Origin of the sequence: Desulfurispirillum indicum S5 (assembly GCF_000177635.2) — a bacterium.
In the GTDB taxonomy this organism is placed as follows: Bacteria; Chrysiogenota; Chrysiogenetes; order Chrysiogenales; family Chrysiogenaceae; genus Desulfurispirillum; species Desulfurispirillum indicum.
On sequence record NC_014836.1, the window covers coordinates 2,226,337 to 2,283,808 of the forward strand.

General features: G+C 57.5%; 52 protein-coding genes (1 of these 52 cut by a window edge). 27 read left to right on the top strand and 25 right to left on the bottom strand.

The annotated features are described in order from the left end of the window. The 6 genes from SELIN_RS10460 to SELIN_RS15130 form a co-directional block, all read left to right on the top strand. Positions 1–1,738: the 3' portion of a ferrous iron transporter B gene (locus SELIN_RS10460; RefSeq protein WP_013506636.1), read on the top strand. 29 nt of this gene lie to the left of the window's left edge; the window shows 1,738 of its 1,767 coding nt (coding positions 30–1,767); its start codon lies beyond the left edge, outside the window; it ends in the stop codon at positions 1,736–1,738. Positions 1,739–1,750: 12 nt separating this feature from the next. Next, positions 1,751–2,371 (top strand): SAM-dependent methyltransferase, encoded by a 621-nt coding sequence (locus SELIN_RS15280; protein WP_013506637.1) that lies wholly within the window; start codon positions 1,751–1,753, stop codon positions 2,369–2,371. Next, positions 2,319–3,293 carry a lysylphosphatidylglycerol synthase transmembrane domain-containing protein gene (locus SELIN_RS10470; RefSeq protein ID WP_041726050.1) on the top strand — a complete coding sequence of 325 codons (975 nt, stop codon included), beginning with the start codon at positions 2,319–2,321 and terminating at the stop codon, positions 3,291–3,293. Before SELIN_RS15280 ends, SELIN_RS10470 begins: the two co-directional genes overlap by 53 nt. A 27-nt stretch (positions 3,294–3,320) precedes the next feature. Then, positions 3,321–4,064 carry a DUF4198 domain-containing protein gene (locus tag SELIN_RS10475; RefSeq protein WP_013506639.1) on the top strand — a complete coding sequence of 248 codons (744 nt, stop codon included), beginning with the start codon at positions 3,321–3,323 and terminating at the stop codon, positions 4,062–4,064. Positions 4,065–4,271: 207 nt separating this feature from the next. After that, positions 4,272–4,409: a hypothetical protein gene (locus tag SELIN_RS10480; RefSeq protein WP_156788063.1), complete on the top strand. Its 138-nt coding sequence runs from the start codon at positions 4,272–4,274 to the stop codon at positions 4,407–4,409. A gap of 12 nt (positions 4,410–4,421) precedes the next feature. Then, positions 4,422–4,610 carry a FeoB-associated Cys-rich membrane protein gene (locus SELIN_RS15130; RefSeq protein WP_156788064.1) on the top strand — a complete coding sequence of 63 codons (189 nt, stop codon included), beginning with the start codon at positions 4,422–4,424 and terminating at the stop codon, positions 4,608–4,610. Positions 4,611–4,618: 8 nt separating this feature from the next. On the opposite strand, the gene SELIN_RS14170 is transcribed toward SELIN_RS15130, so the two are convergent. Further along, positions 4,619–5,605 carry a UbiX family flavin prenyltransferase gene (locus SELIN_RS14170; RefSeq protein WP_013506641.1) on the bottom strand — a complete coding sequence of 329 codons (987 nt, stop codon included), beginning with the start codon at positions 5,603–5,605 and terminating at the stop codon, positions 4,619–4,621. A gap of 156 nt (positions 5,606–5,761) precedes the next feature. Between SELIN_RS14170 and SELIN_RS10490 the strand changes: the two genes are divergently transcribed. From SELIN_RS10490 to SELIN_RS10510, 5 genes are all read left to right on the top strand, one after another. Continuing rightward, positions 5,762–6,718 carry an acetyl-CoA carboxylase carboxyltransferase subunit alpha gene (locus tag SELIN_RS10490; protein WP_013506642.1) on the top strand — a complete coding sequence of 319 codons (957 nt, stop codon included), beginning with the start codon at positions 5,762–5,764 and terminating at the stop codon, positions 6,716–6,718. Between the two features lie 185 nt (positions 6,719–6,903). After that, complete coding sequence (locus SELIN_RS10495; protein ID WP_198007088.1) at positions 6,904–8,217, top strand: M23 family metallopeptidase; 1,314 nt, start codon at positions 6,904–6,906, stop codon at positions 8,215–8,217. Between the two features lie 8 nt (positions 8,218–8,225). Then, positions 8,226–8,573, top strand: coding sequence for a hypothetical protein (locus SELIN_RS10500; RefSeq protein WP_013506644.1), 348 nt, complete (start codon positions 8,226–8,228; stop codon positions 8,571–8,573). Beyond that, the gene (locus SELIN_RS10505; RefSeq protein ID WP_013506645.1) at positions 8,554–10,254 is read left to right on the top strand and encodes a peptidoglycan D,D-transpeptidase FtsI family protein; all 1,701 of its coding nucleotides are present in this window, start codon (positions 8,554–8,556) and stop codon (positions 10,252–10,254) included. The genes SELIN_RS10500 and SELIN_RS10505 overlap by 20 nt, the downstream gene beginning before the upstream one ends. 15 nt (positions 10,255–10,269) lie before the next feature. Next, on the top strand, positions 10,270–11,664 hold the full coding sequence (locus SELIN_RS10510; RefSeq protein WP_013506646.1) for a UDP-N-acetylmuramoyl-L-alanyl-D-glutamate--2,6-diaminopimelate ligase: 1,395 nt from the start codon (positions 10,270–10,272) through the stop codon (positions 11,662–11,664). 56 nt (positions 11,665–11,720) lie between these two features. Here the strand turns inward: SELIN_RS10510 and SELIN_RS10515 are convergent, their stop codons facing one another. The 3 genes from SELIN_RS10515 to ribD form a co-directional block, all read right to left on the bottom strand. Continuing rightward, the gene (locus SELIN_RS10515; protein ID WP_013506647.1) at positions 11,721–12,299 is read right to left on the bottom strand and encodes a hypothetical protein; all 579 of its coding nucleotides are present in this window, start codon (positions 12,297–12,299) and stop codon (positions 11,721–11,723) included. A gap of 135 nt (positions 12,300–12,434) precedes the next feature. Beyond that, positions 12,435–12,644: an RNA-binding S4 domain-containing protein gene (locus SELIN_RS10520; RefSeq protein WP_013506648.1), complete on the bottom strand. Its 210-nt coding sequence runs from the start codon at positions 12,642–12,644 to the stop codon at positions 12,435–12,437. Then, entirely contained in the window at positions 12,631–13,764 is a 1,134-nt protein-coding gene (gene ribD / locus SELIN_RS10525) for a bifunctional diaminohydroxyphosphoribosylaminopyrimidine deaminase/5-amino-6-(5-phosphoribosylamino)uracil reductase RibD (protein WP_013506649.1), read from the bottom strand. The genes SELIN_RS10520 and ribD overlap by 14 nt, the downstream gene beginning before the upstream one ends. A gap of 204 nt (positions 13,765–13,968) precedes the next feature. On the opposite strand from ribD, the gene SELIN_RS10530 reads away from it, so the two are divergent. The 6 genes from SELIN_RS10530 to SELIN_RS10555 all read left to right on the top strand — a co-directional run bounded on the left by SELIN_RS10530 (position 13,969) and on the right by SELIN_RS10555 (position 21,679). Further along, positions 13,969–15,630, top strand: coding sequence for an ABC1 kinase family protein (locus SELIN_RS10530; protein ID WP_013506650.1), 1,662 nt, complete (start codon positions 13,969–13,971; stop codon positions 15,628–15,630). A gap of 166 nt (positions 15,631–15,796) precedes the next feature. Continuing rightward, positions 15,797–16,939 carry a glutamine-hydrolyzing carbamoyl-phosphate synthase small subunit gene (carA, locus tag SELIN_RS10535; RefSeq protein WP_013506651.1) on the top strand — a complete coding sequence of 381 codons (1,143 nt, stop codon included), beginning with the start codon at positions 15,797–15,799 and terminating at the stop codon, positions 16,937–16,939. A gap of 14 nt (positions 16,940–16,953) precedes the next feature. Next, positions 16,954–18,207 (top strand): TolC family protein, encoded by a 1,254-nt coding sequence (locus tag SELIN_RS10540; RefSeq protein WP_013506652.1) that lies wholly within the window; start codon positions 16,954–16,956, stop codon positions 18,205–18,207. Further along, positions 18,204–19,991 (top strand): DNA mismatch repair endonuclease MutL, encoded by a 1,788-nt coding sequence (gene mutL, locus SELIN_RS10545; protein ID WP_013506653.1) that lies wholly within the window; start codon positions 18,204–18,206, stop codon positions 19,989–19,991. The genes SELIN_RS10540 and mutL overlap by 4 nt, the downstream gene beginning before the upstream one ends. Next, the gene (gene miaA, locus SELIN_RS10550; RefSeq protein ID WP_013506654.1) at positions 19,970–20,908 is read left to right on the top strand and encodes a tRNA (adenosine(37)-N6)-dimethylallyltransferase MiaA; all 939 of its coding nucleotides are present in this window, start codon (positions 19,970–19,972) and stop codon (positions 20,906–20,908) included. The genes mutL and miaA overlap by 22 nt, the downstream gene beginning before the upstream one ends. Positions 20,909–20,974: 66 nt before the next feature. Then, positions 20,975–21,679: a SapC family protein gene (locus SELIN_RS10555; RefSeq protein WP_013506655.1), complete on the top strand. Its 705-nt coding sequence runs from the start codon at positions 20,975–20,977 to the stop codon at positions 21,677–21,679. Between the two features lie 215 nt (positions 21,680–21,894). Here SELIN_RS10555 and SELIN_RS10560 read toward each other — a convergent pair whose 3' ends face one another. From SELIN_RS10560 to SELIN_RS10620, 13 genes are all read right to left on the bottom strand, one after another. Next, positions 21,895–23,259 (bottom strand): surface lipoprotein assembly modifier, encoded by a 1,365-nt coding sequence (locus tag SELIN_RS10560; RefSeq protein WP_013506656.1) that lies wholly within the window; start codon positions 23,257–23,259, stop codon positions 21,895–21,897. Beyond that, complete coding sequence (locus SELIN_RS10565; RefSeq protein ID WP_013506657.1) at positions 23,256–24,776, bottom strand: FecR family protein; 1,521 nt, start codon at positions 24,774–24,776, stop codon at positions 23,256–23,258. Before SELIN_RS10565 ends, SELIN_RS10560 begins: the two co-directional genes overlap by 4 nt. Beyond that, a complete protein-coding gene (locus SELIN_RS10570) occupies positions 24,773–27,808 on the bottom strand; it encodes a leucine-rich repeat domain-containing protein (RefSeq protein WP_013506658.1) in 3,036 nt (1,011 codons plus the stop codon). Before SELIN_RS10570 ends, SELIN_RS10565 begins: the two co-directional genes overlap by 4 nt. Positions 27,809–27,934: 126 nt before the next feature. Then, positions 27,935–29,071 carry a PQQ-dependent sugar dehydrogenase gene (locus SELIN_RS10575; RefSeq protein ID WP_013506659.1) on the bottom strand — a complete coding sequence of 379 codons (1,137 nt, stop codon included), beginning with the start codon at positions 29,069–29,071 and terminating at the stop codon, positions 27,935–27,937. Positions 29,072–29,183: 112 nt separating this feature from the next. Next, positions 29,184–29,591 (bottom strand): hypothetical protein, encoded by a 408-nt coding sequence (locus SELIN_RS10580; RefSeq protein ID WP_013506660.1) that lies wholly within the window; start codon positions 29,589–29,591, stop codon positions 29,184–29,186. Positions 29,592–29,893: 302 nt separating this feature from the next. Next, positions 29,894–31,513 (bottom strand): fumarate hydratase, encoded by a 1,620-nt coding sequence (locus tag SELIN_RS10585; RefSeq protein ID WP_013506661.1) that lies wholly within the window; start codon positions 31,511–31,513, stop codon positions 29,894–29,896. A 126-nt stretch (positions 31,514–31,639) separates the two neighbouring features. Further along, positions 31,640–32,302, bottom strand: coding sequence for an SDR family oxidoreductase (locus SELIN_RS10590; protein ID WP_013506662.1), 663 nt, complete (start codon positions 32,300–32,302; stop codon positions 31,640–31,642). A gap of 206 nt (positions 32,303–32,508) precedes the next feature. Beyond that, positions 32,509–33,495, bottom strand: a complete 987-nt coding sequence (locus SELIN_RS10595) for a diaminopimelate dehydrogenase (RefSeq protein WP_013506663.1) — start codon at positions 33,493–33,495, stop codon at positions 32,509–32,511. Between the two features lie 121 nt (positions 33,496–33,616). Then, positions 33,617–34,033 (bottom strand): VOC family protein, encoded by a 417-nt coding sequence (locus SELIN_RS10600; RefSeq protein WP_013506664.1) that lies wholly within the window; start codon positions 34,031–34,033, stop codon positions 33,617–33,619. Between the two features lie 93 nt (positions 34,034–34,126). After that, positions 34,127–34,597 (bottom strand): DUF6194 family protein, encoded by a 471-nt coding sequence (locus SELIN_RS10605; RefSeq protein WP_013506665.1) that lies wholly within the window; start codon positions 34,595–34,597, stop codon positions 34,127–34,129. 219 nt (positions 34,598–34,816) lie between these two features. Continuing rightward, positions 34,817–35,794, bottom strand: coding sequence for a hypothetical protein (locus SELIN_RS10610; RefSeq protein WP_013506666.1), 978 nt, complete (start codon positions 35,792–35,794; stop codon positions 34,817–34,819). Between the two features lie 76 nt (positions 35,795–35,870). Further along, on the bottom strand, positions 35,871–36,617 hold the full coding sequence (locus SELIN_RS10615) for an SAM-dependent methyltransferase (RefSeq protein ID WP_013506667.1): 747 nt from the start codon (positions 36,615–36,617) through the stop codon (positions 35,871–35,873). A 265-nt stretch (positions 36,618–36,882) separates the two neighbouring features. Further along, complete coding sequence (locus SELIN_RS10620; RefSeq protein WP_013506668.1) at positions 36,883–37,128, bottom strand: hypothetical protein; 246 nt, start codon at positions 37,126–37,128, stop codon at positions 36,883–36,885. An 881-nt stretch (positions 37,129–38,009) separates the two neighbouring features. On the opposite strand from SELIN_RS10620, the gene SELIN_RS10635 reads away from it, so the two are divergent. Continuing rightward, on the top strand, positions 38,010–38,762 hold the full coding sequence (locus SELIN_RS10635; protein WP_013506670.1) for an alpha/beta hydrolase: 753 nt from the start codon (positions 38,010–38,012) through the stop codon (positions 38,760–38,762). Here the strand turns inward: SELIN_RS10635 and SELIN_RS10640 are convergent, their stop codons facing one another. The 6 genes from SELIN_RS10640 to nifB all read right to left on the bottom strand — a co-directional run bounded on the left by SELIN_RS10640 (position 38,763) and on the right by nifB (position 46,438). Next, the gene (locus tag SELIN_RS10640) at positions 38,763–40,478 is read right to left on the bottom strand and encodes a sensor histidine kinase (protein ID WP_013506671.1); all 1,716 of its coding nucleotides are present in this window, start codon (positions 40,476–40,478) and stop codon (positions 38,763–38,765) included. Beyond that, complete coding sequence (trpB, locus tag SELIN_RS10645; protein WP_013506672.1) at positions 40,475–41,644, bottom strand: tryptophan synthase subunit beta; 1,170 nt, start codon at positions 41,642–41,644, stop codon at positions 40,475–40,477. The genes SELIN_RS10640 and trpB overlap by 4 nt, the downstream gene beginning before the upstream one ends. 147 nt (positions 41,645–41,791) lie before the next feature. Beyond that, a complete protein-coding gene (locus SELIN_RS10650) occupies positions 41,792–43,204 on the bottom strand; it encodes a tetrathionate reductase family octaheme c-type cytochrome (protein WP_013506673.1) in 1,413 nt (470 codons plus the stop codon). A 247-nt stretch (positions 43,205–43,451) separates the two neighbouring features. Further along, entirely contained in the window at positions 43,452–45,083 is a 1,632-nt protein-coding gene (gene nifA / locus SELIN_RS10655) for a nif-specific transcriptional activator NifA (protein WP_041726055.1), read from the bottom strand. A 144-nt stretch (positions 45,084–45,227) separates the two neighbouring features. Then, positions 45,228–45,515, bottom strand: coding sequence for a hypothetical protein (locus SELIN_RS10660; protein WP_013506675.1), 288 nt, complete (start codon positions 45,513–45,515; stop codon positions 45,228–45,230). Next, entirely contained in the window at positions 45,512–46,438 is a 927-nt protein-coding gene (gene nifB / locus SELIN_RS10665; protein WP_013506676.1) for a nitrogenase cofactor biosynthesis protein NifB, read from the bottom strand. Before nifB ends, SELIN_RS10660 begins: the two co-directional genes overlap by 4 nt. 292 nt (positions 46,439–46,730) lie before the next feature. On the opposite strand from nifB, the gene nifV reads away from it, so the two are divergent. Together nifV and SELIN_RS10675 are read left to right on the top strand one after the other, a co-directional pair. Continuing rightward, positions 46,731–47,864: a homocitrate synthase gene (nifV, locus tag SELIN_RS10670; RefSeq protein ID WP_013506677.1), complete on the top strand. Its 1,134-nt coding sequence runs from the start codon at positions 46,731–46,733 to the stop codon at positions 47,862–47,864. A gap of 134 nt (positions 47,865–47,998) precedes the next feature. Next, positions 47,999–48,472, top strand: coding sequence for a chemotaxis protein CheX (locus SELIN_RS10675; RefSeq protein WP_013506678.1), 474 nt, complete (start codon positions 47,999–48,001; stop codon positions 48,470–48,472). 12 nt (positions 48,473–48,484) lie between these two features. Here SELIN_RS10675 and ybaK read toward each other — a convergent pair whose 3' ends face one another. Next, positions 48,485–48,961 carry a Cys-tRNA(Pro) deacylase gene (gene ybaK, locus SELIN_RS10680; protein WP_013506679.1) on the bottom strand — a complete coding sequence of 159 codons (477 nt, stop codon included), beginning with the start codon at positions 48,959–48,961 and terminating at the stop codon, positions 48,485–48,487. Between the two features lie 33 nt (positions 48,962–48,994). Continuing rightward, a complete protein-coding gene (gene yidD, locus SELIN_RS10685) occupies positions 48,995–49,387 on the bottom strand; it encodes a membrane protein insertion efficiency factor YidD (RefSeq protein WP_013506680.1) in 393 nt (130 codons plus the stop codon). Between the two features lie 957 nt (positions 49,388–50,344). Here yidD and SELIN_RS10695 point away from each other — a divergent pair. The 7 genes from SELIN_RS10695 (at position 50,345) to SELIN_RS10725 (ending at position 57,079) form a co-directional block, all read left to right on the top strand. Continuing rightward, on the top strand, positions 50,345–52,456 hold the full coding sequence (locus SELIN_RS10695) for a transporter substrate-binding domain-containing protein (protein ID WP_013506681.1): 2,112 nt from the start codon (positions 50,345–50,347) through the stop codon (positions 52,454–52,456). A gap of 173 nt (positions 52,457–52,629) precedes the next feature. After that, positions 52,630–52,920, top strand: a complete 291-nt coding sequence (locus SELIN_RS15285; RefSeq protein WP_013506682.1) for a YciI family protein — start codon at positions 52,630–52,632, stop codon at positions 52,918–52,920. Continuing rightward, entirely contained in the window at positions 52,917–54,086 is a 1,170-nt protein-coding gene (locus SELIN_RS10705; protein WP_013506683.1) for a class I SAM-dependent rRNA methyltransferase, read from the top strand. The genes SELIN_RS15285 and SELIN_RS10705 overlap by 4 nt, the downstream gene beginning before the upstream one ends. 141 nt (positions 54,087–54,227) lie before the next feature. After that, positions 54,228–55,304, top strand: a complete 1,077-nt coding sequence (locus tag SELIN_RS10710) for an LOG family protein (protein WP_013506684.1) — start codon at positions 54,228–54,230, stop codon at positions 55,302–55,304. Next, positions 55,301–56,107, top strand: a complete 807-nt coding sequence (locus SELIN_RS10715) for an inositol monophosphatase family protein (protein WP_013506685.1) — start codon at positions 55,301–55,303, stop codon at positions 56,105–56,107. Before SELIN_RS10710 ends, SELIN_RS10715 begins: the two co-directional genes overlap by 4 nt. Then, the gene (locus SELIN_RS10720; RefSeq protein WP_013506686.1) at positions 56,107–56,592 is read left to right on the top strand and encodes a phosphate-starvation-inducible PsiE family protein; all 486 of its coding nucleotides are present in this window, start codon (positions 56,107–56,109) and stop codon (positions 56,590–56,592) included. Before SELIN_RS10715 ends, SELIN_RS10720 begins: the two co-directional genes overlap by 1 nt. Positions 56,593–56,629: 37 nt before the next feature. After that, positions 56,630–57,079: a Smr/MutS family protein gene (locus tag SELIN_RS10725; RefSeq protein ID WP_013506687.1), complete on the top strand. Its 450-nt coding sequence runs from the start codon at positions 56,630–56,632 to the stop codon at positions 57,077–57,079. Positions 57,080–57,472: the final 393 nt, after the last annotated feature.

Genomic DNA, 57,472 nt, shown 5'->3' on the forward strand with positions numbered 1-57,472 from the left:
TTCCCTGGCTCCCGGCGAAGAGGCCCTGAAAATCCTGCTCATGGGAAATCCCAATGTGGGGAAAAGTGTTATCTTCTCTCGGCTGACCGGCATGAACGTGCGTACCGCCAACTACGCTGGCACCACCGTCAATTACACCCATGGCATCGTCCAGTACCACGGCAAAAAGGCACTGCTCACGGATGTTCCCGGCACTTACTCCCTGGAAGCCACATCTCCCGCTGAAGAAGTTGCCACCAAACTCCTCGCAGAAGGAGCCCATGTGGTGCTCTGCGTCCTCGATGCCACCAACCTGGAGCGCAATCTGCCCCTGGCCCTGCAGATACGGCAGACCGGGCTGCCCGTGGTGTACGCCCTGAACCTCAGCGATGTGGCTCGCCGCAAGGGAATCACCATAGACACAGACGCCCTGGCCAAAGAGCTGGGCGCTCCCGTTATCGCCACTTCGGCCGTCAAGGGCGAAGGCCTGAAGACTCTCCTGGACACGACCCTGCAGGCTGCCCAAGGGCAGGCCATCAAAGCAGTGACCCTGCCTGAGAGCTTTCAGAACTTCTGGGACGAAGCATCCCGCATCGCCCGGATAGCCCAGCGTAACGAATCCCGCCCCATGACCCTGTGGGATCGCTTTGAAGAGATGACGATTCGCCCCCTGCCCGGACTCCCCATCGCCCTGATCGTCCTGATCATTGCCCTGGGCCTCGTGGTAGGCGGTGGAAAAGCTCTGCGGGCCGTAATCCTGCTGCCTCTGTTCAACAACTACGTGGCACCCGCCATTACCTCCGCCGTCTCCAGCGTGGTCTCGGAGGGCATCCTGCGCAATGTGCTCGTTGGTGAATACGGCATGCTCATTAAGGGTATCGAATGGCCTATCGCCCTGATCCTGCCCTACGTGGCCCTCTTTTACATCGTGCTCTCCTTCCTGGAGGACAGTGGTTACCTGCCACGCCTGGGTGTCCTGCTGGATAACGTCATGCGCGCCATGGGCCTGCAGGGCGGCAGCATAGTCCCCATGTTCATGGGGTACGGCTGTGCCGTGCCCGCCATTATCGGCACCAAGGCTGCTACCAGCAACAAAGAGCGCCTGATGATCACCGGACTCGTCGCCCTGGCCGTCCCCTGTACCGCCCAGACCGGAGCCTTCATCGTCCTGCTGGGTGACCATTCCATGGCGGCACTGCTGGGCGTTTATGCCATCTCCTTCGGAGCCATGTTTCTCGTGGGCAGCCTCATGACCAGAATGCTGCCGGGAACTGTAGCCCCCATGCTCATGGAAATCCCCAACCTGCTCATGCCCGATGGCAAATCGTTGCTGAAAAAAATCTGGATTCGCATCAAGCAGTTTCTGCTGGAGGCGGAAATCCCCATGATCCTGGGTATAGGCGCAGCTGCCCTGATTGCCGAAACCGGAGTCCTCGGCATGGTATCAGGTTTCATGGCACCCATCGTGGTGGGCTGGCTTGGTCTGCCGGCCGAAGCGACCCTGGCACTGATGCTCGGCATTATCCGCCGCGAACTGGCGGTACTGCCCCTGCTGGGACTCGACCTGAGTATACTCCAGCTGATGGTAGGCTCTGTCGTTGCCCTGTTCTACCTCCCCTGCCTGACAGTAACGGCAATCATCATTAAAGAGTTCAGCCTGAAGATCGGCCTGCTGATCCTTCTCCTGACCACCCTGGCAGCCTTTGTCTTTGGCGGACTCCTCAATAAGATCGGCCAGCTGCTGCTGGTACTGCTGTAACCGGAATCAGCCATGAAAGCAATGGTGCGCCTTACCAAAATGACAGAACGACTCCTTGTCTTCTGCCCTTGGCTGATCAGACTGCAGCAGAAGTACTATCATCGCATCGTCAGCAAGGAAGTGCGCTCCGGGCTTATTTCAAGCGAAGACAACGTCCTGTGTATCGGAGGAGGCCCCCTCCCCTGCACCGCCATAGAGATCGCCCGCTGTACGGGCGCCCATGTGGTGGTCATAGACTGCGATCCGGCAGCAGTGCACACGGCGCAGCAGATTGTCCGGGTCATGGGAATGGAAAACTCTGTGGAGGTCTGCCTGGGTGACGGGTGCAGCTACGACGCCTCACACTTCCAGGTCATCCATATTGCGCGCCAGGCTGAACCTCAGGAGGCCATTCTGCGCAACATATGGACGGTTGCTCCCCGCGGCGCCCGTATATTGGTGCGCCATCCCAACGCCCTCCTGAAAAGCTGCTATTGCGGTCTCCCCCGCGCATATGCCTCCCAGTGCGACCGCAAGGGGAACGCAGTCGACGGCACCCTCCTGTTCACAAAAAACCGCAAGGAGTTTCCCGGTGAAATACATGCTGCTGGCGACAGGCATAGCGCTCACCGCACTGCTTATCTGGCAGGCTGACTCCCAGGAGTTTCTCACCAGCCTGTTGATGGCCAAGCCGGAATGGCTGGTCGCTGCCTTTACCCTGCAGCTGCTGACAGTAACGATGATATCCTGGCAGTGGAAACTGCTGGGTCACCATATCCACAGCGGCTGCCGCTTTCACCAGATGGTACATATCAACATGTCGGGCACGTTCTTTGAAAGTGTCACACCGGCCATGAAAACCGGTGGTGAGGTCGTCAAAGCCTATCTGCTCAAGCGCGCTTTCGGATGGACCACTGTCCAGTCAGTGGCACTGGTTGGACTGCAGAAAGTCGTCAGTATCGGCCCGCTGCTTTTCCTGGTAGGCGTCTCCCTCTCCCTCTATCTGCTCACCAATGGCATCTCCACACCCCAGGGCTGGCTGGTGGCCACCAGCGGCATGATCCTGCTCCCAGTTTTCCTGCTGATCTGTGCCGTATTCATCGCCCCTGCCGGCCTGGCGGTCTGGCTGGAAAAAGTGTTTCCCGCCAAATGGGTACACACCCTCAGCCAGAGTCTGCATTCCCTGGAAAACGCGCTGTCACAGGTAAAAAAAAGGGGCAACCTGGGCAGACACTTTCTCCTGTCAGTTACCCTGTGGTTTCTCTTTCCAGCCAAAGCCGCCATCATTGCGCTGTCCATGGGCCTGGAAGCAGATCTGATCAACATTGCCACGGTCACCTTCCTGGCCTATATGGTGGCCATGATCCCCCTGACTCCAGGCGGACTGGGAACTTTTGAGGCCACGGTCGTCTTCCTGCTGCTACCCCTGGAAATTGCCATGCACCAGTCCATGGCATTTGCCATCATCCTGCGGCTGGTCACCTTCTGGTTGCCTTTTCTGATCAGCGCGCTCTACCTGCTCGCCCACTGGGGCCTGGGGCATGCTCGCGTGCCCGCCAGAACCCCATCCCCATAACAACCCTCTTCTACAAAGGACGCACCCATGAAGCAAAAACTCCTGCACCTTGGATTTCTGATCACCTTGCTCACCTCTTTGGTCTCCAGCGCCACAGCACACTGCACCTGGGTTGAGGCTCCTGCCAGCGTGGAAACCGGCCAAGAGGCCGCGATCACTCTGTTCTGGGCTGACCCTGAAGAACCGGTGGAAAAGCGTGACTCACCGGAGCTGACGCTGCGCATTCAGCAGCCTGACGGCCAGGTGCTCCCCGTAAATACTGACCACAAGGGAACATTTCAACAGGCGCAGTGGGAGTTTTCCCAGCAGGGCGTCCACACTCTGCTGGCCACCCGCGAACCGGCCCGCCATCGCATGAGCCAGTACCGTGATTTCGGCAAAACTCTCTTGCTGGCAGGCCCCGCATCCGAGGCACCGGCCCCCGCCGGCCTTGAACTGGAAATCACCCCCCTGGAACTCCCTGCTCCCGGAGTCACCGAAGTCCCCCTGCAGATTCACTACTTCGGCAAGCCACTGGCCGGAGCCGAACTGAAAATCATCACTCAGGTTGACCGTACCAAGGGAACCTATCAGTCACTCCATGATGACAAACAGTACCAGAGTGCCACCAGCGATCAGCAGGGCAGGGTCACCGTCACCCTTGATCCTTCCCGCAACACCATCATCAAAGTTCGGCACAGTGTCGGCGCAGCCGAAGTGGATGGCGACCACGGCCGCTGGGTGCGCACTATCATATTCCGCAGCACCCTGAGCATCGCCGAAATGCGCTGAATTCTCACACGGGGCCCAGGGCGCAGAAAATAATTTATTAGGTATCGCTAACTTAATGATTGACAACTAGCGAAAAGTGCACTACAAAAAGAATCAGCAAGGGAGTAACCTTTGCTGATTCTTTACACGTGGGGGTGCAGTATGGTTGCAAAGAATATGACCCTTCGCAAAGCACTTATGAAAAACACTGGAGTCAGGGGCGCGAACATGGATTGCCACCTGAACTGTGACGAGTGCCACAACTCTGTCATGCTCAACCTGCAGGATCTGTTTCCCATAGCGCGTTCCTGCAGCGATCAGGACAGTAAACTCTCATCGGACAAACAGGCTGTATTGCACCGGTAACAGGAGAAAAGCATGGAAATTCTTGATGTCGTGGTAACGCTTGCGGCAGTAGCACTTGCAGGCACCTATCTTTACTGGCGGGTTTTTCGACGCAAAACGGCAACTGGTGGCTGCGGATGCGCTTCAGGTGGAGGGTGCTGCTCCACTGGAAGCAGTGAACCCAAGAAGACTTCCTGCTGTCAGGGCGGCAGCCACAGCTGAGCAGCCCTCTATACTCTACACAGAAACCGACCTGTGGCCGTGGCAATAACATCGCCACGGCCACAGGTTATGGTACTTTCCCCTCGTCCTGTCTTCCATTTTCGGTGAGTGAAAGATCCCGTGACATACGCCTGCTGCAGTACCCGCAGTGGGCGCAAGAATTTTACCTGCAGATCACAGGTCACCATGGGATGCCCCAGTGAGGCTGGAATTTTCCCCATGGCCTCATCAAGCACCGTACTGAGGATGCCGCCATGAATAATGCCGTCGTAGGAGGCGAACGCCTTGGAAAGCCGTAGTCCTGCCTGTGACTGCAGTTCCTGGGCATCAACCTCAAACTGCAGCTGCAGTCCAACGGCATTATGCTGACCGCAGGCAAAGCAGCCCACGGCGTCATCCAGTGCCCAGCGATTCAGGGGCAGCTCTATGCCCATTCCACCAAGCAGGCGCGCAATATAGCGTCGTACCTGGCCAGGCATCCCCTGGCTCTGGGAGTAGAACTCCGGCATAAACGGCTGAATGCCCACGCCCAGCTGGCTGAGTTTCAGCAGATTCTCCAGGTGAATTGAATTCAGGGGGGTTTCACGGGGTGCCACCACAATGGGACGCCGCTCTTTCAAGCATACGTCAAACACCCGCTCTGCCAGAGTCCCGGAAAGCCCCTGGCAGACCCGCGCGCAATAGCCCATACTGGCTGGCAGCACCACCAGGCCATCAGGTACTCCCGAGCCGCTGGCCAGGGGAGAAAAGAAACTGCTGTTATCATGGATGTGCACTCCGTCGGGCAACAGCTTCTGAACCAGCGTTTCACGCTCGCCCTGGCCAAGGGAGCGCGTCTGTTCTACGCTCATTCCCGCTTCAATGCAAAAATTCACCTGGGCCTGCTCCGTACAGATGACATGGCACTGGATATGCTGGGCAACCAGCGCATCCATGGCCTCCAGCGCCAGGGTGCCCCCTGAAGCTCCCGTGACGATAAGGGCGATTTGTTTCATTTCTGTCCTTCACTCAAAGAGCTTTTCCCTCATCTTAAGAGAAAAACGCCCCATTCATCAGTATTTTTTGGCTGGAATAGCCTTTTTTCACAACTTCGCGCTTTTTTCCCGTTATTGTATTATGTTACATTATGTCCACAAGGAGGACGAAAAGCAATGATAACCAATGCCCTTGAATTCGAACGCCCCATCGTGGAGCTGGAAAAGAAAATAGAAGATCTGGAAAAATTCGCATCCCAGGAAGGCCTGAACTTCTCCACCGAGATTGAAAAACTCAACCGCAAGATGGAATCCCTCAAAGAGGAAATATACGGCAATCTCACCGAATGGCAATGCACGCAGGTAGCCCGCCACTCAGCACGCCCCTACACTCTGGATTTCGCCGAACACGTTTTCACCGATTTCCAGGAGCTGCATGGCGACCGCGCTTTCGCCGACGACAAATCCATCGTTGGCGGACTGTGTCGCTTTGAAGGACAGAGCGTCATGCTTATCGGCCACCAGAAAGGGCGCAACACGGCAGAGAATATCCGTCGCAATTTCGCCATGCCCAATCCCGAGGGCTACCGTAAAGCCCTGCGATTCATGAAACTGGCGGAAAAATTCAATCTACCTATCATCACCCTCGTTGACACCCCTGGCGCCTATCCCGGCATAGGGGCGGAAGAGCGCGGACAGGGCGAAGCCATCGCCCGCAACCTTCTGGAGATGTCGGGGCTCAAGGTTCCCATCATATCAGTCGTCACCGGCGAAGGCGGCAGCGGAGGCGCGCTGGCCCTGGCCGTGGGCAACCGAGTGCTGATGTTTGAGCACTCCATCTACTCTGTTATCAGCCCAGAAGGGTGCGCCGCCATTCTCTGGAAAGATGGCACCCAGGGTGAAAAGGCCGCCAAGGCGCTGAAGCTGACTGCTCCGAACCTCCTGAAGCTGGGTGTTATCGATGAGGTAATCCCGGAACCCATGGGTGGAGCCCACCGCGATCCTGCCGTCGTCTACGCCAACCTGAAAGAGGCCCTCAACCGTCATCTGCAGGAGCTGCAGAAGCTTTCCGCCGCTGAACTGACAAAGGATCGCTATGACCGATTCCGCAAGATCGGCGTCTTCAGCGAGTAAAATACCAGCACCGAGCATAGCAGTTTCAAATCCGGGCACGGAAAATTTCTTGCCCTGTCCGGATTTTTGAGGCATATTGCTTCAAATCATTCAAAAGGGGAGTGGGGATGAGGTTTTCGAGGCAGCCGATCGTCGTACAAAGGGGACAGAGAAAGAATAAGCCACACATTCTTTTCAAGCTTTTCATGGTTATCGGAACCGGTCTTATCATAGGATTCGGCGCCAACATCATCATCTCCTCTGAAATGAACATCCGCAAATCCTTTGTCAGAGACAACCCCGTGCTCTCCGCCCTCGATAAACTCCACCGCCCGGCCCTGATTGATTATGAGGATGAACAGGGCTTCACCGAAGAGCCGGATTTCGTGGAGATTGAAAAAGGCGAAATCCCGGAAACCCTGCACACTACGGAAGGCACCGTGCAGCGCGGTGACTCTCTTTACAGCATCCTGGCAGCCCAGGGGCTCTCGCCTTTGGAAATTCACGGGATTACCACACAACTGGATGGGCTTTTCTCCACCCGCAGCTTCCGCGCCGGACAGAAGTACTCGGTAGCGCGGGATGATGAGGGAAATTTCCGCCGCTTCACCTATCACCAGAGCCGCTCCATCACCCTGCACGTGGAATGGGATGTGGTGTCCGAAGAATTTCACGTATCCAAGGAAGTCCAGGATTATGACACCCGCACGTCCAACCTGACAGGCATCATCACCAGCAATCTGGCCAATGAACTCCAGCGCAATGGTCGCTACGGACTGATTACGCAGCTGGAGAACGTGCTCTCCTGGCGCATCGACTTCAACCGCGACATCCAGCCGGGCTCCCAGTACCGGATCATTTTTGAAGAAAAATGGCTGAACGACCAGTATGTCGGCGTCGGCAACATACTGGCAACTGAAATAACCATTCGCAATAATACCTACACAGCCTATCGTTACCAGGATCCCCAGGGGGTAGTTGGCTATTATGACGAAAAGGGAGACTCCATGCAGCGCTTCTTCCTGAATCGTCCAGTCAACTACTCCCGTGTTTCCAGCCCCTACGGCTACCGTGTGCATCCCGTTTACGGAACGCGGCACTTCCATGGTGGCGTAGACCTGGTGGCCCCCACCGGCACTCCAGTCTACGCTGTGGCTGACGGGCAGGTGATCTTCCGCGGACGCAAGGGACCAGCGGGCAACATGATCACCCTTTCCCATGCCAACGGCTACCACACCCAGTACCTGCACCTCAGCCGCTATGCGGTCAACTACGGCAGCCGGGTTCGCCAGGGCGATATCATCGGCTACGTTGGCGCAACCGGAGTCGCCACCGGTCCACACCTGGACTTCCGCGTCATTCGCAACGGACGACTCCAGGATCCCATGCAGGCGCTGGCATCCTCTTCAGCTGCCCAGTCTGTTGCCAGCGAGCATCGCAATGACTTCCTGGCCAAACGGGGCATGCTCAGGGCGCAACTGGATGAGCTGGATATCCAACTGGCCAGCGCGGAGCGCTAAGCGCCCATATGGCCGTCTTCCCCTTCCGCACCACTCCCACCCATGAGGCAAAAATCAGGAAGTTCGCCTACAGTGCGACTGTCCTGATCCTCATCACCACGGTTATCCTCAGCCTGTGGGTCAAGACCCGCATCATCGCCACAGGCTACGAGGTCGCCGGGCTCCAGCGTCAGATCCTTGAGGAGGAGAGCCGCCTGGGCATACTGGAAGCCCGTCTTTACCAGCTTGGTTCCCCTGGATACATCCAAATGCTGGCAAAAGAACACGGGATGGTTTATCCTGCTGCCGATCAGCTTGAGTACCTGCTGAACCAATCCATCCTCAGGGCCAACGAACTTGCAGACACCCCACGTTAAGACCTTCAAGGTTGCCCAGTACCTGGTACTGGCGTTTCTGGTTCTCGCCATCGGCTACCACCTGGCGGAAAAACAGCTTGTGAATCACCAGACCTGGAAAAGTCGCCTGGCCGCGCAATACGACAAAGACTTCACCATACGCCAGAATCGTGCCCATATCGCCGATCGCCACGGCTTTCAGCTAGCCGTCAGCACCAAGGCCTACTCTATTTACGGTATCGGTTCCGAAATCGAAAATATCCGTGACGCAGCCAGCCGCATCGCCCAGGCCATGGGCATGGCGGACTACGGCCCCATCTATAACCGTATCGCAGGCAGGACCGGTTTTTTCTGGATTGCCCGCAATGTGGATCCCCTGGTAGCATCGCGTATTGGCACCATCAAGGGCGTCGGACTCCTGGAGGGAGAACGCCGCTTCTACCCCGATGGCGATCTTTTCGGCAAACTTCTGGGCTTTACCGGTGTTGACATCCAGGGGCTGGAGGGCATCGAGCACCGCTTCGACGAACGCCTGAAAGGACAGGAAGTCCGGGTGGCCGTCTACCGCGACGCCCGACGCCGCGACATTATGCTGGAGCCCATCTCCACCCAGCAGAACTCCCTGAAAAAACCACCGCTGACCCTCTCCGTGGACAGCCGCCTGCAGGCCTTTGTGGAAAGCTCCGTCCAGCAGTTTCTGCAGGAGCACGAAGCCAAGGCCATCAGCGTCGTCGCCATGGATCCTTTTAACGGCGAAGTACTCAGCATCTATTCATGGCCCAGCTACGACCCGAACAACTTCAGCAACTATCCCCGCCAGCGCTGGCGCAATGACGCCATCGCCAACACCTTTGAGCCCGGCTCCACCTTCAAGCTGATCACCTACGCCGCCGCTCTCAAGAGTCGCAGCATCACCCTGCAGGACATCTTTTTCGGCGAAAACGGCGAGTATCGCGAAGGCAACCGCACCATCCGCGACACAGTCCCCATGGGCTGGGCATCGGTGGCCGAAGCCTTTGGGCAATCCAGTAATATCATCACCTCGAAAATTGCCGCCCAGATCCCGGCGGAGGTCTTTCACAACACTATTCGTGACTTTGGTTTCGGCGCTGCCACCGGCATTGAACTCAGCGGGGAATCGGCGGGATTGCTGCGGCCGCCCAGCCAGTGGAGCAGACTCTCCCAGACATCCCTCTCCATGGGCTATGAAATCAGCGTGAACGCCCTGCAGATGGTGCGGGCCTATGCCGCCGCCATCAATGGCGGATACCTGGTGCAGCCAACGATCCTCAAAGGAGTCAACCAGGGTCGCGAATGGGATGCCATCCTTGACCCGCAAACTGCTGAAGCCATGAAGTCGCTGCTGCTGCGCGTGGTGGAAAAGGGCACGGGTCGCAATGCCAGCCACAAGTACTTCAGCATCGGCGGCAAGACGGGCACGGCCCAGAAGCTCGATCCGGTGGAGGGCTATACCCGCGACCGCCACCTGGCAAGCTTTGTGGGCTTTTTCCCCTATGAACAGCCGCAGGTTGTCATGGGTGTCTTCATCGATGAACCCAAAGTTGCCCTCAAGCAACAGAACACTGAGGGCCCGGTGTATGTCTCAAGTTATGGCGGCGCGGTTGCGGCACCTCTTTTTCGCGATATTGCCGGCAAGTATATCAACTACTACACCATCGTACCTGACCGTAAATCAAACTGATCCAAGGAATTCCCCGTGCGACTCCAACAACTCTGCCAGCAGCTTGGCCTGCCTCATCCTCAAGTGGATGTGGAATTCAGCCGCCTGAGCCGCGATACCCGTGATATCAGCCCCGATTGTCTTTTTATCGCCATAGCCGGTTCCCAGTTCGACCCTCACCTCCATCTGCCCGAGCTGCTGAGCTCCGGAAAAATCGCCGGAGCCCTGTGCCAGCACCCCGTTGACGGGCCCAACACCCTGGTCCTGCCCGATCTGGCGGAGCGGGAAGCCACCATTGCCGTGGCCGCCTATGGCAACCCGTCTGCTGCCCTGAAAGTCGTCGGCGTCACCGGAACCAACGGCAAAAGCTCCACGATCAGCTACCTCCGTCAGGTTTACCAGGCCCTGGGCCATCGAACCGCCACCATCGGCACCCTCGGCTATGCCATTGATGGTGGCCCGTCCGCGGAGCTTGCCAACACCACACCCTGTGCCACCACGCTCCAGCATATCCTGCACCTGTGCCTCCAGCACCATGTGGAGTATGTGTTCATGGAGGTCTCTTCCCATGCCATCGCCCTGGGCCGCGTACAGGGCATCAGGTTCCACGGCGCCATATTCACCAACCTCACCCCGGATCACCTGGATTTCCACGGCACCATGGACGACTACCTGCAGACAAAACTCCGGCTCTTCACACCTGCTCCCCCCTACGCCATCATCCACACCAGGCGTATCCCCCGGAAGCTGCCCCCCCTGCCCGGCGTCCTGAGTTTCGGCCCCGGGGAAGACGCTGACATCCCCACGACGGAGCAGCAGGTAAGCCCGGAAGGAATTCGCTTCTGCCTGCAGGGGCAGATTTACCGCAGCCCCCTGCGAGGCCGTGGCAACCTGGAAAACGTCCAGGCCGTCGCCGCTTTCTGCCACCATGAAGGGCAGGAACGCCAGCAGGTTGCCCGGGCCATAGCAGCACTGCGCCCCATAGAAGGGCGTTTCATGCCCATTTCCCACAATGGCCGCCATGGCATCATCGACTATGCCCACACCCCCGACGCTCTGGAGCAACTACTGAAATCGACCCGGGAGATCTGCCACGGCAGGCTGATTGTCGTCTTCGGCTGCGGCGGTGACCGTGATAAAACCAAACGCCCTCTCATGGGCGCCATCGCCAGCGAGCTGGCGGATATCTGCATTGTTACAGACGACAACCCGCGCACCGAAGATCCCCAGCACATTATCTCCCAGATTATTGCCGCCATGGATATGGGCAGGACAACAGTGATCCATGAGCGTCTACGCGCGATTACCTGCGCCAGAGAGCTGGCAAACGGCGATGACCTGGTGGTCATCGCCGGCAAGGGACACGAGAAGTATCAGATTTATGGCCGGCAGAAACACCGCTTCTGTGACGCAGAAGCCTTCTGTTCCTGAAAAAGAAAAAAGCCTTCCCAAAGGGGAAGGCTTTTTTACAGAGGCGAAACCTGAGATCAGGGCATGGTGGTCAGCTCACGCAGCAGCTCTTCCTGCGCTTTCTGGGCACGCAGCTGCTGCCAGGCCGCCTGATCATTATTCATGCTGGTCTGCAGCGTCTGGCGAGTCAGCTCTTCCAGACTGGCGGCGTCCAGCCCCATCAGCACATAGGTGGTATTGGCCGGGCTGGTGATAATGCGGTACCGCTTGGCCCCATGAAGGTTCTGGGATGTCAGCAGACGCGAAACCGACTGGTTGACAGTGTCTACCGTCTCGGCATCACCGACGCCCGTGGTTTCCGTATAGCGCTGAATACGCTGAGCCACATGCACCTGCATGGAGCGGGCCAGTCGCTCCATGGCAGCAGCCTCGGCCATGGTCTGAGTGAAGTTCACCCCGGCAGCCGATACCGGATGCGATCCCACGGCGGAGACCTCAATGCCCTCCACAGGATAGCCACAAACCCACAAGGGCGCCTGCACGGTCGGAGCATCGGGATAGGTGCACTCCAGCACTTCACCGGCTTTTTTCCCACAGCCTGCCACCACCGCCAGAATCATCAACAGCATTCCTATTTTCGCGACTTTTCCACCCATGGCAGATTCTCCTTTTTCTGTATTTAAGGATACGAAACCTGAATTCGACAACGTAGCATAGCAAACAGGCGCTGCATTGAAAAGTGCCTCCCGGATTCCGCAGGCAGACCTGCAGATGGAAGCGACTCGCAACCGTCAGCGAACCTGGATCTGCTGCCCGGCATAGTCAACCCGCTGCCCGGCCCGAACCTTACAGCGTTTGCGCAGCTCCTGAACGCCATCCACGCTGACAGCTCCCCCGGCGATCTCCGACTTCGCGTGACCGCCGCTTTCACACCATCCCATGATCTTCAGCAGATGGTGCAGTTCAATGTACTCATGGCCTTCCAGCTCAAAGATTTCCATGTTCCCTCCTGTGGGCACATATCCTGATATCATTGCCAAGGCGCTCCACCGAGTGAAGGCGAAGCTGATAGGCTTTATCGGGCGTCGGCACCTTCAGGGATCCGCTCCAGGTCATCCCCTCATCTCCGAAGAGTTTTGGTGCCATGTAAATCACATGCTCATCTTCCAGTGTCTCCTTGATAATAGCCGAGGTCAGCCCCGCGCCACCCTCCACCAGCACCGATGTGATGCCGTACTGTTCGTACAGCGCAGCAAATGCCTGCTGCAGAGGCAGCCCCTGGCTGGCCGGCGGCAGGCCAATCAGCTGGATACCCGCTCCAAGAAGGCGTGTGGCCGTGTCGCTTTCCATCATGGTGGAAGAAGTGACAATGATAACGCGGCGCTCTGCCTCAGAAGGCCGCAGCACGGCGGCGTTGCGCGGTGTACGCAAAAAGGTGTCAAAGATCACCACATCGGGGTGCGGCAACGCTGTTTTGCCCCCATGACGGCAGGTCAGCAGAGGGTCGTCGGCGATGATGGTTCCGATGCCTACGGCGATGGCGTCGTGAATCCCCCGCAGAAAGTGGCCATCCTGACGGGCCTCTTCACCGGTAATCCAGCGGGACTGCCCATTGGCCACCGCCGTTTTTCCGTCGAGGGTGATGGCCGACTTCAGGGTAATATAGGGCATCTGCCGGGTGATATGCTTGTTGAAGTGACGGTTGAGGTAGCGCGCCTCCGGCTCCAGGATGCCGGATTCCACGGCGATGCCGGCCGCCTCGAGAATGGCGCGACTGCGCCCGGCCACGGCGGGATTCGGGTCCTGCGCGGCATAGACCACCTTCTGAATACCAGCGCGGATAATGGCATCGGTGCAGGGAGGTGTGCGCCCCTGCACACAGCAGGGTTCGAGGGTCACATAGAGGGTCGCCCCCCGTGCCTTTTCGCCAGCGTCTTTCAGGGCAACCACCTCGGCGTGAGCCATGCCCGCCTTCGCGTGATACCCCATTCCCACAATGGCGCCTGCAGCATCGACAATCACAGACCCCACCACCGGATTCGGGGAGGTGAACCCCAGCCCCTTGCGGGCGAGATTCAAGGCCATCTGCATAGAGACTTCGTATTGGGCTGAGCGTGTCATGGGTTTCTCCCAAGGCTGGTGATGGGATTTTCACTGCTGGTAAAAAGAAGACTGCGATCAACGCCGCGGACAGGGCTTTTCAACAGTCTGGCCAATATACTCTAGCAGACTCCGCCCTCTGTGGGAAGCGCTTCGCGCATCGCAGTATTTGACCAGCGCCCACAGGTCAGGTAATCTACAAAAACCCTACCCAAGGAGGTCAGCGTGTTCTTCCCCCGCCCACGCAAGATACGCCGCTACAAAGATATCGTGCGTTTTCTCATCAAGCATGCCAACCGCGACTTCATCCGGGGCACTGGCCTTGAGCGCGAGGTCATCGGCAGCCAGAAGCTCAAGGGTGATCCCATTCAGTTTGTGCGCGATCTTGAGCTGCTGGGACCGACCTTCGTCAAACTGGGACAGATATTCTCCACCCGCGCTGACCTCCTGCCAAAACCCTACATTGAAGCCCTCTCCCGACTGCAGGACGAGGTGGAGCCCTTTGCCTGGCAGGATGTGGAAAAAACCATTGTCCAGGAGCTCGGACACCCCATCGCGACGCTCTTTGCCGACTTTGAGTCCACACCCATGGCCGCCGGCTCCCTTGGCCAGGTTCACCGCGCCCATCTGCATACCGGCCAGCAGGTAGCCGTCAAAATTCAGCGCCCGGCTATCCAGTCAATTATTCTGGAAGACCTGGATATCATCCAGGAAATCGCCGGCACGGTGGATCGCCATACGGAGATCGGCCGCAAATACATGTTCGAGGAGATGGTGGACGAATTCCGCAAAACACTGCTGCGGGAACTTGACTACACCCTGGAGCAGCAGAATCTGCTTATCATGGGGAAAATCCTGCAGCCTTACCCTGATATGGGCGTTCCCAGACCCATCGACAGCCACTGCACCTCAAAAGTCCTGACCATGGAATACGTCCGGGGAGTCCCCCTTCAGGACCACCCTGGGCTGCGCAACAACTGTTTCCCCCAGGGCAGGGAGCTGGCGGAACAGCTCTTCAAGTCCTACCTGGACCAGGTGCTGGTGGAAGGGTTCTTCCACGCCGACCCCCATCCAGGCAATATCTTCATCACCGACACGGGAAAGCTGATACTGCTGGACCTGGGCATGGTCTCCCGCATTGCCCCGCGCAGCCAGGAAAACCTGCTGAAGCTGCTGCTGGCACTCAGTGAAGGCGATGGCCATGAAGTGGCCAAAATCTCCCTCAAGATTGCCACCCGCCTGCCAGGGCTGGATGAGAACAAGTTCATCCGCCAGGTCGGCGATATGGTGCTGCTGTACAAGGACGCCACCGTAGCCCAGATGCAGGCCGGACATGTGGTCATGGAGCTGGCTCGCATTGCCACCGCCAACAATATCCGGCCGGCACCGGAGCTGACCACCCTGGGCAAGGCGCTGCTGCACCTGGATGAAATCGGACGCGTGCTTGACCCGGCCTTTAACCCCGCGCAGGCACTGAAAGAGCACAGCGAATCCATCCTGCGCCGTCACCTGCTCAAGAGCTTCTCCAGCGCCAGGGCCTTCTCTTCCCTCCTTGAAGGCCGCGAACTCATGGAAAAGTTTCCCCGCCGTCTCAACGAGTTCACGGAGTCCCTCTCCCGCAATGAAGTCGAGGTCAAGGTGCGCGCCTTTGACGAAAGCCGCCTGATGGGGCACCTGCAAAGCATGACCAACCGCGTAACCATGGGAATCGTCCTGGCGGCGCTTATCCTGGGCGCTGCCATGCTCACCAATGTTCCCAGTGATCACACGGTCTTCGGCTATCCCATCATCGCCATGGTCTTTTTTGTGATTGCTGCGGCCTGGGGATTTGCCCTGGTCATATCCATCTTCCTGCAGGATCGCAAAAGCCGGAAAATGCCACGCTGAGGCGGCCCGCAGCCCCCATCGCCCCGCATTTTCTGTCAACCGCAGGGGATTGGCGCAAATCATACTTTGCACCTTGAACAACCTCCTTCAAGGGCGTATACTTCCTGATTTGATAAATACGCGCTTCGCGTTCCCCGATAGACTTACCATTTAAGGAGAATACACCATGAAAGGCTATATAGTCCTGGCGGACGGAAGATGCTTCACCGGAAAAGGTTTCGGATTCGAAGGAATCAGTGAAGGCGAAGTGGTCTTCAACACCAGCATGACCGGTTACCAGGAAGTACTTACCGACCCGTCCTACGTCGACCAGATCGTCACCATGACCTACCCCATGATGGGCAACTACGGTATCACCGAAGAGGACATGGAATCGGATCGCCCCTATGTACAGGGTTTTGTGGTCAAGGAGTATGTGGATATCCCCTCCAACTTCCGTTCACAGGAGACCCTCAGTCAGTTCCTGAAAAAGCATGGCATCCCGGGAGTGCATGGTATTGACACCCGTGCCCTGGTGCGACATATCCGCGAAAAAGGCGCCCTGCCAGGCATCATCGCCACGGGCGAACACAACATCGACGACCTCAGAAAGCGCGCGGCAGCGGTTGCTCCCATGGAAGGCAAGGATCTGGTAGCCAAGGTCACCTGCCAGAAGCCCTATACCTGGGATCAGGGTATCTGGAAGCTTGGGGAAGGGTTTATTCCCCCATCCAAATCGCCCAACCGTTACCGTCTGGCAGTATACGACTTCGGCATCAAGTACAACATGCTGCGCCTGCTGACCCACTACGGCTTTGACCTCACCGTCCTTCCGGCATTTACCCCCGCCGAGGAAATCCTGCAGGGCAATTACGATGGCGTCTTTCTCTCCAACGGCCCCGGCGACCCCGCCGCCGTGACTTACGCCCACGCCAACATCGCCAGGCTGATCGGCAAGCTGCCCCTCTTTGGCATCTGCCTTGGTCACCAGCTCACCTGCACTGCCCTGGGCGCAAAGACCTTCAAACTGAAATTCGGACACCGCGGTTCCAACCAGCCCGTCAAGGATCTGGCCACCGATAAAATCGAAATCACCTGCCAGAACCACGGTTTCGCGGTCGATCCCACCAATCTTCCACCCAAGGTGCGCGTATCACATCTGAATCTCAACGACAACACCGTCGAGGGGATTACCCACGAGGAGTATCCCCTCTTCACGGTGCAGTACCACCCGGAAGCCAGCGCGGGACCCCACGACAGTGAATATCTGTTCAAACGATTTGCCGACATGATCGAAAACCACCGCAAAACCCGTGCGATTGCCAACTGATAAAGGATTTTCCCATGGGAAACCGCATTGTTCCGGCTGCCTTCTTCGCCCTTCTCTGCGCCGCGACAGCCCTGGCCAACGGCCATGTACGGGAAGTCAGTTTTGTGGAAGCCTACCACCTGGCATTGGAAAACAATAAGGCCATCCTGCTGGAGGAGATTTCTCAGCGCAAAACCCAGCTCAGTGAAATTCAGGCCCGCTCTTACCTGCTGCCCAGGGCCAGCGCCGAGCTGCAATACACCCAGGGTGACCGTGAAGAACGCACCTTTGGAGCCGGCGTGACCCAGCCCCTGTACACCGGCGGCAAAGCCAGCGCAGAACGACGCAAAAGCGAACATCTCCAGGAAGCCGCCGAGTTCAGCGTGCGCTTCACCCGGCAGCAGGTCCTCAAACAGCTGATCGACATCACCGCAGACCTGCGCAAGGCCCAGGAGATGGTCAGGGTCAACCAGGAGAATGTGAAGCGACTTGAGGAGCACGTCAACAAGTCGCGCATCCGCCTGGAAGTCGGCGAAATCGCCCGCACTGCCCTGCTGCAAAGCCAGATGGCCCTCAGCGAAGGTCGGGCAGACTACTTCGAGAGCCTGAGCCACCTTTCCACCCTGAACACCCGCCTCAACAATATCATTGGGAGCACCCACGAAATTCGCATCGTCGGTGAGCTGCACCTGCCGGAGCTCCCTGCCTCCAGCTTTGACGATTGGCTGGTGAAGGCGAACCTCAACCGCAACGACCTCATGGCCGAAGAAGCGCTGCTGGAGTACAGCCACGACGATCTGCGCGCGCGGGTCAGTGCCTACTACCCCCGCCTGGACGCCTTCGTGCGCTACTCCATACCCGACTTCGAGGAGAGCTCCGAATCCATCGTCTACACAGGCCTGAACCTTTCCATCCCCATACTGGAAGGGGGCACCCGCATCGCTTCCTACCGTGAGGCCAAATTTAACATCATTGAAAGCTCCCACCGCATCCTGCAGCGCAAAGAGAACGTGCGGCTGGATGTCAATCAGGAACTCAATACTATCGACGTGCTGAAGTACAAGCTGGAAGAAGCTTCCAGTCGTATGGATTATGCCCGGGAAAATCTGCGCATGACCACCCTGCAGTTTGAGGTCGGCAAATCCACCAACCTGGATGTACTAGATGCCATGCTCAGCCTGAGCAACGCGGAACGCGCCCTGGCCGAAGCCCATTACGACATGATCAAGGCCCAGTACGGCCTGCTCTTCCATGTCGGCACCCTGGACATATCCCTCTTCTCTCCATGAAGATCGGTGTACTCCCCGACACCGTCATCAACCAGATCGCGGCCGGAGAAGTGGTTGAGCGGCCGGTCAACGTCGTCAAGGAGCTGGTGGAAAACGCCCTTGACGCTGACGCCAGGCGGGTGGAAATTGCCATTGAAGGTGGTGGCATCAAGCGCATCCGCATTACCGATGACGGCTGCGGCATGGCCAGACACGACCTCATGCTCTGTGTGGAGCGACACGCCACCAGCAAAATCCGCTCCTTTGACGACCTCACCCAGCTTCACTCCATGGGCTTTCGCGGTGAAGCCCTGCCCAGCATCGCCTCTGTCAGCCGCATGCACATCACCTCCCGCCAGCCAGACGAGCTGACTGGCCACTGCCTGCACATTGAGGGCGGCAGAATGACGGAAGTCCGGGAAGAGGGAGCCAACCCCGGTACACGGGTCGAGATCGCCGACCTTTTCTACAATGTCCCGGCCCGCAAAAAATTTCTACGCACCCCCCAGACCGAGCAGAATCTCATCACATCTCTGGTGCAGTCATTTGCCCTGGCTCACCCCCAGACCGCCTTCAGCTACAGCGTCGATGGCCGCGCGCAGTTCCAGTTTCCACCCGCCACCATCGACGAACGCATCCGACAGGTATTCGGCCGCGAAAACGCCACCGCACTGCGCGAAGGCCGCTCGCAGCAGGACGACGGAACCGGGTTCCACCTGTACCTCTCGCGCCCCGACAACACCCGCAGCCGCCGCGACTCCCTCTACTTCTTTGTCAATCGCCGCCACGTGAAGGATCGCCTGCTGGGAGCCTGGCTGCAGCGAGCGTACCGCCACCTCATACCCCAGGGACGCCATCCCTTCGGCGCCCTCTTTCTGAACATCGATCCCGCCCTGGTGGATGTCAATGTCCACCCCACCAAAACGGAAGTGCGTTTCTTCGATATAGGTGCTCTGGGCCGACTCTTTGAGCAGGCCATCCGCCAGGTTCTCATTGAAGGCGAAACTCCCTTCCACAGCAGCCCGGAACCCCCGGCGCCCGCCGTGCCGCGGGGCTTTCCCAGCACCGGTGGATGGAGCAGCAGCGCCCCCCACCGAAACTTTGGTGGCCAGATCAGCGAACCAGCACCAGCGATACTCCCGCCGTCACACCTACCCGCTCGACACGGGCAACCCGCCTCACCCTACGGCGAGACGCCGCTGTGGGAATCCGCCGCGCCATCAACAGCCGATTTCCAGATCCTCGGACAGTTCCAGGACACCTTCATTGTCGGCATCAAAGACGAGGAGCTGATCCTGGTGGACCAGCACGCCGCCATGGAACGCATCAACTTTGAGGAAATTTCCGACCTCTACGCCGACAATCGGGTGGAACAGCAGCCCCTGCTCTTCCCGCACCCCATCGGACTGACGCCCCAGGAGCAACTGACCCTGAACACCCATATGCCCCAGCTGCAGGCCATGGGCTTCACCATTGATATCATCGATGACACTGCCTGCCTGGTGGAAGCACCCCTCGACCTCCCCCCCCAGCAGGCCATGGACACCATCCGGGAAATCTGCAGCAGGGCAGGCGAAGAGAAAGACGATCAGCCGGAATCAGCCCAGGAATCCTTCCGGCAGCTGGTCATGAAGACCATGGCCTGCCACCGCAGCGTCAAAGCCAACAAGACCCTCAACCACCAGCAGATGGAAGAACTGCTGCAGCGACTTTTTCAGTGCCGCCAACCCTACACCTGCCCCCATGGCAGACCTACCCTGATATCCTACAGCAGAGAGCAATTGTGGAAACAGTTCCTCAGATAATCGTCATCGCTGGCCCCACCGCCGTCGGCAAAACCCAGGTGGCAACGGAAGTCTGCCGGCGCGTTGGTGGAGCCATCGTGGGCTGTGACAGTCGTCAGGTCTTCCGCCACCTCTCCATCGGAACCGCAAAACCCGATGCCACCGAACTTGACGGCACTGCTCACCACATGCTGGACGTGGCAGGCCCCGGCGAGACCTATCACGCCCACCGTTACGCCCGCGAAGCCGCCCAGATCATCAATCAGCTCCTGCACAATGGTGTGGTTCCGGTACTCACGGTGGGAACCGGCCTGTTCTATGAAGCGCTGCAGTTTGAACTGATCTCCACCCCCACCATTGATCCCGTCTGCCGCAACCAGGCCACCGAAGCGGTATCCCATGATCGCAACGCCATTCACGCCCTGGCCTGTACTCAGGACCCCGAGTACGCTCCCAAGCTCAAGGCCGGCGATACTCAGCGCCTGATACGCTGGTACGAAATCTACCTGCAGACGGGTCGCCCCATGAGCACCTTTTTCCGCGACATCACCCGGCAGCAGCCCCGCTACCCGGCCCTGAACTTTGTGCTGACCCGCGAACGCCGGGAGCTGTATGGACGCATCAATCAGCGGGTAGACACCATGCTGGAGCAAGGCTTGATCGAAGAGATCCGCGAAGCCATCAACCGCGGCTACGACTTCAGGCAGATTCCCGTAGTTGGCTATACGGAGCTGCTGCCCTGCCTGGATGGTGAAGCCAGTCTGGAAAGCTGCATCGCAGAAGTGAAAAAAAACAGCCGCCGCTACGCCAAGCGCCAGCTGACCTGGTTTCGCAACCGACTGCAGATGCGGGAAATCCACCTGAGCACCACTGGCATTGAACAGGGTATTGAAATGATCGTCACCGCCTGGCAGACTTCCCGTGACACTTCCACATAACATACAGCGGTAGTCCCGAACACCAGGCCTTTTTTGTCCATGCACCACCTCACCCAAGGAGATCCCATGTTCGTACAGCCCATGCCCATTGAAAATCAGCGCGACAAGGACCTCAAGGTCACCCCTCTCTCCACCTATCCCCATGCCGCCGGCCTGCACTCCGCCACCCTGGCCGTGGATGAATATGAAGAAGCAGCCAAATCCGTTCCCATTGTCTTCACGAAAGATCCCGCCAGCGGCACCATGACATCCCTGTGCCTGCTGGGCATTCAGCAGAGCCGCAACCTGTGTGTGGACGGTGAAGGAAACTGGCGCACCGGCATGTATATTCCCGCCTATGTGCGCTGTTACCCCTTTCTCTTCATGCAAAGCGGTGAGCAGGTGGTACCCGCCATTGACCACGCCTCGAGGGCTGTCAGCCGGGAGCATGGCCACCCGCTCTTCCTTGAAAACGGCGAAGCCAGCGATTTTCTGAAAGCGGTGCTGGGCATGCTCAAGGAGTACCACGAAGCCCAGAAGCGAACCCGACGCTTCATGAACCACATGGAAAGCCTCGATCTGTTTGAAGAGATGCACGCCGACCTGAAAGTGGGCAACGAGACCTGCCGACTGTCCGGATTCAGCCGCATCAGTGAAGAAAAAATCGCCCGGCTACCCCAGGACGCCCAGGCCAACCTCATGGCCACCGGCCTCTTCCGCATGATCGCCGCTCACCTGAGCTCACTGCATAACCTGGAAACCTTCGCTCGCATACAGCAGTCACAGGCATAGCAGATTGCTGAGAAACCTCATGTGCTGCTGACAGAAAGAGTATGGAAAACCGCGTCCCGCACAGCGAGAGCGAGCCAGGATGGCGAGCGCGGTCTGGGAGCTATGCGGAAAGCGGTTTCTGCCTGTGTACAACATACGCCAAAAGCCGGATCTGAATTATCAGATCCGGCTTTTTTACGCTTGCCACAGCTTGAGGACTTTTCAGCAGCCTGCACTCAGAACCGATAGTGTGCCGCCACACTGAACACGGTCTTGTCATAGTGCTGCAGGGGATGGTTGGAGTCGTTGTCGGTGTACTGCAGACGAATCTCCCCCAGGAGCCCCGGACGCAGTTCACGCTGCGCAGAAGCATAGAGGGCTATCTGGGTGTCGTCGCGCTTCACCAGGGTGCCAAGACTGTCCACGGGAACTCTTCCTTCGCTCCCATAAACCACTTCACGGTAGTGGGCACCCATGAGCCCTCGCCCCGACCACAGATCCACCCGCCGCTCATGCTCCAGGCGCACTTCCCACAGGCGCGATGAATATTCCTTTTCTTCGGCGTCATCAAAGGCCAGTCGCAGGCTGCCACTGATGCTGTCGCCACCTTCGTGGTACTGCCAGCGCAGGGTCTCCTGCAGACTCAGATAGTCGCTGTCGCGTTCATTGTTCCGCTGATCCCGGCGCTCCACGACCAGGGCCGTAAGAGAACGCAGCTCAGGCGCTATGCTGTAGACGTAGGTGGGCTCGAGGCCCACTATGGTGGAAAGCTTTTCCGAGCCAAGTCGAATATCTTCGTACTTCAGAAGCACCTGGGTCATGGAACGCGCTCCCGTCGTCCAGAAGCCACCAAACAGGCGCGCGTAGCCAAGATCGCTGTCATCCTCGTCCAGATGTCCCCGATGGTAGTACTGGGCGCCACCGGTGACATACCAGGGCGCAACCGTTGCCAGCCGGTGATCGTACACCACGCCGGCCATCGCGAAAACACCCTGGTCGCTGCGGGACTTCAGAGAGGAAAAATCCAGAATCTGATCCAGATCACTGCCCAGGGAAGAACTCAGGCCGAAGTTCACGTTGGAATCATGGAAGAGCCCTGCGGAAAGGCTGCCGCTGAGTCGCCCCGGCTGCTGCTTGCGGGAAACCTGTTCCAGCAGGTGTTCCACATTGCGCCGCACCGCCGGTGGTGGATCGTGACGCAGCACTTCCTCGAAGTGTCGCTGGGCATTCTCCGGTTGATTCAGCGCCAGATAGGTGCGCCCCGTCTCCAGGCGCACCCGATGGGCCAGGGGATTGCGTCCCAGCAGACGTTCATAGGCAAAAAGCGCATGGGCGTAACGCCCGGTGGCATAGGCTGCCCGGCCATAGTAGAAATTGACATCGTGGTTCAGGGGATACTGGTGCATCAAGGCCGATGCCTGCTGCCAGGCTTTTTCCGCCTGATTCTCCTGCAGCAGTTGACGAATCTCCTCCATTGAGCGGGCAGGCTCCTGCTGCGAGACAGGCTGCGCCATGGCCACTGAGGCAAAGATACCCAGGGCACATACCAGAGACCTTCCCAACAACAGCAGCGATGGCAGAGCAGTGATCCGACGCATCATGGACGCACCCCTTCAAAGGTACCCGTTGCCCGGGCGTCAGTGGAGCTGTTCCCGGAGCGCAGCTCCCAGATTCCACCGGTACCCGCTCCGCCTGGGCCAAAGATGCCGCCCTTGAGAAAGCCATCGTTCACGTCCACATGGGGCAAACGCACGGTTTCGAACTGATGGATACTCAGCTGGTACTGACCGTTCACCAGTTCGCCCTGCCCGCCGCTCAGTTCAATGCTGGAACCGTCCACTCCCGTGAACTCCACCCGGAAGTTGCTCAGGCTGCTGTTGCCGAAATTCACCACTCCCGAAAAACTTCCCGTGGCAAGCTCAGCGTACCCCGTCTCCCCAAGGGCGCGGTAGATGCCCTCGGCAGTTCCCGAATAGGTGGCCGTGATATTCTCATCGCGCATGCGGTTGACCTCTTCCGTGGAGATCAGGCTGCCGCGCACATCATAGACGCGATTCGCCAGGGACGAAGGCTCCTCTGCCCAGTAACCCCATTCCATGAAAGCGGTCTCTCCATAGGTGTAGTGGCTGTGGGGATTCCAGGGAGAACCCTCCGGATCCGCCACGGCAATGGCATGGTCATAGGCAAGGCCACTGCCTCCGGGATGCAAAGTAAGAGCAGGCTCTGGTTCTGGCTCTGGCTCTGGCTCTGGTTCTGGCTCTGGTTGCGGCTCTGGTTCTGGTTGAGGCTCTGGTTCTGGTTGAGGGTCACTGGGAGCACTCTGGGCAGATTGAATATCTTCGGCCTGCTGCTCCATGGAAGCCTGCTCCTTCAGGAGCAGGCTTCCATGACCATCGGAGCCATCACCCTCGGCCCCATCGTCACTTTCATCCCCAGGCCAGGAGCCCTCTTCTGTGGCTTCATCTTCCCCGGCAGCACCTCCATTGTCGGCATCGCCAAAACCCACGCTGCCAAGATCCATGGCAGCTGCCAGCAGACCGGGGCTCATGGGGCCATAGGTGAAGGCGCTGGGCGTTGCCACCACAGAGTTGCCAGGCGTGACCTGTTGGATCTGCCCATGGCTCATATGCTGAATACGTCCGCTCATGGTACCGATTTCCTGATGGGTGCCATCGGGATTGATCATACCCACGATATCTGTTCCCCGAATGCCGATAACGGCCAGGGGTGACTGAATTTCAAAGTTTTCAGGATTCTGCTCGGCAATGCGTCCGGTGACCGTGCGGAACGTGCCCCGCTGCATGCGCTGCACCAGTCCCGAATTGGCGGCACGGTCCGGATCATACACATAGCGGTCGATGACCATGCTGCTTTGGGAGCCAAGGCTCAGGATGGAATCATCGTTGAAGAGGATCTGCAGCTTACTGTTGTCACCCGTCAGCAGCTCTTCTCCGGCATGGACCTTCGCCTGAAGGCGCAGCCCGCGCCGCGTGCCATCGGTGGCAGCCCAGGCCTGCCCCTCCAGGCCTATCACCGTACCCACGGGCGCGGGAGCAGTGGCAAGAGCCGGTAAGGGCAAAAGAATCAGCAGGAAGATCAGACAGAACAGATATCTCATGAGAATCTCCCGCTCAACAGTACCGCATCAACCCGTTGATCGCGCCGCCACCGATAGCCAAGCGTCAGCAGGCCGAAGAGCAGAACCATCAGACTCTGCTGCCAGTACACCAGGCCGTAGGCCAGGGCCACCACCGGGGAGAGCAGCAGGCGGGTCGCCAGCATCATCCCGGCACTGCCGTCAATAGCGCGCGCCACGGGTGGAGAGAGCCGGTAGTACTCCTGCACCAGCCAGCGACCGGCAGGGTGGGTCAGCAGAAAGCGATCCCGCATCTGACGCAGAATCTGCACATCAAAATGGTGGGCCGAACCGTAAGCGGCGGTGGCGATAAAGCACTGGCTCTGACTGCTCTGCCCGTCGCCATCAACCACCAGAGCCCTGCCACTGCTGCCCGCACCCTCCGTGTCCGTCAGCACCACGGTCACCCCCGTCAGGCGCAGCATGTCTACCGAAGCGCCGGAGAGCTCGCTGAGGGGGTTGTTAAAGAGGTTCAGCCACTGCAGCGGTGGAGCCAGAGGTACCAGGGCGCTGGCATCGCTGATCTGGTTGCTGTCCAGGTGCAGGATGCTCAGGGTGGAAAGCGCGGCCAGGCCGTCAATATCCGTCAGCTGATTATTGCCGAGATTCAGGGTTTCCAGGGAGCTCAGGCCACTGAGATCTGCTGGCAGACTCACGATCTGGTTCCCCCACAGATCCAGCACGCGCAGGTGACTCAACCCCACCAGGGGCGCCATGTCCGCAATGTCATTTTCGCTGGCATAGAGTTCCTGAAGATTGGTCAGTGTGCTCAAGGGGCTCAGGTCGTCAATGGCATTTCCGCTGATCTGCAGCACTTCCAGACCGCCACGGCCAGAGACGGGAGCAAGATCACTGATCTGATTATTCCCGAGGTAGAGCACCCGCAGCAGAGGCAGGCCCGTCAGAAAGTCCAGGTCTTCCAGATTGTTGCCGTCCAGGTAGAGTTCCTCCAGCCCCGAAGGCAATGAAGTGACGTCGGCAATCTCCCCGTGGCTGGCATAGAGGTTCTTCAGGTGCGTCATGCCGCCAATATCCAGAGCCGTCAGCCCGGTACCCCACACCGCCAGGGTCTCCAGGCCCGGCAGGGCTGCCAGGGCACTGAGATCGTCGACACTGCTGCCGCCAAGGCTCAACCACTGCAGCTGATTCAGATACGTGAGTGGCTGCAGATCGCTGACATTCAGATTCCCGCGCAGATTCAGCTCCTGCAGGTTGACAAAGTGCTGCAGCCCGTTCAGATCACTGATCTCAACGCCAGTGAGGCTGAGGGTTCTGGTACTCAGCACATCGGCCATGGTGATATCGCTCTTGCCCAGGGCGCCACGCAGGGAGTTCAGCAGCGCAGTGTCCACACCCGAAGTGGGCAAGGGGTCGGAGAAAGCCGGAGTGGCGTAGAGGCGCAGGAAAGAATTACCTTCGCGACTCAGGGACATAAACACCATCTGACGGTTCGCGTTGGCTACCACAGACAGGCCATCGACATCGACATACGATGTCGATGGAGTATAGGCCTGCCCCCCCAGCTTCAGCAACTGGCCCTGGTCGTAGGCATAAACGGAGAGCAGGGCGTATTCGCGCTTCTGCGAATCACCATCATCATCAAAAAAGAACTCCTCCTGAGAGTGCATAGTGAAGAGACGATCGCCTGCAAGATCCAGAGACACCGAAGACGCTCCAGCAGACAATTCCAGTGTGTCCCGAGCAATAATAGCGTCAGGATCACCCGTGTCGTAGAGGCGGACATAATAAGTGCTGCCCTCCATGCCATCGTAGATATCGTACATCACCACCAGCCAGCTGCTCCCGCCAAAGCGGACGGTAACCTGATTGTGGCTTCCCAGCTCTTCCGTGACCAGGAGATCCGGCTCAGCGGGATTGGAAACATCGTAGAGGAAAAAACGATTCCCCAGGCTGCCAATGGCAAGCAGGCTGCCATCAGCGGAAAAGCTCAGGGAATGGAGGTATTCGCCGGGGAATATGATGGTGCTGACCGGAGTAATCTGTGGACCAGAGCCCACCTCCAGCAGTTGAACCCTGCTGTCACTCCCCTGGCGGGTGATTACCGCCAGCAGATTGCCGGACAGCGCCAGGGTGCCGTCATTAAACCCACTGGAATCCAGTAACCACTCGTATGGCAGAACAGTTGGATCAGCGGCATCGAAGAGAAGGAGACGCACCTCTTCTTCAGAGGTACCGTAATTGGTATACCTGACGCTGGCCAGCAGCAGATCATCCACGAGTTCCAGGGAGCGCAGGGAAAAGGACTCGTACTCACAGGAAGGATCTGCGCAGTCAAAGGTGTACACAGGTTCCAATGCACCGGGTTCAGCAACATCCTCCAGGTCCATGCGACCTATGCTCAGTGTGGTGACTTCCGTTATTTCGTCAACCTCGTATTGCCCCATAAAGAGCGTCGTGTTCCAAAGGGCGACGGGAGTGTGACCGTCAAATTCTGACCGAAAGGTGTGGACCCCGTACTCCCGGATGTCAGGCAGGGGAGGCACCACCATGAAGACGCCGGCACTCATGGCCCAGTTGTCTTCGGAATCATAGAGGAGGAGTTTCTGGGCCAACCCTTCCTGGTAATAATACGGAATTGGGGTGAAGCGATAGGAGCCGGTATTCGGGGGCTGGGGGTAAACCAGCTCACCAATCGAGAATCCCTCCAGGATCTGGAGAGCGTCTTCTCCACCTGGATTTCCGGGATCATAGCCATGGGACGGATGGTCTTCCAGGTCGCGCAGGAGCTGATCTTCCCCCTGGCCCCAGTATGCATCGGCAATCATATAGATCCAGATGTTCTCACCGGTCAGCCGGCTGGTGTCCCAGGTGATCTCGTAGGTGCTGCCCCACTGCAGCCGGCTCTCAGGGGTGGGGAATCCCACGGCCCCCGGATGGTACGTTTCGAGCCCTCCCAGGTTAAAGGCCGCCAGGGCTGTCTGGGCGTTCAACGTCAAAAAAAGGAAAAGCAGCAGCGCTTTTCCGGCAACAAATTCCCTGTACCTGTTCGGCATGGCATACCCCCGCGATAGCGTCATAAGCTGCAGACAATGAAGGACATTGAAATCATTGTATGCCCCAGGATGAATTATCACAAGGGGTTTTGTCACAAAATGCCATTTTAATGTCAGGTAAAGTCGTTACGGCAAAACGGGGATCAAGCGCAGCACCTGTCCGGGATTGTGGTCGGTCAGCACCCAGATGCTTCCATCGGGAGCCTGGCGAATATCGCGAATGCGGCTCTGCCCTTCAAAAAACTGCTCCACCTCTTGCACCTGCCACTGGCCCATCTCGTCCTGACTGGTCTCCAGACGAGAAATCAGCTGGCCGCGCAGGGCACCGATAAAGAGCTGATTCTGCCAGTGGGGAAACATGTCGCCAGCGTAGAAGAGCATGCCCGAAGGAGCGATGGAAGGCGTCCAGTGCCACAGGGGCGACTCCATACCGGGGAGCTCAGTGTGGGGGGTAATGGTGGAGCCATCGTAGTCGATGCCGTGGGTGGCCTTGGGCCAGCCGTAGTTGGCGCCAGCGATGAGGCGATTCACCTCATCGCCGCCCCTGGGGCCGTGCTCCTGCATCCAGATTTCGCCACTGAGCGGATGCATGGCCATGCCCTGGGCGTTGCGGGTTCCCGTGGCATAAATCTCCGGTTTCATATCAGCTTCATCTGCAAAGGGATTGTCGGCGGGGATGCGGCCATCGTCGTGGAGGCGGATGATACTGCCAGCGTGATCACTGAAGTCCTGGGCCCGCTCCATCTGGCCACGATCGCCAATGCTGAGGTAGACATAGCCTGCGGCATCAAAGACAATGCGCCCACCAAAGTGACGTCCGCCACTGCTGCGGGGAAAAGCGGTGAAGAGCACCTGCACTTCCGTCAGGCGACCATCCAGATAGCGGCCCCGTGCCATATTGGTGGTGAAGCCCGCCGAGGTACGATCCACATAGCTGAAATAGAGCCAGCGATTTTCGGCAAAGTCGGGGTGCAGGGCCAGATCCAGCAACCCACCCTGTCCGTTGGGGTCGATGCGGGGCAGACCACGCACCGGAATGGATTCCAGCCTGCCATCGCGGATAAGGCGCAGGCGTCCGGGACGTTCACTCACCAGCACTTCCCCATCGGGCAGAAAGACAATGGACCAGGGATGACTGAGACCGCCCACCACCTCCTCCACATGGAAGTGGTGAAGTTCGGAAGCATGGGATGATGAAGCTGCAAGGCCCTTCGTCGCTCCAAAAGCGAAAAAGACCAACAGTGAACCGAGAAATCGTATCATGAAGCCTCCCGAAATTATTCGCGTCCTTTTCGCACCACCTTACCACGGGACCGTGTAACAGAAAAGCCCCAGTGAGCGCCAAAACAGAATCGCGAATAATCGGGTCGAAGCGTTACAAACGCTCCAGTCGGCGCATATGCCAGGGAGAGAAGTAGCGCACATCACCCGGCGCGTGGGCAATCACCGAAGAGACAATGAGAATGCCCGCCAGGAAATAAAAGGGCTCCGGGTACCAGGGGTGCAGGAACGCCAGCAGCGCCATCTTCACCATGACCACATACCAGCGCAGCTGCAGGAAATAGACACCATTGCTCCAGCCATCCAGGGCAATCATGGCGAAACCGGTCAGGATAAACATCTGATGCCACAGATACCAGGCCGACTGGGGAATGCCGAAGAGATAGGCCCCCACCACCACGGCCACCGCCCAGATGTGCAGGCTGCGCAGGGCGATTTTCACCCAGCGTTTGCCGGGAAAGGTGCGATCTGTCGTGGGGAAGAGAAGCGGTTTGAGCTGCATATGCAATCCTTTTTCAGTAATCATTCTCTACTGAGATCTGATGTACCACTCTTGGGGGTATCAGGCAATAAAAAACCCCCGGCTGGGCCGGGGGTGAAGCGTCTCTCCAAACGGTACCAGTCAGGCAGTGTTAAAGATGGATGCTTTAACGGCTTGCTGAAATACCTCAAAACGCGCAGGCAATTGAAAAACCTTCAGGTGCAAGGCGCCAGCGGAGCGAGGAGCGAGGAGCGAGGAGCGAAGCGTACTCCCCGTACGTTGCAGCGACGAGCGACTGCGGGCAACGCCGCAGATGGAGGTTTTTAGCAGCCAATCTGCTTGAAGAAGTCATTCCCCTTGTCATCCACCAGAATAAAGGCGGGGAAGTCCTCAACTTCAATCTTCCAGACCGCTTCCATCCCCAGTTCGGGGAAGTCGATGCACTCGACCTTCTTGATATTCTCGTCGGCCAGCAGCGCGGCAGGGCCACCGATGGAGCCCAGGTAGAAGCCACCGTGCTTTTTACAGGCGTCGGTGACCTGCTGGCTGCGGTTGCCCTTGGCGATCATCACCAGGGAACCACCATGGGACTGCAGCAGGTCCACATAGCTGTCCATGCGTCCGGCCGTGGTGGGGCCGAAGGAGCCCGATGGCATTCCCGGAGGTGTCTTGGCGGGGCCAGCGTAGTAGATGGGGTATTTTTTCAGGTACTCAGGCAGGGGTTTGCCCGCGTCCAGAATTTCCTTGAACTTGGAGTGGGCGATATCGCGGCCCACCACGATGGTTCCGTTCAGCAGCAGGGGAGTTGAGACGGGATGCTTGGTCAGTTCGGCCAGCACCGCTTCCATACCCTGATTCAGGTCGATTTTCACGCCGTGGCTGTGCTTGCCACGGAACTGCTGGGGAATCAGGCGTCCGGGGTCGCGATCCAGCTCCTCAATCCACAGGCCATCCTTGTTGATCTTGGCCTTGACGTTGCGGTCGGCGGAGCAGGAAACCGCCATGGCCACCGGGCAGGACGCACCGTGGCGGGGCAGGCGCACGACGCGCACATCGTGGGCGAAGTACTTGCCACCGAACTGGGCGCCGATTCCCAGCTTCTGGGCCGCCTGGAGCAGTTTGTCTTCCAGCTCCACATCGCGGAAAGCCTGGCCATGCTCATTGCCCGTGGTGGGCAGGTTGTCCAGATACTTGGCCGTGGCCAGTTTGACCGTCTTCAGGCAGGAGTCGGCGCTGGTGCCGCCAATGACAAAGGCGATATGGTAAGGGGGGCAGGCCGCCGTTCCCAGGGACTTCATCTTCTCCACCAGGAACTTCTCCAGCTTCTCGGGAGTCAACAGGGCCTTGGTCTCCTGATAGAGCATGGTCTTATTGGCGCTGCCGCCACCCTTGGTCATAAAGAGGAACTTGTATTCATCGCCGGAGCTGGCCATGATGTCGATCTGGGCAGGCAGGTTGGTGCCGGTGTTCTTCTCGTCGTACATGTTGAGAGCCACCGTCTGGGAGTAGCGCAGGTTCTCTTCGGCATAGGTTTCGTAAATACCCTTGGAGAGGAGCTCCTCGTCATTGGCTCCCGTCCAGACCTGCTGGCCCTTTTTGGCCACAACCGTCGCGGTACCCGTGTCCTGGCAGGTGGGCAGCTGAAACTTGGCTGCCACTTCCGCGTTGCGCAGGAAGGCGATTGCCACACCCTTGTCATTCATGGAAGCTTCGGGATCGCTGAGAATTTTCGCCACTTGCTCGTTGTGTTCAACGCGCAGCAGGAAGGAAACATCACGAATTGCGTTTTTGGCCAGAACGGTCAGCCCCTCGGGAGCCACCTTCAGCACCGGTTTCCCATCGAATTCGGAAACGCTCACATACTTCTTGGAATCGGGGACGAGGTAGTACTTCGTGTTGTCTTTGCTGAGCGGAAAAGGCTCCTGATACACAAAATCGGGCATAGCGTCACTCCTTTATGGTTTGCCGGAATTCACATTCCATGCATATTCTGCACTTTTCTTCACATTGTATACGAAACTTTGTGGATATGTCGAGGAAGAAGACAGCGAAATAGCACAGCGTTTGTATCACCAGGGAAGCGCATCTCCATTGCAGTGCCAGAAAGACCCCGTGTTCTGAAGATTGAGCTCTTCAATACGCTGATACAGGGCGCTGGCCGACTCCTCGGGGGTAATCAGCCCGCCGAAATTCACCATGCGCGTCTTCACGAACCCCGGGTGCAGCTGGGCCACCGCAATGCCACGGGGCTTCAGGTCCATGGCCAGGGAGCGCCCGAAGGCATTGAACGCCGCTTTGGAAGCACGATAACCATAGCGTCCGCCCGAATCATTATCGGCAATGGAACCCATGCGACTTGTAATATTGGCAATTTTTCCGCCCTCGCCAAGGTTCGGCAGCAAAGCCTCCGTCACCCGCAAAGGCGCGTAGGCGTTGACCTCCATCTGCAGGCGGATGGAATCAAAATCCAGCTGGCCCAGCACCTCATCCTGCAGCAGTCCCGCGTTGTTGATCAACACGTCGATCCCCTGCCCCTTCAGCGCTGCCGCCAGACGCTGTACATCAGCCTCGCGGGTCACATCCACATGATCGATAACCTGAAAGGCAACCGACGACAGCTCCGCCGAACCCTCCCGGCACACTCCCGTCACCTTCCAGCCCTTGGCAGCATAGAGCTTTGCCAGCTCCAGCCCGATACCCCGATTGGCACCCGTAATGACAACATGCTTCATGGTCTTGCTCCATATGTTGGTTGATTTCTGCACAGCATAGCACAAGGGAAAGTGATGGGAAAAATTCGCTGCAAATCAGCGGGGAACGGGGGGACTATTCCGTCAATAAACACGATCGACGAGAACAGGAGAGATAAAGACTCCCCCTCACAAAAAAACAACCCCCAACTGACATGCAGCAGTGGGGGTTGATCGGCAGCTGTAAATTATAACAGCTCTTTACGCAGCTGCGCCGGACTCTTTGGTGAAAGAAGGCCGGGAGCAATATCAAATACGGTACGCGCGCCATACTCCTTCGCGCAATGAAGCCGATAGGCGGCACGGGCATAGGCAACCATGACGCTGGCGGTAAACTGGGGATTGCTGTCCAGTTTCAGGGAAAACTCCATGACCTGCTTCACCCCGCTGGCCGACTGGGCGCAATGTATGACAAAACCACCGTGGGGCATGGCTGAGTGGTCGCGCTGCAGCTCTTCCCGAGAGACAAAGTTCACTATGGTGTCATAGTCGGCAAAGTAGTCCGGCATGGTGACAATAGCCTGCTTGACCGCTTCCGCATCAGCCCCCTCTTCGAGCACCACAAAACACTCACGTACATGCTTGTCGCGGGTGGACAGCGCTGGTTGCTCACCATCGCGAACCCGTGCGATAGCTTTCTCTGAAGGAATGGTATACTGGACGCCAGCTTTAACACCGGGAACCCGGCGCACCGCATCGGAATGCCCTTGACTCAGCCCTTTGCCCCAGAAACTGTAGGTTTCCCCTTCGGGCAGAATGGCCTCGCCATACAGACGATTGATGGAAAACATACCCGGATCCCAGCCCACCGCGATGACAGCAGTACGCTCAGCTGAGCTGGCAGCCGCATCCACAGCCGCATAAAACTCCGGAATCTTGTTGTGGGTGTCATAGCTGTCCACAATATTAAACCTGGCAGCCAGCGCCGGGGACTGCCGGGGAAGATCGTCCTTGGAACCACCACAGAGGATAAGCACATCAATGGCGTCGCGAAAATCATCGATGGAATCAAGGGAATAGACGGAGACCGCCTCACCCACAGGGGTTATACCTGAAGGCTCGCGGCGGGTGAAAATCCCCACCAGTTCCATATCCGGGCAGTGAGTCAGCGCAACTTCCACACCGCGCCCCAGATTGCCATGGCCCACTATGCCGATACGAATTTTTTCAGTCATCGAAGCTCCTTTTCTCAAATATGGGATCACGCAGAGTACCAGAAATTATCGGCAGGCTCACGCCTTTCCCTGGCATGGGAAAGAAAAAACACGCATGGGGGCAAAGCATACGAAGGCCCTCTCAGCCCTCTTCATCATGCGGGCCAACCCAGAAGAAGGGATTATGGGCCACTTCCCACAGGTAGCCATCCGGGTCGGCGAAGTACCCCGCATAGCCGCCCCAGGACGTCTTCCGACCGGGTTTCACCAATTGCGCACCGGCAGCCACCGCCTGTTCCAACAACTCGTCAACCGCTGACTCACTGTCCACATTATGGGCCATGGCAATACCGGCAAAGCCACTCCCTCCCGCAGAGACACCCGCATCTTCCGCCAGGGCTTCCCGACCATAAAGACCCAGCCAGCTGCCATTCAGGGTGAAGAATGCCACCTGCGGTGGAGATGGCATGCGCGGCAGTCCAAGACCCTGCTCATAAAACCGAATGGACTTCTCCAGATCCCTTGCCCCAAGTGTGAGCATACTGATACGTGGTTTCATCGGGAGTCCCCCTTTTGGCATTAATGCTATCTTTTTTGCAGGCTGCTGAAAAACCCTCACTCCGTGAGCGCCTTGCACCTGAGAATTTTTCAATTACCTGCTTGCTTTGAGGTATTTCTGCAAACTGCTCGTGAATTTTACAACTGCAGCGCGGTGAGCCCCTTCCAGCAGTGAAATCATACCCGCGAATGCCTCTTCAGTCGGGCACAGAATCTGCGCCCAGCCCATCCAGGCATACACCGGATGGGGCATAAGAACTCCAAGCTCAGTGAAATCGTGGCCCGTGTTGACAGTCCCGCCCTTTGCCGGACGCGCAGGCTTCTCGCCAAACAGATTCCGGTAATCCTCGGGCGCAAGCCCGATGGCAAGCCTGAACACCCCATCGCGATTGAGGGCCGAGGCTTTGTCATTGTCGCCATCATGGTCTTTGATGGTGCAGAAATACACCCCATTGGGCAATACTCCACCAGGGTTGTAAAACAGGGAAACCTCGCCCCAGCTCGCCTTGGGGATAACGCCCGGAAAGCGCGCAGTAATCTGTCGGACTATTTCATCGGGGGCCATGGGGACTCCTGAGTAGGGATATCGCGTCTAAAGAAAATTAACATACTAAACTTGTTTCAAGGCATATAAAGCATGCTCAGCTCGTATTAATATTGATGATTAAAATCAATCGCGTTTCAATCAAAATTGACTTGAGAGTCCCAACCAAATTAAATTACTTATGCAGTATATTATCAAGTTGAGTGAAATCTTTTCTTAAGTATTGACACAAGTAAAATTTCACTTTGCTGGGAAATCAACACCAGATATATGAAAGCTAACATTATCACCTTTCACCATAATAAAGTCGGCTTCATTTGAAAAAGTTAGTTCGCGCTCCCTGGCACCTTTAATAGTTCCGTAGGCAGTCCTGAAGGCCATCCCTTCAGAAATGGCATATGAGTAGGTGGTCAATCCACTCTCATATAGACCATCCTTTCCTCTAGGATAGTTTGGATACAATGAATAGTTATACTTTGGTTTAAGAAGACTGACCATCGCCTTTTCAGCATCAATAACTAGTTTTTTTGAATCAAAATCAAAGTCAATATCGGCTTGTTCGATTTCATATTCCGACTTGAACACATTTATAAATAATGGTTCAACTTTAAATGGAAAAAGATAAATCTCATCACTAACTCGTGCTCCTGGGAATCGTTGAGGTTCACTTGCCAAGATTTGCATTCTTGCTTGGTGGCCTTTTGCAAATAGGCGATCATATGTATCTCCCTTCTTTGCTATCCCAACGTATAATAAGTCGTAAGTAGAAAGTTCGAGAAATAAATCTAAGCCTTTAATAAATAATTCCTTGCGACCTCTCCACATTAATATAGTATCTGGCCTAAAACATGCGATTGGCTGCTTCTCCCCATTGTTTCTCACGACTGATATTATGAGGACAGATCCATCAGCTATAATCTCAATATCCAAATTGTCAAGACTTTCATTAAAGCTGGTCATCCGATCTAACAGAATCAAGCCTGTGTCTTTTTTGCCTCCTGCGACTTCTAATGAAAAACACAGAGTATTGCTCTTTGGTTCATGATAAAAATCGCAGAAAGAAGCTTGTGGACGTCCGCCAATTACATAGAAGTCACTTTGCCGAATGATCTCCATATAAGTAATATTCCCGGTCACATTTGCAGCGAGACTATTAGGGATCGGAGTGCAAACTAAGCTAAGAGTAGCAAAGCAATTATGCGTTTTATCCTTTTGCATAATGTTAGTCCTCGTGTGAGCAAAATAGCGCACTAAAATAATATATGAATTTCCCCAGCTACCGAAAGCGCCTCCATTACCGCTCCATAAGAGCAAATACGCCCCAGCCGAGGTATTCGCGCGTGTACGCGACATGACGATTTGGTGCCGTGGTCAGTTGAGCCCGAACTTCTTTCGCGAAGTCGTCTTCGGGGTTTGCTTCAAGCCACCGACGCATGGTGAGCCACTTGGCTGCCTCGTACCGGTCCCAGCCTTCCTGGTCTGCCAAGACCATTTCCACAAGGTCGTAGCCGAGTTCGTCGAAAGTCGCGACAAGCTCAGGAAGTGTGAGAAAGTCGGAGATGGCGGTGGCAAAGCACTCCTTCGCAACCTCTTCCGTCGGCGGCAATTGCCGCCAGAAAGGCTCGCCGATAAGGATGATTCCGTGAGTGTAAAGGCTCTTTTTCAGGAGTTCTATGGTGCCGGCAACTCCCCCGCCAATCCAGGTAGCACCCACACAGGCTGCCACACCGCATTTTTCGTCGGTTACGTAACCGGCTGCGTCGCCATGGATGAATGCGACCTGATCGGCGACGCCAAGTTCTGTGGCGCGGAGTTTCGCCTGCTCACTGAACAGCTGGCTCATGTCGATGCCGACGCCGGTAATTCCGTAATCGCGTGCCCAGGTGCACAGCATTTCGCCGGAGCCACTGCCAAGGTCGAGCACGCGCGTTCCCGGCTCCAGGCGCAGCACGGCGCCGAGTGTGGCGAACTTTTCCGGTGTGAAGGGGTTATGGATGCGATGGGCGCTTTCGCTGATGTTGAAAATTCGTGGGATATCCATTGAGAAAACCTCCTTACAGGCAAGGAAAATCTACCACTGTTTGACCTTCAGGTGAAGCGGCGCGCGAAAGAAAGAGCCGTCTGCGTACCTGTTGTACAATAACCAACGCTCACCGATACCCCACGGACAGATACAGCCGCTTGTCCATTTGAGCCTATTCGCGGTGAAGGAACTCTTCCAATGGTCTTCCCTGGTGGGCGTTGCGTGAGAATTGGCTTTGTGCTTCTTGCGCGCGTTCGCGGAAAGGCTCTGAGGCGATTACCCTTCAAGCTGCCATATGGCGACGTCGATGCAGGCTGCCGCCCACCATCTGTCCGGCCACGGCGGCGGCGATGGTCAGGGGGATGTATCCCCAGCCCAGATCCCTGAGGACTCGCAGGTAGATGATGAGGGGAATTGAGGCGTGAATACAGACAAGCCAGCCGATGCTGAATTTTGCGTAATTCTGGCGCAGATAGCCGAGGGGAATGTTCAGGAGAAGGGTAAAGGTGCAAATCAGTAAAATGGCCACGCTGGTCTCCGCTTGGGCTTGGAATATGTTACAGTGTATATCGGTTTCGAAATAAAATACAACATTCTGAAGTTTCGCACCTTGTCGCCCTGGGCTAATATATTATTTTCCTAATATTTACTGCGCGGAAACCGTATTGATTTTGTATGTTTGACTTATCTGATATTCCTCTTTTCGTTTCCGGGTATTGTCCTTTTTGACCGCCCAAAAAGGACTCAAAAACGCGCCCCCCGAACGCCCGTTTTTCCGGTTCGCCTGCTCGCCTGTTCTGGAGATCCGGCAGCAGGCTGCTTAAAGAGCCCCATCTGCTGTGTTGCCGGGCATCGCTCGTCACTGCGACGTACAGAGAGTACGCCTCGCTCCTCGCTTCGCCCGCGCCTTGCACCTGGGTCTCTTTGCATTGCCTGACCCCTGCTTCCCTGCAGTGCTGCCGGACCACTCACTTCCTGTGAGTGTCCCGTTCGGGTCTTGCCTGCATAACGCGATGGACCCGCAGGGTTGTCGCCACGAGGGCGGCAACCGCAAACCAAAAGCCACTGAGGGCGGTTGTTTGCGGTTCCCAGTTCCAGTCAGGCGGACGGCTGAAAAAAGACAGCATTGGGGCCGCTTCCCAGCCACTTTGTGCGAGTCCAAAGTGGCAAAAGAAACTCATAAACAAGGCGAGGATAATATCGCGACGCAATTTGTGCAGAACCATTTCCGCCATTCCAGCATGGCATCAGGATCAGCGCAGACAATCTGCCGTTTCTGGGGTGCAAAAGTGAAGCACCTTGTTGCGCGACAGCCTCCGAACCGTGTGTGAACAAGATTGAATGACGCTGCAGCGCAGCTGGGCGTTTTTCTGTGAACCAAAAACTGATTGCCCGCAAAAGGAGAGCAGAATGCCCCAGGTACTGAACCATCCTCTCATCGCCCAGCGCTACTTCTTCCCCACCAGGATTCCCTTCCCTGATCCCTTCTGGGTGGAGCGGGAGGGCGTTCGCCTCTCGTGCTATTTCCACCGTCCCCTGCCCGGTGCGCCTACGGTGGTGCACTTTCACGGCAATGGCGAGGTGGTCAGCGACTATCTGGGCGACTTCCTGCATATTCTGGAATCCCTGGGGGCCAATGTGTTTATCGCCGAATACCGGGGCTACAGCATGTCCGATGGTTCGCCCCAGCTTGGCGAGATGCTGGACGATGTGGTGGCCATGGTCAATGCCATCGGCGAGCCTGCTGAAAAGCTTATCTTCTTCGGCCGCTCGGTGGGTTCCATCTTTGCCCTGGAGGCGGCGCACCGCTTCCCCACGGCGGCGGGTCTGATTCTGGAGAGCGGTATTGCCGATCCCCTGGAGCGCATTCTGCTGCGGGTCAGTCCTGGTGAAATGGGCACAACCATGGAAAAGCTGCAGCTGGAGGTTCGCCAGCGTCTTGACCACCGGGCCAAGATTGGCGGCTATGGTGGGCCGACGCTGATTCTGCATACGCGCCATGATGGGCTGGTGGATGTCAGTCATGGGGAGCGTTTGCATGAGTGGGCGGGGGGTAAAAAACAGCTGCGCGTTTTCGCCAATGGCAATCACAACGATATCATGCTGGTGAATGCTGCTGAGTACTTCGAGCTGGTGAGAAAATTCGTAAGCGAGGTGAGCTGATCAGGTCGTGCCATCCTCCGGGCACAGGGGAAGGCTGATATTCACGCGCACGCCACCGATGGTATTTTCCACGCTGATTGTGCCACCCATGTTCTCCTCAATGGCGATTCTGGCAAAGTAGAGACCCAGGCCGCGTCCAGGAATCATATGGTGGTTGGAGATATAAGGCATGAACATCTGCTCCATGGCGTGGGCCGCCAGGGGCTCTCCGGTGTTGGTGATGCGGATACACATGAAAGCGGCGTCGGTAGTACTTTCAATCAGGATGCGGACAGGAGCGGAAGGCTTCCTGGCCCGATAGCGTTCTATGGCTTCGCGGGCGTTGGAGAGAATTGCCAGCAGAGCCTGGGTGAACTCGTACTCATACCCCCGGACCAGTGCCTGAGGGCGCTCCGCGTCGTACTCCAGCTCAATGCGTTCGGCGCTGAACTGGCTGCCCACCAGTTTCAGGAGCTCATGAATACTGGTATTCGGGGAGAAGGCACCCACATCGTACCTGGGGCGCAGAAAGTGGTCAAAGCGGTCGATAACTTCCGACATCTCCTCGATCTTGCCAAGGGCTTCACCAACTCCCTGCCGCAGATACCGGGCGTCCATTTCACCGTAATCCTGGGTATCGATCATATCCTGCAGGGCCAGGGAGAGGGCGGTCAGGGGCTGGCGCCAGTGGTGGGCGATGGCGGTGATGATATTGCTGGCGGTGGTGCTGCGCACCTGGCGCAGAAAGGTTTCGCTGCGACTGCGGTCGAGGGCGCTGGCGATCAGGTCGGCCAGAACCCGCAGCAGGGATACTTCGTCCTCCTGCCACTGGCGCAGGCTGCGCACGGAGTCAAACCCAAGAAAGCCCATCAGCCCGTGATTTCCCCACAGGGGAACAACCGCCAGTGAAAGCACCCCCTGGGGTTCGAGAATTTCCCGCTCCGCCTGCCAGTCCGGGCCAAGGGTGGCAACTTCGGGGATAAGAATATTCTCCCGCCGGGCAAGGGTACTGATCCAGGCGGGAAAGAGGGAGCAGGGCACCGACTGCAGATTCTCCCGCTCCGGCGAAATGCCAGCGGCGCACCATTCGTGGGTGTTATCCATGGTGGTCATGGCGTCATCAAAGAAGAATATATAGGAGCGATCCGCGCGACACAGCTCGCCAATACGGGACAGGGCGTCCTCGATGGTGCCATCGAGACGGGCAGGGGACGCGGCCATAAAACGTGCCGACAGGAGCATGATCTGACGGGCCAGCTCCTGGCGATACTGCAGGTCCCGTTCCGACTCCACCTGCAGCACCGCCCGTTCCAGAGAGGTGACGATAGTCTGCAGCAAGGAGCGCTCTTCCGGCAGAAACGCTGCCTGGGCACCGGGCTCATCGGCGGCGACGATCACGCACACTTCAACGCGCCCGCGCAGGACTCCGCGCACCCACAGAGGCGCCTGCAGGCAGGTGGCGGTGACATCAAAGTTTCCCGATTGAAAAATTTTTCCGTCAAACTGAATTGAGGCACTGGTCTGGTGGGGGTTTTGCCAGCTGGCGGGGATCAGCTCACAGGTGTGCTGAAAGAGGCGATCCAGATCAAGACTGCTATCGGCGATAAGCCGGGAGAGCGAGTGCAGGCACTCCAGTTCCTTGGTGCGTTCACGCAGCTGACGCAGGAGCTCCTCCGATGACCCCGCCGGAGCCTGGGGCGAGCCTTCGCCCCAGATTGGCAGCCCCTCGGCGCTCATGGCTGAAGTTTCTCCTGCAAAATACCCATATCCTTGTCGCCACGGCCACTGAGAGTAACCACGATATGGCAGCCAGGGCCATGCTTGGCCGCAACCACAGGAATAGCCGCAATGGCGTGGCTGGATTCCAGGGCGGGCAGGATACCTTCGCAGCGGGCCAGCTCCATGCAGGCGGCCAGGGCCTGTTCGTCGGTGGCGTCGATATACTCCACCCGTCCACTGTCGGCCAGCCAGGCCAGTTCAGGGCCGACACCAGGATAGTCAAGACCGGCGGAGACGGAGTGGGTGTCACGGATATTGCCATTTTCGTCACACATGAAGTAGGAGAAAAACCCGTGCAGAATACCCTTGTTGCCCTCGCTGATGGGGGCCGCGTGCTGGCCACTGGCCAGGCCGTAACCGCCCGCCTCGACACCGTAGAGCCTGACATCGCGATCTTCATAGTAACCGCTGAAGGTACCAATGGCATTAGAGCCACCACCCACGCAGGCGATGACCGCATCGGGATGGCGCAGGTGCTGCTGGTAGAACTGGGAGCGGATTTCGCTGCCAATCACCGACTGGAAGGTCTGCACAATTTTTGGATAGGGTGAGGGGCCCAGGGCCGAGCCGATGATGTAATAGGTGTCGTCAGCCGTGGCAATCCAGTTGCGAATGGCTTCGCTGGTGGCATCCTTGAGGGTTTTGGAGCCCGACTCCACCAGCTGGATCTGGGCGCCCAGCAGGCGCATGCGGAAGAGGTTGGCCTCCTGGCGTCTGGCGTCCACGCTGCCCATGAAGACCGTACACTCCAGACCCAGCAGAGCCGCCGCCGTAGCCGTGGCGACGCCATGCTGACCGGCACCGGTTTCGGCAATGACCCGTTTTTTTCCCATACGCTTGGCCAGCAGCGCCTGGCCGATGGTGTTGTTGATCTTGTGGGCTCCCGTATGGGCCAGATCTTCGCGTTTCAGGTACACCTGGCAATCATATTTACGGCTGAGATTGGCGGCATGAAAGAGGGGTGTGGAGCGCCCCACATAATGGGTGAGGATATGCTGAAATTCCTGCAGAAACGCGGGGTCGCGCAGGGCTTCTCCAAAGGCTTCGGTGAGCTCGGCCAGCGGCCGATGCAACACTTCCGGGACATAGGCTCCACCGTAGGGGCCATAGGTATAGGTTCGCATAGCATACTCTCTTGCTGAATTCGCCCTGGGGCACAGTAGTAGATCCGCTTATCATGCCATGAAATACCGGTGCTGACTATGGAAAATCCCCATGCCAACGAAAAAAGGGTGGGCCTTACGGCCCACCCGAAGCAAAACAGGTCATGGTCATTTATTCCGCGAGGTACCGCCGGTCATGGGATCAGAGCCGTATCCCAGCGCCTTCCAGTCCAGACGACCCTGAGGGCTGTGGCAATCGGCGCATTTCAGGGCCTGCTCCTTGGGAGCTACCTGGTGGCTGACGGAGATATACTCGATGGTCCTGGCGAAATCAAAGGAACCACTGTATTCCATACCAGCCCCCTTGGCTCCTTCCACCAGAGCCTTCTGCCAGTCCAGGTGGCTCCAGTAACCCTGGAAGGTGTGCGGCGTCAGCAGGTAGAGGTGACGGGTGTCATAGGGTTGATTGCCCAGGTGCTCCTTGAAGGGATAGATCTTGGCCTTCTTGTCTTTGATGTCGCCCACAGGCTTGTTTATGGAGGTCATCTGCTTGGGATCGATTTTGTCACCCTTCATATAACGCTCTATCTGGCCGTTATACCACAGATAGGCGGGCATCACGTCCTTGCCCCACTCGAATGTCCCCTTGGTGGGATAGTAGGTTTCGCGATCGTGGTCGCCTTCCCATTCGGGATCTTTTTTCTTGCCGGAAGTGGACCAGTCCCACAGAACCTTGGAGTGCTGACCACGGGAGTGGGCAGGAATGTGACAGGTCTGGCAGGCGATGGCATCCAGGTGCTTGGCCATCAGGGGGTTGCTCTTGTGCACATCAGCGTGGCAGTCGCTGCAGCTGACCCGGCCCTCGTGGGTTGCCATCATGGTGGAGGCTCCCTTGACGCGGTGCTTGTCGGCGGTATGGCAGTCAACGCAAGTCATGTTGGCTGGGGCACTCATGTGAACGTCCAGGCTGCGATTCGCCGTGTACAGCGATGAATCCAAGCCGCCGTGCTTGACGGCATCTCCCCCACCGCCGTAGAAGTGGCAGGTGCCGCAGTTGATCATGGATGGCTTGCCCACGCTCTGGGCGGCCTTCAACAGTCCACCGCTTTCCACATAGGCTTTACTGACCGTACCAGCTCCACCACTGCGCTTGGCACCGAAGTAGTCGCCTTCACTGGTATGACAGACAAGACAGTCGATATTGACGGGGTTGCTGTGGTCAAAACTGCTGTCTCTCCAGCCATAACCAGCATGGCATCCAGTACAGCTGGCCATATTCTGGGGATTGGTGCCACCTTCAACGGAAATACAGAAGTTGTTGATCATGTTACGCTTACCGTATTCCTCTTTGGATGACTCCATTCCCTTGACATGATTTGGCTTCCCGGCCCACTTCCAGTGCGCGGTCTGCATAAAATCCCTGCCCTGCTGGGAGTGGCACTCAAGACACTTTTTGGTGACCTCGGGGCCACTTTTGAACTCACCTTGAATAAACATGGAATGGTCAAGCCCCGCTGATGCGAAACCCGCCAGAGCCAGTGCGAAAAAGAAGACCGAAAAAACCGACAACACACGCTTCATACACTCTCTCCAGATTATAAAGAATACCCCCTTGGCGGGGGCTCAGACGCACTGTTTTCGTGAGACATTTCACGAACATTTTCATGACATTATAGCCATTCATTGAAATGCATCAATTCTTTTTTCGCCATACGCGAATATTTCTGGAGCGCTGACGGTATGCGAAAATACCCGAATCGGACCAGCAGGTGGAAAAGTCACTGGCGCACGGCGCCAACGATACAGGTTGAACGGGAGCCCGCCATGATCAGATTCTGCGCAGCTCGATACCGTACTTTTTGATGCGATAGTTGAGCTGGCGCACGGTCATGCCCAGCAAGCGGGCGGCCTTGGCCTGTACCCAGCCGGCTTCCTCCAGGGCCTGAAGCACCCGCTCATATTCATTGGCGGAAATCGCCGCCTGGGGCGGCGCCACCTGGCGGGGCAGATCCATGGCTGGCGGGACAGCAGGGGCGGACGCTCCTGCTGCTCCTCCAACGGGCGGAGCCGGCTGGTTAAATTCCTCGTTGAGGACTGACTCGATGATATGGGAGTAGCACACTTCGCCACGCATGCAGGAAACGTCGGTGGGTTGAATGGAGTTGCCTTCGGCGGACAGGGCGGCGCGCTCGATACAGTTTTCCAGCTCCCGGATATTGCCGGGGTAGTTGCAGCGAGCAAGGGCGCTCATGGCGGCGGGGCTGATATCCAGCTTGCGGCCGTACTCCTTGTTCAGCCGCTGCAGGATATGATTGGCCAGCAGGGGAATGTCCTCCTTGCGCTTGCGCAGGGAGGGCAGAAAGATGGTCACCACGTTGAGGCGATAGTAAAGGTCCAGGCGGAAGCGACCGGCCTTCACCTCATCTTCAAGATTCTTGTTGGTGGCGGCAATGATGCGCACATCCACCGCGATGGTGCTGGTACCCCCCAGGCGCTCCACTTCCCGCTCCTGAATAATGCGCAGCAGCTTGCTCTGGGCCGCCAGGGGAATGTCGCCGATCTCGTCCAGGAAGATGGTGCCGCCATCGGCCAGCTCAAACTTGCCCTTCTTCTGGCCCGACGCGCCGGTAAAAGCGCCCTTCTCATAACCGAACATTTCGCTCTCCACCAGGTCGTGGGGAATAGCGGCACAGTTGACGGCAATAAAGGGCTTGGTGGCCCGGTCACTGTTAAAGTGGATGGTCTTGGCCACCACCTCCTTACCCGTGCCGCTTTCGCCCCGAATCAGGACAGTGGAACGGGCCCTGGCGACCATGTTGATCTTCTCGAAAACCCGCTTCATGGGTTTGCTCTGCCCCACCAGCCCCTGGAAGGAGAACTTGCTGACCACTTCGTTCTGCAGGCGGCTCTTCTCCTCCTGCAGTTTCTGACGTTCGTCCTCGATGGTCCTGATCTTCTCCAGAAAGGAGGCCAGCAGCGAGGATATCATCTTCAGCAGGTTGAATTCGCTGGAGTAGCTGTAGATATCCCCAACGTTGCGATCCACGGCCAGCACGCCGTAAATGCGGGACTTTTCGCCCACGATGGGTACCGCCAGGAAGCTGAGTTTTTCATCTTTCAGGTCGCGTCCGGCGCGATTGAGGAAGGTGGGCTCCTCGCTGATATCGGGAATCAGAATGGGCATGCCCAGCTTGAACACCTTGCCCACAATGCCCTCGCCGGAACGGTAGCGCAGCTTTTCCAGCTCCTGCTGGGAAATACCCATGGAAACCGCCACCGAAAGCTGGTCGATGGCATCATCATAGAGCAGCACCATGCCTCGCTTCATGTTAAAGGCATTGGCCAGCACCGCCAGCACGTTTTTCAGCGCGTTGTTGCGGAAGTAGGATGAGGAGAGCACCCGGCTGATTTCATAAATCGTGTCGAGAGAGAGCTTATAGTAACTAATGCGATTATTCATGGGGGCACTTCGCTGGAGTAATCTTGATACTGGTGGATCTATAACATTGGTGGCTGGCATACCATACCTCCCACAGGGTTATGCCATATTGCGGCAGCATAAAGACAGCAGCTCCTGGCACTAGGTTCAGCAAAGCCGACGCTCTTACAACAGACGCGGCTGGGGCAAATGGAATTCCATATTGTGGCGGCCCTGTCCGTAGAGGCGGAAGAAGTCCTGAACATCCCGGAACAGCGTGATATCCTTGCCCTCGATCATGCAGAAGACCTCGCGGTTCAGCTCAACTCCGGCCGTCAGCACTTCTGAAGTGGGCATCAACACACTGAAAATGCGTTTGCCGGAGCGGATGGTGACACTGGCCATTCCATGTCCACGGTCCAGGTCTTCCACCACACCTTTGATAATCTTGCCTTCCATCATACGTCCGCTCATTGTCCTACCTCCTGAAAGTTCAGTTCCAGATCCTGACCCAGCAGGCCCACCGCGTCAGCACGGCACTGCTTGCAGTGTTTCATGACCCGGGAGAAACTGCCCATGACCGCCGTGCCCGCTTCGCGAGCCTGATCCAACTCCGCTGTGTCCGGCTCCCGCAGGCCGATCTCGCCGAAATACGTCCCATGCTCCGGCTTGCAGATCAGGGGCACGATATTGTGGATAAAGACACCCAGCTCGCGGATCTTTTTCGATACCTCCAGAATATGAGTGCCGTTGATTTCGGGAATGAGCACCGTATTCACCTTCACAATGCCCTCCAGCTCCACCGTGCGACCAATGCCTTCCAGTTGCCGCTCCAGCAGCAGGGAAGCGCCTTCTTCGCCGTAATACCGTTTGCCGTCCAGCGCCACCCATTTGTAGATGGAAGCACTGATAGCGGGATCAATCGCGTTCATGGTCACCGTCAGATGCTCCACCCCGAGGCGCACCAGATCAGCAGCGTAGCGCGGCAGCATCAGCCCGTTCGTGCTCAGGCACAGTTTCAGGTTGGGATCGTGCTCACGAATCAGTTCGAAGGTACGCAGGGTGGCATCGGGATTGGCCAGGCCATCACCGGGACCGGCAATACCCACCACACTCAGAGTCGGCAACTTCTCCTGGACCAGCTTCACCCTCTCCAGTGCCTGCTGCGGGGTTATCACTCGGCTGGTCACGCCGGGGCGTGACTCATTGGAGCAATCGTATTTACGATTACAGTAGTTGCACTGCACATTGCAGGCAGGAGCAACGGGCAGATGAATACGGGCATACTTTCCATGGGCTTTGGCACAAAAGCAGGGATGGTTGGCTATGCGTTTTTTTATATCAGCCATCCGCTGCTGCTCTTTGGCATGGCGCTGTTCACATTGTCCGTTTGGCATGGTGTCCTCCAGGAGAGTCATTCCCCCTGACACACTGCCGGGAGGTGTCCCGCAAGAGAGCAATCCCGGTGCCATTCAGTTTTCCCCTTATTTTATAATCACATGGAGCACTATCCCCCAGGGGGACAAAGCTGACAATTCCTGACAATTGTCACAAAAATGACACAAGCTGACGATCCGCAATGGGCTTCAGCAGGAGAAACGCGATTTGGCATCGGGATTGAATAATCACCTTTACAGTACTCTCATGCGGTAAAGCCCGGCCTCACACAAGGCCTGCAAGGAGAACCCTATGCACATCCACATAGACGACACCACCCTGCGCGATGGCGCTCAGACTCCGGGGGTCTGTTTCAGCCACCATGAAAAGCTGGCCATTGCCCGCAAACTGGATGCCCTGGGGGTGGAAGAGATTGAAGCGGGAATTCCTGTTATGGATGCGCAGGAGCGTCGAACCTTCAGCGCCATCATGGAACTGGGGCTCAAGGCCCGTATTCTGGCCTGGAACCGCGCCCTGGTTTCTGACATAGAGGCCTCGCTGGCTGCCGGAGCGCGGGCAGTGGAAATTTCTCTGCCCCTTTCGGACATCCAGATTCAGGGCAAGCTGAAAAAGAGCCGCGCCTGGGTGCTGGATCAGCTCAAGCGTGTGCTGGAGTACTGCGTAAAGCACGACCTCTATGTGTCAGTTGGCGGTGAAGACGCTTCACGGGCCGATATGGACTTTCTGGTGGAGTACGCGCAGGTCATCCGAAACTACGGCGGTCACCGCCTGCGCTTTTGCGATACCGTCGGCGTGCTGGACCCCTTCAGCACCTACGAAAAGATCTGCACCCTCATCGAGCGCAGCGGCATCGATGTGGAAATCCACACCCACAACGATTTCGGCATGGCCACCGCCAATGCCCTGGCCGCCGTGCGGGCTGGCGCCCGTTATATCAACACCACCGTCATGGGCCTTGGAGAGCGGGCGGGCAATGCCCCCCTGGAAGAAGTCATCATGGCCCTCAAGCACGTGTGGAAACAGCCCTGCCCCTACGACACCCGCCAGTTGCGCCCCCTTTCGGAGCTGGTGAGCCAGGCGGCACGGCGGACTATTGAGCCCTACCGGCCCGTCATCGGTCAGTTCATGTTCACCCACGAGTCGGGCATCCATACCGATGGCGTCCTGAAAAATCCCGCCAACTACGAAGCCTTCACCCCTGAAGAAGTGGGCCTGAAACGCCGTCTTGTGGTAGGCAGCCACAGTGGCAGCTCCGTGCTGCATCACAAGCTGGAACTGCTGGGCCTGACCAGCACACCGGAGACCATCAGCCGCATGATGCCCCGTGTCAAATCCGAAGCCCTGCGCCGCAAGCGCAATCTTACCAATCGGGAACTTCGGCACATTTATCAGGACTGTTCCACGGGTTCATCTCTTTGCAACTGACGCAATATGGTATATTGATTCATTCATCGCCCAAAATGGAACTGCTGTGTTATATTCTCAGCACCCATTGCCGCCCCGGGGCGATGACACCCATGTGGACAAGCACTTCCACACCAAAGGTGAGAATCGGTACCATGAATGCCAACTTCATCAATCCATTTGTAGCGTCCACCATCAGCGTGTTGGCATCCATCATCAAGGTGCCGCCAAAGCGCGATAAAATATTTCTCAAGGAGGGTGTTCAGCCCACCTACGACATCACGGCCATCATCGGCGTCAATGGCGATGTGCACGGAACCGTTGCCATCAGCTTCCCCCGTGAGGTGGCCCTCAGATTTGTCAGTTCCTTCACCGGCGAAGAAAAGTCTACCATCAACGAAGAGGTACTGGACGCCCTGGGGGAATTCGCCAATATTGTCAGCGGTGGTGCCAAGCGCGAGCTCAGCACCACTGGCGTACGCTTCAAGATATCCATCCCCAGTGTGATCACCGGGCGCGATCACAAACTCACGCCACCACGCAACACCCAGTGCATTGTCCTGCCCTTTGAGGTGGAGGGTATCGGGAAATTCGTGGTGGAAGTCAGCCTGCGTGAAACTGTACAGTAACGAGCACACCGCTTACCCGGAACCCTGGATAATCGCTGCCAGCGTTCCCCCCGTCAGCCTCAGCAGGTCAGCGGGTGCCAGCTCAATCTCCAGCCCACGTCGCCCGGCGCTGACAAACACCGTGGAAAATTCCTGGGCCGAGCTGTCGAGAACCAGCTTCAGGCGTTTTTTCTGCCCCAGGGGGCTCACGCCACCCAGCACATAGCCAGTCACCCGTTCCACATCGTGCGCGGCCGCCATTTCCGCTCCTTTGACGCCCAGGGCACGGGCCATCATCTTCATGCTCAGCCTGGAGTCCACCGGAAGCACCGCGACCCCAAAGCCTCCTCCATCCAGCTGGACCACCAGCGTCTTGAAAACCCGCTCTCCGGAAACACCCAGCTTTTGCGCGGCCTCGGCACCGTAGGAAGCATGGGAGGGGTCGTGGGTATACTCGTGCATCACAAACTCAATGCCAGCTTTTCTGGCAGACAGAACTGCGGGTGTCATATGCTCCTCCTCGAGCAGGCCGCTGAAAGGCACCTACCACCAGACATTGGCCTCCAGTGGGTCATAGATATACTGACGGCCATTTTCATAGATGCGATGGGGATTTGTGGAGGGGTCAATCTCGCGGATCAGTCGATCCGCCGTCAGGAACATCCCCAGCCAGAACCCCTGCTGTTCAAAGGCCTGAATGGCATAGCGACTGGATACGGGGTAACTCTTGCTGCGGTCCGTATCCACCCGTGAAGCCGTACGCTGGTAGAGGCGGATGAGACTGACCCCCATGGCGCTGCCAAAGGAATCTGAAACCTCCGGGCGCTGCACTCCCGATGGCCGTGGTTCATCCCAGGGTTCATTCATCCGCGCAGTCGCCTGAGCGGTGGCCATTATCAGAACAAGGCTCAATGTGCTCAGCAAGCGTCTTGTCATGCAGTACTCCATCCCTTTCACTCTCTCGAAGCCTTTACGTAAAGGAAGTATAACTCAACTTTCGCGCCCCCGAAACGGCAGATTGCCGGCACCGACCCGGATACCATGCTGGAATGGCGGAAATAGTTCTGCACAGACTGAGTCTTTGACATTCCGATTCCATTACTCAGGAATTTTCCTTGCCACTTTTGACTCGCCAAAAGTGGCGCAAAAGCGACCCCCAGTGCTGTCCTTCTCAGCCGTCCGCTTGCCTGGAACTGGGGACCGCAAACAACCGCCCTCCGTGGCTTTTGGTTTGCGGTTGCCGCCCTCGTGGCGGCAACCCTGCGGGTCTACCGCGTTCCAGTCAGCACGTCCTGGCTGGGCCAGCACACGGGGGAGAGGCAGAAGCAGACAGTTCCCCCCTGAGCCCGTCCGGTGAGTGCGACGCCTGGCTGGCAAGACCCGAACGGGACACTCACAGGAAGTGAGTGGTCCGGCAGCACTGCAAGGATGCAGGGGTCAGGCGACGCAAAGAGGCCCAGGTGCAAGGCGCCGGCAAAGCGAGGAGGGAGGCGTGCTCCCCGTACGTCGCAGTGACGAGTGATGCCCGGCAACGCCGCAGATGGGCCTCTTTGAGCAGCCTGCTGCCGGATCTCCAGAACAGGCGAGCAGGCGAACCGGAAAAACGGGCGTTCGGGGGGCGCGTTTTTGAGTCCTTTTTGCGCGGTCAAAAAGGATAATATCCGGAAGCGAAAAAAGATACCAGATGAGCCAAGCATGCAAAGTCAATACGGTTCTTGCATGATAAACATCAGAATAATGACGCTTAAACCAAGACGACAAGATGCGAAACTTCAGATGTACATCAGCACTTCGGTATTCATATTGTGGAAACACAAAACCCGTGTTACAAATTAACCATACCTTTTCTTATGTGTCACAAGGAAGAATCAACATACCTTACGGTGGGAGAACATGCAGATACGCGGGTTATATTTCCATACCCTGCTACCTTTCTTCTGCGCACTGCTGCTTTATGGCGGTGTCTTTTCTGTCAACGCCCACAGCGCCGTGCATCTTTCCGATGACGAGCGCGATTTCCTGGCTCAGCGCCAGGAGGTCGTCTTTGTCAGCCAGACCAACTACCCCCCCTTCGAATTCAGCGACGACTACGGCACCCGCAATGGGATGATGATCGAACTGGCACGCTGGATCAGTGCAGAAATGGGTTTTCACGCACGCTTTCTGGATATGGAGTTTCTTGAAGCCCAACAGGCGGTGCTGTCGGGTGAGGCCGATGTGCTGACCAGTTTTTTTTACAGTGCGCTGCGCGATGAGACCTTTGACTTCACCCAGACCATCTTCGAGGTTCCCGCTTCCATTTTCATCGCCGCCGACCGTCCAGATATACGCGGGCTGCGAGATCTGCACGGTAAACGCATTGCCATGCAGCGCGGCGATTACGCCGCCGAGTTCCTGCAGCAGCAGAATATTGACTTCGAGATCGTGCCGACGGGCAGTTTTGCCGAGGCGGCGGAAGCCGTGATTCGAGGCAGGGCAGACGCCGTCATCGGCGATGAACAGATCGTACTCTACCACCTCTACCGCCACAATCTCTACGACCGCATGAAGATTGTGGGTGAGCCGCTCTACATCGGCCTCAACAGCATGGCCGTCAAAAATGGCAACGCCATGCTGCAATCGATACTCAATAAAGGCATTGACCATGCTTTCTCCAGCGGCATGCTGGACAGGCTGAATCAGAAGTGGCTCGGCACCAGTATTCCAGGGCGCAGCATCAACTGGATTGAGCTGTGGCCCTACGCTCTGGCCCTCCTTGGCGGCATTGCCCTGGTGGTACTCTGGAACGTTCAGCTGCAGCGGGTGGTGGCCAGCCAGACAGCACAGCTGCGTCGCAACGAGCAGCACCTGACAGCAACCATTGACGAACTGCGCGAAAGCCAGGCCCATAACCAGGCTCTGCTTGCCGCCATGCCCGACATGATCTTTACTCTGGACGAACAGGGGGTGTTTCTGGATTTTCACGCCACTGACCTGGCCGGACCACAGCTTATGCCATCCCGGCAATTCCTGGGTCGGCCTGTCACGGAAATTCTGCCGCCAGAGGCTGCCCGCCAGACCATGGAGGCCATTGCCGGTATCGGCAATGGCGAGCGGCTGCATCTTTTCCATTACCAGCTGAAAATCAGCGGTCAGCTCTCTTTCTTTGAATGCCGGCTCGTTCCCTGCGAACCCGGCCACTTTCTGGCACTGGTGCGCGACATCACCGAGAGCAAAAGGGCGAAGGATGAGCTGGAGCAGGTTCTCCGGCGCCAAGAGGACCAGATTGCCGAAGCGGTGCAGACGGTGCGCCAGCAGGAGCGCATGCTCTTTGAACAGAGCCGCCGCCACTCGCTGCTGAATCTGATGGTCAATCTGGCCCACCAGTGGCGCCAGCCCCTCTATATAGCTTCCCTCACCCTTGATGAGATAGAGATTCTCTTCCAGGAAGGTGAGCTGACCGCAGAAATTCTGACAGAGCGCATTCGGGCGGGCCAGCAGGAGATCTTCCGCCTTTCGGAGACCATTTCGCAGTTTACCGAGCTTTACCAGTCCAATGACATCGAGCGCAGCGCCTTCGCGCTGTCGAGCCTGTGCGACCAGGCTGCGCATTTTCTTTCCAGTGAAGGCTCCCGTAAGCTGCAGATACACAATCAGATCGACCCAGCCCTGATCGTCACCGTCAATCGCAATGACCTCATTGAAATCTTCGTGGAACTCCTGCGCAATGCCGTCTCCACTATGGGTGAACGCAATATCCGGGACGGTGCCATAACCATCGCAGCCACCGTTGATGGGCAGAACGTGCAAGTATGCCTGGAAGACACCCTGGGGGGTATTGACCAGCAGATCCTGCCCCAGCTCTTCGATCCCTATGTCACCACCTCATTCCGATCACGGGACAAGGGCATGGGGCTCTATGTGGTCCGCCGTATCGTGGAAGACTCCTACAACGGCGAAATCAGCGCCGAAAACACCGAAAACGGCGCGCGTTTCCGAATTATCCTGCGCGGGGTGCGCCAGTAGGAATGTTTCACCCGCGCGCTGCTGTGCGGATACGTCCTTCTCTTCGCGCCACTGGCCAGAAAATCCCCGAACACACCTCCCCCTTTCAGGGAAAATCTGCTATCATGCTTGATTGCGTCAATTCACATGGTCATCAATTTTTTTGGCAGCAAATATATTTTTCGAGGTACGCCATGATAGTATTTATGGGAAAAGACAAAGCTGACTCGGCCCACATCCGCCAACGCAACCGCCAGGCCCACGTGGAACGCCTGAAAAAATTCCATGAGGAAGGACTGATCGCCTTTGGTGGTCCCCTGAAGGACGACAGCAACGAAAACATGATCGGCAGCCTGATCCTCTTCCATACCGACTCACTGGATATGGTGAAGGAGATCATGGAAGACGACCCCTATACCCGCGAAGGACTCTTTGAAAGCACGCAGATCCACCGCGTCGACAAAGTGCTCACCTCCCCTTTATGAAACGCGTCTGGATCAAGCCCAAGGCACGCAAGCACATTGTAGGCGGCCACCCCTGGGTGTTCAGTGGTGCCATTGCCCGCACGGAAGAGCCCCTGGATGCCAGCGATACGGTGGCGGTCTACGAGGGCGAAGCCTTTCTTGGCTGCGGCCTCTACAATCCCGACAGCCAGATTCGCATCCGCATGTTTTCCCGCCTTGAACGCGAGTGCGACGGCGCTTACCTCGAACAGGTGCTGCGCGAGGCTCAGTCAAGGCGTCTGGAACTGCTGAACCCCGCTCAGACCAACTGCTATCGCCTGCTGAACTCCGAAGGTGACGGTGTACCCGGCCTGGTGGTGGATATCTACGACAGCGTGGCGGTGCTGCAGATCACAACTGCGGCCATGGACGCCCGACGCACCCAGATCGTGGAACAGCTGCGCCTGGTTCTGGAGCCAATTGCCATTATCGAGCGCAGCGATGGCAGCGTCCGCCAGATGGAGGGCCTGGCCCCTTCCAGCGGCGTCCTGTGGGGTACCCTGCCGGAAAGCCTGCAGGTGCGTGAAAACGGCATCACCTATGTGGTGCAGCCCCTGGAGGGACAGAAAACCGGATTTTACCTTGACCAGCGCGATAACCGCCTGCTGCTGCGCCACCTCAGCCAGGGGCGCGAGGTGCTCAACTGCTTCTGCTACACGGGGGGGTTCTCCCTCAATGCCCTGAGAGGCGAAGCCAGCCTGGTCAAAAGCGTCGACGTCAGCGCCACCGCCCTGCACCTGCTCAGTACCAATATACGACTGAACCAGATGGACGACTCGTCCCATATCATGGTCAAGGAAGATGTCTTCGACTTCCTGCGCAGCGATCAGGAGCAGTATGACACCATCATTCTCGACCCGCCCCCTTTCGTGAAACGCGCGGACAAGATCGCCCAGGCTGAAGCCGCCTACAAGGACATCAACCTGCTGGCCATGAGGAAACTCCGCCCCGGCGGGCATCTGCTGAGCTTCTCCTGCAGTGGTCACATGGATATTCAGCGCTTCGAGGAAGTGCTGCGCTGGGCCGCCATGGACAGCGGCAAGACGGTACGAGTTCTGCAGCGGCTCGGCGCTGGCATGGATCATCCCCGAATCCTGGGCCACCGCGAAGGGGAGTACCTCAAGGGATTTCTGCTGCAGGTTCAGTAGAAATTCTTTTTCTCTTTACAATTCCATATTCACTCGTGCTCCGGAAAAGCGTATGCTGCCCACGCATGCTGCCGCTGACTCCAGGGCACGCCAGCACGTCGGGCGATACCGCACGCGCTACCGTCACACAAGGGTACCCACATGAAACTCAATTATGACAAGCACAATGGCGAAATAGAAACGCTCATCGAAGGGCTGATCGCCATGACAGGCTGCCAGAAAAACACCGAGATCATTCGCGAAATGATTCTCAGCGCCCTGAAAGCCGCCGGCGATAACATGGGGCGAGGTGATCTGAAGATTATCAACAATACCATCAAGGAGATGCGCTACTCCTTCAATCTCTTCGCCAGGTACACCGACAAGCGCAAGGTCACCGTCTTCGGTTCAGCACGCATCAAGGACAATGAGCCCGCTTACGAACTGGCGCGGGAGTTCTCCCGCAAGATATCCCAGTGGGATTACATGGTCATCACCGGTGCCGGTGGAGGCATCATGCAGGCGGGCAATGAGGGCGCGGGAACCGACAACTCCTTCGGCGTCGGCATCGACCTGCCCTTTGAACAATCGGCCAACCAGTGGATTCACAACGACATCAAGCTCATCAACTTTAAGTATTTTTTCACCCGCAAGGTGAATTTTCTCAAGGAAGCCAGTGCCGTGGTGCTCTTCCCCGGCGGCTTCGGTACCCACGATGAGGCCTTTGAAACCCTGACCCTGGTGCAGACGGGCAAGTCCAATATCATTCCGGTCATCTTCATCGACCCCACCGGCAACAACCTGTGGCGCGGCCTGGAAGAGTACATGCGCGTGCACCTCTACCGCACCGGGCTGATCAGCGAAGACGACATGCACCTGTACACCATCATGAACAGCATCGATGACGCCATCAGCGAAATACTCCACTTCTACAAGCGCTTTCACTCCTACCGCTACGTACGCGATCACCTGGTTATCCGCATGAACTCGCCCCTGACGGCAGAGCAGCTGGATTTCCTGAACCACGATTTCAAGGATATCCTCGTCTCGGGCACCATTGAAGCCACCGGACCGCTCCCCGAAGAACAGGAAGAAGCCGGAACCCTGCACCTGCCGCGGCTGAAACTGCACTTTGACCGCCGCAGCCTCGGCCGGCTGCGACTGCTGATCGACATGCTCAATGGCTTTGAGATTCGGGAGGATCAGGCCCTGGAAACGCAGGAAGGACCATCCATATGAACACTCCGACCATGAACATCCAGACCATCGACCTGGTCTGGCAGGCGGGCACCATCATCCGCAACTTCATCAGCAAGCCGAAGGACATCCACTTCAAGGGCGAAATCGACCTGGTCACCTCCGCCGACCTGGCCGTGGAGGAGTACCTGAAGCGTGGACTGGCGGAACTCTTTCCCGACTACACCATTGTGGCGGAAGAGAGCGCCGATATCTCCTCGGGCAAAGCCCCTGCCAGGGCCATCTACATCGACCCCATCGACGGCACCACCAACTTCGCCCACGATTTCCCCTTCGTGGCCATCTCCGTGGGGGCCTTCCGCGATGGCCAGCCGGAATGGGGCATTGTCTACAACCCCTATAACGATGAACTCTACCACGCCGCCAGCGGTCAGGGCGCCTATCTCAATGGCAGTGCCATCGGCGTCAGCTCCACTGAAGTCTTCCGCCAGAGCCTGCTGGCCACCGGCTTTCCCTACAGCGTGGTGGAGTCCCCGCAACGCCGCCGTCTGCTGTTGGATGTGCTGGACCGTGTCCTGCAGGGCACCCAGGGAGTGCGCCGCTGCGGCAGCGCGGCCCTGGATCTGTGCTTTGTGGCCAGAGGTGTGCTGGATGGCTTCTATGAGTGGGGCCTGAAACCCTGGGATATTGCCGCCGGCATCGTCATCCTGCAGGAAGCGGGTGGCCGGGTCAGCGACACCGCCGGCCGCGATCACGACCTCTTCACCGATGGTATCATCGCCACCAACGGACATATTCACGAAGCGCTGCACCAGTGCATCGCCTCTGCCACAAGGACTCCATAATGGCCATTTTCAGTAAAAACGCCTCCCTGTTTTTTTTCCAGAAGGTCAATGACCTCATTTTCAAGCTCATGGTTCCCCTGGTGGTCATCGCCCTGATACTGGGTTTCGCCAATATCTTCATCGACATCTCCAGCCTCTTCACCCGCGACATCACCGTAGCCCAGGCGTTTCCCGTGGTGGTTACCAACATCCTGTCCATGTTCATCGTCATCGAACTGTTCAAGAGCATTGTGGAATACTTTGAAATCAAACGCCTCAAGCTGACCACAATCATGGATGTCGCCATCGTCTTCATGCTGCGGGAAATCATGATCGCCGTCTACGCCCACAAGCTCAGCGCCACCGAGATCGGCCTGCTGGCCCTGACCCTGCTGGTCATCGGCATCACCCGCACCCTGACGATCGTCTTCACCCCTTACAGCGAAAATGGCGCGACGGAGAGGCTGCGCCGTAAATTCGGACTGGACAAGGAAGAAGCCCCCTAACTCCCCCTCGCCTTCGTTTCACCGGCAAGGAGTCGCCATGTCCCTGGATCTGCACCACCTCAGCCCCATAGCCGCCATCGATCTCTTTGTGGAGCACTATAACCGTGCCATTGGCAGTGGTGAACGCCACCCCATGGAAATCATCCACGGCTATGGCTCCAGTGGCGAAGGGGGCGTGATCCGCCGACACCTGCACCGCCTGCTGGCAGCCCACCCTGAACACCTCACCTTTGAGCCCGCCCCCGGAGGCAACCCCGGCGCCACCATCGTCCTTCCCCGCAAACCACTCCCTTCAACGACCAGCCTGCTGGCCAGCGAAATACTGGAATACTGCCAGAACCCGAAGACCAAAGAGAAAATAGCGGGAAAATTTCGCCAGCACGGCGACGCGAAAGTGATTGCCGCCATCAGCAGCCTGCAGAAGGAAGGGGCGTTGAAAATGATTCAGAAGGGAAAGCACAAATGCTTTGTGGAGCGCAAGGAATAAACCGCAACGCTCAGTCTGCCACCATGTCTGTGAGAAGTGAGGCGTACTTCCTGTACGTCGCAGCAACGAGCACTTGTGAGCAACGCCGCAGATGAGGGCTTTTCAGCAGCCTGACAGTCGGCGTGTCCTGGTTGGGAAAGAACACGGGGGAAAGACAGAAGCAGGCTGTTCCCCCCTGAGCCCGTCCGGTGAGTGCGACGCCTGGCTGGCAAGACCCGAAGGGACACTCACAGGAAGTGAGTGGTCCGGCAGCACTGCAGGGATGCAGGGGTCAGGCAACGCAAAGAGGCCCAGGTGCAAGGCGCGGGCAAAGCGAGGAGCGAGGCGTACTCCCTGTACGTCGCAGTGACGAGCGATGCCCGGCAACGCAGCAGATGGGCCTCTTTGAGCAGC

What these genes read in the sequence shown, in the direction of transcription:
- SELIN_RS15280 (WP_013506637.1), top strand. Translation starts at nt 1,751, where the DNA reads ATGAAAGCAATGGTGCGCCTTACCAAAATGACAGAACGACTCCTTGTC.
- SELIN_RS10470 (WP_041726050.1), top strand. Translation starts at nt 2,319, where the DNA reads ATGCTGCTGGCGACAGGCATAGCGCTCACCGCACTGCTTATCTGGCAG.
- SELIN_RS10475 (WP_013506639.1), top strand. Translation starts at nt 3,321, where the DNA reads ATGAAGCAAAAACTCCTGCACCTTGGATTTCTGATCACCTTGCTCACC.
- SELIN_RS10480 (WP_156788063.1), top strand. Translation starts at nt 4,272, where the DNA reads ATGGATTGCCACCTGAACTGTGACGAGTGCCACAACTCTGTCATGCTC.
- SELIN_RS15130 (WP_156788064.1), top strand. Translation starts at nt 4,422, where the DNA reads ATGGAAATTCTTGATGTCGTGGTAACGCTTGCGGCAGTAGCACTTGCA.
- SELIN_RS14170 (WP_013506641.1), bottom strand. Translation starts at nt 5,605, where the DNA reads ATGAAACAAATCGCCCTTATCGTCACGGGAGCTTCAGGGGGCACCCTG.
- SELIN_RS10490 (WP_013506642.1), top strand. Translation starts at nt 5,762, where the DNA reads ATGATAACCAATGCCCTTGAATTCGAACGCCCCATCGTGGAGCTGGAA.
- SELIN_RS10495 (WP_198007088.1), top strand. Translation starts at nt 6,904, where the DNA reads ATGGTTATCGGAACCGGTCTTATCATAGGATTCGGCGCCAACATCATC.
- SELIN_RS10500 (WP_013506644.1), top strand. Translation starts at nt 8,226, where the DNA reads ATGGCCGTCTTCCCCTTCCGCACCACTCCCACCCATGAGGCAAAAATC.
- SELIN_RS10515 (WP_013506647.1), bottom strand. Translation starts at nt 12,299, where the DNA reads ATGGGTGGAAAAGTCGCGAAAATAGGAATGCTGTTGATGATTCTGGCG.
- SELIN_RS10520 (WP_013506648.1), bottom strand. Translation starts at nt 12,644, where the DNA reads ATGGAAATCTTTGAGCTGGAAGGCCATGAGTACATTGAACTGCACCAT.
- ribD (WP_013506649.1), bottom strand. Translation starts at nt 13,764, where the DNA reads ATGACACGCTCAGCCCAATACGAAGTCTCTATGCAGATGGCCTTGAAT.
- carA (WP_013506651.1), top strand. Translation starts at nt 15,797, where the DNA reads ATGAAAGGCTATATAGTCCTGGCGGACGGAAGATGCTTCACCGGAAAA.
- SELIN_RS10540 (WP_013506652.1), top strand. Translation starts at nt 16,954, where the DNA reads ATGGGAAACCGCATTGTTCCGGCTGCCTTCTTCGCCCTTCTCTGCGCC.
- mutL (WP_013506653.1), top strand. Translation starts at nt 18,204, where the DNA reads ATGAAGATCGGTGTACTCCCCGACACCGTCATCAACCAGATCGCGGCC.
- SELIN_RS10555 (WP_013506655.1), top strand. Translation starts at nt 20,975, where the DNA reads ATGTTCGTACAGCCCATGCCCATTGAAAATCAGCGCGACAAGGACCTC.
- SELIN_RS10560 (WP_013506656.1), bottom strand. Translation starts at nt 23,259, where the DNA reads ATGATGCGTCGGATCACTGCTCTGCCATCGCTGCTGTTGTTGGGAAGG.
- SELIN_RS10565 (WP_013506657.1), bottom strand. Translation starts at nt 24,776, where the DNA reads ATGAGATATCTGTTCTGTCTGATCTTCCTGCTGATTCTTTTGCCCTTA.
- SELIN_RS10570 (WP_013506658.1), bottom strand. Translation starts at nt 27,808, where the DNA reads ATGCCGAACAGGTACAGGGAATTTGTTGCCGGAAAAGCGCTGCTGCTT.
- SELIN_RS10575 (WP_013506659.1), bottom strand. Translation starts at nt 29,071, where the DNA reads ATGATACGATTTCTCGGTTCACTGTTGGTCTTTTTCGCTTTTGGAGCG.
- SELIN_RS10580 (WP_013506660.1), bottom strand. Translation starts at nt 29,591, where the DNA reads ATGCAGCTCAAACCGCTTCTCTTCCCCACGACAGATCGCACCTTTCCC.
- SELIN_RS10585 (WP_013506661.1), bottom strand. Translation starts at nt 31,513, where the DNA reads ATGCCCGATTTTGTGTATCAGGAGCCTTTTCCGCTCAGCAAAGACAAC.
- SELIN_RS10590 (WP_013506662.1), bottom strand. Translation starts at nt 32,302, where the DNA reads ATGAAGCATGTTGTCATTACGGGTGCCAATCGGGGTATCGGGCTGGAG.
- SELIN_RS10595 (WP_013506663.1), bottom strand. Translation starts at nt 33,495, where the DNA reads ATGACTGAAAAAATTCGTATCGGCATAGTGGGCCATGGCAATCTGGGG.
- SELIN_RS10600 (WP_013506664.1), bottom strand. Translation starts at nt 34,033, where the DNA reads ATGAAACCACGTATCAGTATGCTCACACTTGGGGCAAGGGATCTGGAG.
- SELIN_RS10605 (WP_013506665.1), bottom strand. Translation starts at nt 34,597, where the DNA reads ATGGCCCCCGATGAAATAGTCCGACAGATTACTGCGCGCTTTCCGGGC.
- SELIN_RS10610 (WP_013506666.1), bottom strand. Translation starts at nt 35,794, where the DNA reads ATGCAAAAGGATAAAACGCATAATTGCTTTGCTACTCTTAGCTTAGTT.
- SELIN_RS10615 (WP_013506667.1), bottom strand. Translation starts at nt 36,617, where the DNA reads ATGGATATCCCACGAATTTTCAACATCAGCGAAAGCGCCCATCGCATC.
- SELIN_RS10635 (WP_013506670.1), top strand. Translation starts at nt 38,010, where the DNA reads ATGCCCCAGGTACTGAACCATCCTCTCATCGCCCAGCGCTACTTCTTC.
- SELIN_RS10640 (WP_013506671.1), bottom strand. Translation starts at nt 40,478, where the DNA reads ATGAGCGCCGAGGGGCTGCCAATCTGGGGCGAAGGCTCGCCCCAGGCT.
- trpB (WP_013506672.1), bottom strand. Translation starts at nt 41,644, where the DNA reads ATGCGAACCTATACCTATGGCCCCTACGGTGGAGCCTATGTCCCGGAA.
- SELIN_RS10650 (WP_013506673.1), bottom strand. Translation starts at nt 43,204, where the DNA reads ATGAAGCGTGTGTTGTCGGTTTTTTCGGTCTTCTTTTTCGCACTGGCT.
- nifA (WP_041726055.1), bottom strand. Translation starts at nt 45,083, where the DNA reads ATGAATAATCGCATTAGTTACTATAAGCTCTCTCTCGACACGATTTAT.
- SELIN_RS10660 (WP_013506675.1), bottom strand. Translation starts at nt 45,515, where the DNA reads ATGAGCGGACGTATGATGGAAGGCAAGATTATCAAAGGTGTGGTGGAA.
- nifB (WP_013506676.1), bottom strand. Translation starts at nt 46,438, where the DNA reads ATGCCAAACGGACAATGTGAACAGCGCCATGCCAAAGAGCAGCAGCGG.
- nifV (WP_013506677.1), top strand. Translation starts at nt 46,731, where the DNA reads ATGCACATCCACATAGACGACACCACCCTGCGCGATGGCGCTCAGACT.
- SELIN_RS10675 (WP_013506678.1), top strand. Translation starts at nt 47,999, where the DNA reads ATGAATGCCAACTTCATCAATCCATTTGTAGCGTCCACCATCAGCGTG.
- ybaK (WP_013506679.1), bottom strand. Translation starts at nt 48,961, where the DNA reads ATGACACCCGCAGTTCTGTCTGCCAGAAAAGCTGGCATTGAGTTTGTG.
- yidD (WP_013506680.1), bottom strand. Translation starts at nt 49,387, where the DNA reads ATGACAAGACGCTTGCTGAGCACATTGAGCCTTGTTCTGATAATGGCC.
- SELIN_RS10695 (WP_013506681.1), top strand. Translation starts at nt 50,345, where the DNA reads ATGCAGATACGCGGGTTATATTTCCATACCCTGCTACCTTTCTTCTGC.
- SELIN_RS15285 (WP_013506682.1), top strand. Translation starts at nt 52,630, where the DNA reads ATGATAGTATTTATGGGAAAAGACAAAGCTGACTCGGCCCACATCCGC.
- SELIN_RS10705 (WP_013506683.1), top strand. Translation starts at nt 52,917, where the DNA reads ATGAAACGCGTCTGGATCAAGCCCAAGGCACGCAAGCACATTGTAGGC.
- SELIN_RS10710 (WP_013506684.1), top strand. Translation starts at nt 54,228, where the DNA reads ATGAAACTCAATTATGACAAGCACAATGGCGAAATAGAAACGCTCATC.
- SELIN_RS10715 (WP_013506685.1), top strand. Translation starts at nt 55,301, where the DNA reads ATGAACACTCCGACCATGAACATCCAGACCATCGACCTGGTCTGGCAG.
- SELIN_RS10720 (WP_013506686.1), top strand. Translation starts at nt 56,107, where the DNA reads ATGGCCATTTTCAGTAAAAACGCCTCCCTGTTTTTTTTCCAGAAGGTC.
- SELIN_RS10725 (WP_013506687.1), top strand. Translation starts at nt 56,630, where the DNA reads ATGTCCCTGGATCTGCACCACCTCAGCCCCATAGCCGCCATCGATCTC.